Below are 55,611 nucleotides of genomic sequence, written 5' to 3'. Positions count from 1 at the left end.
CAAAGCGGTGATTCCCTATGCCTCGATGGTCGAGCGCATGGGCGAACGTCGCGCGCCGATGGCCGCCTACGCGCCGAGCGAGGACCCTGCCCTGCTCGCCTACGCCGAGTTGTGGCTGGAGGTTTCGGCGGCGCTCAGGCTGTAGCGCAGCGCGCCGTCAGCCCTCGGCTGCGCGGACCAGTTCCTGCAGGCGGCGCAGCCGGTCGGCGAGATCGGCGTCGCTGGCCGCGGTGACCGTCGCGTGACCGACCTTGCGCTGCGGCTTGGGTGTCTTGCCGTAGTGATGGATGTGCACGCCGGGAATCGCCGCCAGGTCGGCATCGGCCGGCGGCTGGCCGATGAAGTTGACCATCACGCTCGGTCCGCGCAGCGCCGTCGACCCCAGCGGCAGGCCGACGATGGCGCGCAGATGGTTCTCGAACTGCGAGCACTCGGCGCCTTCGATGGTCCAGTGCCCGGAGTTGTGCACGCGCGGCGCGATCTCGTTGGCGAGCAGGCCGCCGTTGGCGACGAAGAACTCGAAGGCGAGCACGCCGGTGTAGTCGACATGCTCGACGACGCGACGGGCATAGTCCTCCGCCTGGGCCTGCAGCGGATCGTTGGCCCGCGGCGTGGCGACGCGCAGGATGCCGTCGCGATGCTGGTTCTCGACCACCGGATAGAACGCCAGCTCGCCGCTGCGGCCACGCACGACCAGGCAGGACAGCTCCCGGTCGAAGGGCACGAAGGCCTCGAGGATCAGCTTGGCCGGACCGTCGGACGAGCCGAGCCGCTGCCAGGCACCGTCGACGTCGGCTTCGGTGCGCAGCACCGCCTGCCCCTTGCCGTCATAGCCCAGGCGCCGGGTCTTCAGCACCGCCGGCAGCCCGACGTTGCGCACGGCCATCGCCAGCGCCTCGCGCGTCGCCACCGGCATGTAGCGCGGCACCGGAATGCCGAGCTGGTCGAACAGCTGTTTCTCGGACAGGCGGTCCTGCCCGACCGAGAGCGCCACCGGCGCCGGCAGCAGCGGCACGCGGCCGGCGACGAACTCGGCGGTACCCGCCGGCACATTCTCGAACTCGTAGGTCGCGAGGTCGATCTGGCGGCAGAACTCGGCGAGCGCGTTCTCGTCGTCGTAGCCGGCGTAGATGTGATCGCCGAGCGGCGCCGCGCAGGCCTCCGGCGCCGGATCGAGGAACACGAAGTCCAGATCCAGCGGGTAGCCCGCCAGTGCCAGCATGCGACCGAGCTGCCCGGCCCCGAGGATGCCGATCTTCATCGCGGGTCCAGCGGTGCGTCGTCGTCGAGTACCGACTGCGTCTGCCGACGCCGCCAGTTCGCGAGGCGCCGTGCCAGCGCCTTGTCGCCGTTGGCGACGATGGCCGTGGCCAGCAACGCGGCGTTGATCGCGCCGGCCCGGCCGATCGCGAGTGTGCCGACCGGCACGCCGGCCGGCATCTGCACGATCGACAGCAGCGAATCCAGGCCGTTGAGCGCCTTGGACTGCACCGGCACGCCGAGGACCGGCACCTGCGTCTTGGCGGCGCACATGCCGGGTAGATGGGCCGCGCCACCGGCGCCGGCGATGATGACCTTGAGCCCGCGGCGCTGCGCGGTCTCGGCGTACTCGAAGAGGCGGTCCGGCGTCCGGTGGGCCGACACCACGCGCGCCTCGTGCGCCACGCCGAGTTCCTCGAGCGTGCGCACGGCATGCGCCATCGTCTCCCAGTCGGAGCGGGAGCCCATGATGACGCCGACCACCGGCGGGCCCACCATTGGCGGAGTTTTGTTCGGCACGTCGCTTACCCGTGTCTGCGGGGAAAGCGCGGGATTATCTCACCGGAACCCGGCACGCGCATGATGGCGGCACCGGACTTCGTCGCCGGGCCGCCGCCGTGCGAGACAAAAACAACTACAAAATAACTTTATCCATCATTTACTCACTAGCGGGCGATCAGGTCGAATTCGACGCTGACGTCGGCTGCGATATGGATCTCGCCCGTGTTGAGTCCCATTTGCTGGTTGCCGCTGTCCATCGCCGCCTCGGCCCGCATCGCCATCACCTTGTAGGGCTGCGGCGGCGGCATCGCCTGTCCGGCTTCGCGCACCACGCGCGCGCTGCCGAGCTTCACCCCCAGCGCCGTCGCCAGCGCCTGCGCCCGCGCCTGCGCATCGCGCGCCGCGCGTGCCAGCGCCTCGCGGCCCAGCGTCTCGGCCTGGCTCGACTCGAGCGCCGGCGGGCTGACGTGATTCACGCCGGCCTCGGTCGCGCCGAGAATCGCGTCGCCGAGCCGGTCGAGATCGCGCACCGTCACCAGGATGTCTCGGCGTGCGCGATAGCCGACCAGCTTCTGCTGTCGCGCGGTCTCGTCCCAGGTGTATTCGGGCTGCAGCGAAATGCTCGTGGTCGAGATGTCCCGGGCCTCGATGCCGCTCTTGCCCAGGACCTCCAGATAGCGGCGGACGACGCGGTTGACCTCGGCTTCGGCGCGCTTGACCTCGCCATCGAGCGCATCCGCGGCGAGCGACAGCCGTGCCAGGTCGGGCAGCGCGGTGACTTCGCCATGACCGCTGACGGCGATCGTCGGCGGTTGCGGCGGCGGCATCTGCGCGCCGACGGTCGTGGCCAGGCACAGGCCGGCGAGTGCGAGCAGCTGGACGAGATTCTTCATGTTCAGGATTCCGGTGGTGGGGGAATGACGGGCGCAGCGGACAGCGGATCAATGCCGATGCCTGCCGATACGATTCGATAACGCGCCAGCAGGCGAAACGGGGTTAACGCCCCGCTTATGCGCTCTTGCCAAGACTTTGCTCCAGCTTTTTGATTTCTTCAGGGAGCACGTACAGGTAGGAGATCAAGTAATCAAGAAGCTCAACCATGTGTCGTGCGAGCGCTTCGTTCGGTTCTTTCTCCATATCGAAGTGTGCGCCGAGATTTCCGCCGTCTCGAATGGCGTGGGAAAGAGACGTAAGTGGTGCCGCGAGATCTTTGGAGGTTTTTACCTGCTCAATAAGCCGTGCGAGCGGAGCGTCTCTTTTATCTTCCTCCACTAGGTATTTGAATATCCCTTCCAGCGTACGCCGGGCGCACACCGCAGTTGCCGCGTAGTTCTTCGAGTTGAAAGCCTCGATTGTTGAGACAAACGCTCGTTGTAGCGGTTCTGGGATATCTGGAGCGAATTCTGGGTTTGGATAGTGATTCTTGGCGACCGGATACATATAAACCGCAGCAGGATTGTTCTTGTCCTCTTTCGGTTTCTGCTCATGCCGCACTGCCCAGAAATGCACCGGGCGATTGCATCCAGGACACCGCGCAGTTGACGCCACGGCCATTCGTGCCGTGTCGTCAACTGCGCTCCCCAATGCAAAAACTCCCTTCTCTCCACAATGAGGGCAGACGGTGCTAATCGAGATGGGAGTCTTGCCGCTTCCTACCGTTCCCCACCTGCGAACGGAACTCGCAGGAACTAGCTGCATTGGTCTCTCCATTCAGAATGCATAACGCGACGGTGAACGGACCGGTGCCGCCGGTTTCTCAGGCGCTGCGGCGCTCGACGACATGCACCGTGTCGCCGTCGTGCAGGGTCTCGGCACCGCGCACGACCACGGGGTCGGCCTCCGACAGCGCGCCTTCGACCGCGACCCAGTCTCCTTCGGCGACACCGGTCTTCACCGGCACCCGCTCCACGGTCTTGCCGTCCTTGAGGCGGTAGACGGCCGTTCCGTCGCTGCGGATCACCAGCGCGTCGCGCGGCACCGCCAGTGCCTGGCGCGGCGCCTGCAAGGGCAGCTCGACGTGCACGCTGTGACCGACCGCCAGCGGCGCCGGCATCTGCGGCGCGTCGATCAGGGCTTCGAAGGACTGCGAACGCGCATCGCCGACCGGCACGATCGCACGCACCTGCGCGATCGACTCGGCGCCGGCGTTGCGCACCCTGACCACGCTGCCCGGACGGATCGCGCGCACGTGGCGCAGCGGCAGGAACAGGCGGATCTCCAGTTCCTCGGTGTTGTACAGACGCGCCAGCACGTCGCCGCGGGCCAGCTCCTCGCCGGCATTGCGCACGCGTTCGGAGACGACGCCGGCAAACGGCGCGCGGATCTCCGCCTTGGCGAGACGGTCGTCCGTCTGTCGCAGCGCGGCGCGCGCGATCTCCAGATCGGCGGCGGCGAGGTCACGCGTGTTCTGCGCCTGGTCGAGCTGGTAGCGGCTCACCGCATTGCCGGAGGCACGCAGACGCTCGAGTTCGCGCTCGGCCTGGCGCAGCGCGACCTCGCTGCGCGTGACGCGTGCAGCCTGTTCGAGCCGCTGCAGGCGCAACTCGTCGACGTCCATGCGGGCCACCGTGTCGCCGGTCTCGACCCAGGTACCGGGCTCGGCGATCCACGACAGCTGGCCGGCGACGGCGGTTGCCAGGTCGGCGCCGGCGCGCGACTGCACCAGTCCGGTTGCGGTCACGGTCGGGGCCAGCTCGCGCATTTCGGCGGCGATGACCTCGACCGCCGCCGGCGGCCGCTGGGCCAGCGCGCCGGCAGGTGCCAGAAGGATTGCCGGCACGAGCAGGCGACGGACGGTCGCGGCCGTACCGCTGTCGATGAAGAATCGGGTGATGCTCATGAGCGCTGTTTCGCCTCCGCGAATCCGCCCGCAAGGCTGCGGGACTGCTCGGTCTCGCCGGCGCGCAACAGCGCCGGCATCAGGAACCAGGTGAAGAGCGTGCCCAGCAGCATGCCGCCGGCGACGACCGAGGCGAGGCCGCGATAGATCTCGGCGCCGAGTCCCGGCATCGCGATCAGCGGCAGCATGCCGAGCACGGCGGTCAGCGTCGACAGCACGATGGGGCGCGCACGCGTCTCCAGTGCCTGGCGCACGGCTTCGCGTCGCGGCACACCGCCGCGCTCGCGCGCACGGGTCTGGTCGACGAGCAGGATCGCGGCGTTGACCACCAGGCCGAGCAGGATGATGAAACCGATCATCGTCAGCAGGTCCAGCGCCTGGAAACCGAACAGGCCGACGATGCGCAGCGCGGCGACGCCGCCGGCGACCGACACCGGCAGGACCAGCATGACCAGGAAGCTGTCCCAGACCGAGCGGAACAGCGCCGCCATCAGCGCGAACAGGATCACCAGTGCGAGCGCGAAGTTCTGCGCCATCGAGCTGAGCGCCGCGTGCAACTGGTTGGCCGAGCCGGCATAGGTCATCTGCGCGTTGGCCGGCAGCGCGGCGCGCACCTTGGGCTCCACCTGCGTCTCGATTCGCTCGATCGCCTCGTCGAGCGACATGTCGGCCGGCGGCTCGAAATTCACCTGTACCGTGCGCCGGCCGTTGATGCGCGCGAGCTGCGACGGCCCCACCGTAAGCTCGATGCGCGCCAGGTCGCCGACCGTCTGCACGCCGGCGCCGGGCGTCATCACCGGCATTTCGGCGAGCGCCTCGGGCGTATCCCAGTCGTTGCCCTTGAGGATGATGTCGAGGCGCTGGTTGCCGTCGAAGTACTCGCCGGCCCAGAGCCCGCCGGTGTAGGCGCGCAAGGCAGAGGCCACCGTGCCGCGATCCAGGCCGGCGCGCGAGATGCGCCATTCGTCCGGAATCAGCTGGATCTCGGGCTGGTTGAGCTCGAGCGCCGGGAACGGTTGCGGATAGGTCCCCGGAATCGCCTCGGGGATCGCGTTCATCGCCACCTCGGCGGCGCGCATCAGCGCGTCCAGCTCCGGCCCCTGGAAATACAGCTGCACCTCGCGCTGGTTCTCGCCCTCGACGTTGAGCAGCGAGCCGCGCTGCACGAAGATCGCGGTGTCGGGATAGCCGACCATGATCTCCTCGCGCAGCACCCTCACCATCTCGTCCATGTCGCGCGGGTCCTTCGGATAGATCACCGCGACGCCCCACTGCCCGGCCCAGGACGACAGGTTGTAGTACTTCACCGCCGGGTGCTTCGTGCCCTCCAGGTGCGGGCGCAGCCGCTCGATCACCTGCGGCGCGAACTCGTCGCGCACGGTGGCCAGGTTGCCGCCCGGCGGCAGGCGGAAGTTGTTCCAGATCAGGTCGGTCTGCGCCACCGGCAGGTAGTCGACCTTGGGCAGCAGCGCGGCGGTGAATGCGCAGGCGCCGGCGACGAGCGTGCCGATCAGGCCCCAGCGCAGCGTCGGATGATCGGTGGCGCGCATGCCGGCCCTGGCCATCGCCGTCCACCAGTGCTGGTGCTGGTCCGCCGGCATGCCGCGCGCGAGCGCCCAGCGGTTGGCCGCGGGAATCAGGGTCATCGCCACCAGCAGCGAGGCGGCGTACGACACCGACATCGTGATCGCCAGGTCCTTGAACAGCTGGCCCTCGATGCCCTGCATGAACAGGACCGGCAGGAAGATAGCCACGCTGGTGAGCATCGACGCGACCAGCGCCGGCATGACCTCCTTCGTCCCTTCGAGCGTCGCCTCCACCGCCCCGCGCCCTTCCTGCACGTAACGAATGATGTTGCCCTGCACGATCAGCGCGGCGTCGATGACGATGCCCGTGGAGAACGCGAGACCCGCCAGCGAGATGACGTTGAGCGTGCGTCCGAGAATCTGCAGCGTGATGACGGCGAAACACAGGGAGAGCGGGATCGAGATGCCGAGCACGATCAGCGCACGCGGGCCGCGCAGGAAGTACCACAGGCCGATCACCGCGAGGAAGATGCCGATGATCAGGCTTTCCTGCACGAACGAGATCGCGCGCTTCACGTAGACGCTCGCATCCCAGGACAGGTCGGCGAACAGCAGCTCGCGGGCGAGCGGGCCGTTGTTGAGTTCCTCGATCGCCGCCTTCACGCCCTCGATCAGCGTCACCGTGTTGGATTCGCTGCTGCGCTGCATCGTGATGTAGTAGCCGGGCACGCCGTTGCGGTACGAGAACGCCTGCGCTTCCTGGAAGGCGACGCGGATGTCGGCGACCTCGCGCAGGTACAGCGGGCGGTCGTCGCTCCAGCCGACGATCAATTCGCCGAGTCGGGCCACCGGTTCGCGTCCGGCGAGTCGCACCGTGAACTGGCGGCGGCCGACGTCGACGAAGCCGGCCGAGGCATCGCGCGCGCTGATCACCGTCTGCGCGAGCTGCTGCGGCGTCAGGCCCAGTGCCGCCAGGCGGAACGCGTCGAAGCGGATCTGCACCTCCTGCGGACGCCCGCCCTCGAGGTTCACGCGCGACACGCCGGGTACCCGCGCCAGCCGCGGCTCGACCACCTCCTCCATCAGCTTCTGGTAGGTCGCGGCGATGTCCTGCGTCTGGTTGCCCGGCAGCGGACGCACCAGCAGCGACGCGGCGTTGCTGCCCTGCCAGTTGTCCCCGGCGAACACGCGCGGCTCGTCGGCGTCCGGCGGCAGCGGCGGCAGGGTATTGAGTCGCGAGACGACGTCGAGCATGACCCGCGTCATGTCGGTCCCGACTTCGAACTTGAGGCCGACGCCGCCACCGCCGCGGCGGGCGTCGGAGCGCATCTGCACCAGCCCCGGCAGGCCGCGGATGATGTCCTCGATCGGCTCGATCAGCGCCTCCTCGATCTCCGCCGGACCCGCCTCGCGCCAGCCGACCTCGATCCAGAGCTGCGGCTGGCGGGTGTCCGGCAGCAGCTGGATCGGCAGCTTGAACAGTGCCAGCAGGCCGAACAGCAGCAGGATCAGCGCCGCGGCGGCCACCGCGGGCGGATTGGACTGGGAAATCTCGGTGATGCGCATGTGCTCCCCCGGGGCGTGCGACGCCGACGCGCAAAGTCACGCCCGCTCGGGCACATGGCTTTGATGCGGGCTAGACCCTCCGCGTTTAAACTTTGTTCCCTTTGACCCAAACCGGCAACACGCCGGACGACCCGAGCTGCAATGAGTGCCACCTACGAACCTGTCACCCTGAGCCGGGATGTCATCGGCATCCTGATCCCGCAGGGCACCAAGGTCGAACTGCCCGAAGGCGCCAACGGCGCCATCACCCAGGCGCTGGGCGGCAGCTTCACCGTGCAGGTTGAAGGCCATCTGTTCCGCATCGACGGCAAGGACGCGGATGCCATCGGCAAGGAAGTCCAGAAAGGGCCGGACGTGCCGGCCGACGCCAGCGACGCCGATCTCGAGGAAGCCATCTGGACGCAGCTGCACAGCTGCTACGACCCGGAGATTCCGGTCGACATCGTCGAGCTGGGCCTGATCTACGAGTGCAAGGTCGAGCCGCTGGGCGACGGCCAGCGGCGCGCGAAGATCCGCATGACCCTGACCGCACCCGGCTGCGGCATGGGCGAGGTGCTGGTCGAGGACGTGAAGTCGAAGGTGCTGGCGCTGCCGACCATCGCCGAGGCCGACGTCGAGCTGGTGTTCGATCCGCCGTGGAACCAGTCGATGATGTCGGACACCGCCAAGCTCGCGACCGGCATGTTCTGAAGCCTCCCCCGGAGACGGCGCATGTCGGAAACCCTCACCCGCGGCATCCGCATCATCGTGCAGCCGCGCTACGTGGCCGAGCAGTCCGACCCCGCGACCCAGCAGTATCTGTTCGCCTATCACATCACCATCCGCAACGAAGGCGAAGAAACCGTGCAGCTGCTGTCGCGGCACTGGGTCATCACCGCCGGCGACGGCAAGGTCGAGGAAGTGCGCGGCCCCGGCGTCGTCGGCTACCAGCCGGTGCTGCGCCCCGGCGAGGAGTTCCAGTACACCAGCGGCTGCCCGCTGACCACGCCGGTCGGCACCATGCACGGCGAGTTCAACATGGTGGTCCAGGGCCGCGACGAGAAGTTCGATGCCCGCATCAGCCCGTTCCGCCTCGCCGTGCCGGGCGTGCTGAACTGAGGCGCGTCCGCCGCGCGACACGACCCCGGGGTAAACCCCTGTACGCCGCTGTCCGCGGTGTCCGGTGGAGTGTTCGCGGACACCGTCCGCGTCCGACGATCATTCGGAAATGATCGCCATATCAATCGGTTAGAAAACCCCCGCGGCTGGCACGTGGCGTGCGCTGAATGGTGGCATGACCCGAGTGCCTCTGTTCCTGACCCTGAGCGTTCTGCTGGCCGCCGTGCCGGCACCGGCGCCGGCGGCCGCCTTGCTCGATGCCTGGCGGACAGCCCGGCAGCAGGACCCGGAACTCGCGTCGGCGCAGGCGACCCGCGACGCGGCGCTGCAGGCGCGACCGCAGGCGCGGGCGGCCCTGCTGCCGGCGCTCAGCGCCAGCGCCGCACGTGACCGCGAACGCTATCGCCTCGACGGCGGCGATCCGGTCATCAACGATCCCGCGGAGCCGCAGCCGGACCCGGATGCGGCGCGCTTCAGCGCCACGCGCACGAGCTACGGCCTCGACCTGCGTCAGCCGCTGTTCGATCTCGAAGCGATCCAGCGCTTGCGCGAAGCCGGCGTGATCGCCGAGCAGGCGCAGGCGCGCTATCGCGATGCCGAACAGCAGCTGGTGCTGCGCGTGGCCGAGACCTATTTCGCCGTGCTCGCCGCCGCCGACACGCTCGACGCCAACCGCGCCGAGCGCACCGCCTACGCGCAGCTCGTCGACCAGGCCGACAAGCGCCTGCAGACCGGACTGGGCGCGCGCATCGGCGTCGAGGAGGCGCAGGCCTTCTATTCCTTCACCGAGCAGTCCGTCATCGATGCCGAACTCGCGCTGCTCGACGCGCGCCGCGCGCTGATGCAGCTCACCGGCGCGGCGCTGCCGGTGCAGCCGCTGCGCGACGAGATTCCGCTGGAGTCGCCGCAGCCGGCGCAGGCCGAGGCCTGGCTGGTGCAGGCACGGGCGGACAACCCGGCGCTGCAGGCGGCGCGGCTGGCCGAGCAGGCCGCCGAACGCGGCATCGACGCGATCGATGCCCGTCACTGGCCGACGCTGGCGCTGCGCGGCTCGATCGGCCGCACCGATGCACCGGAGGTGCTCGGCGGTGAGCAGCGCATCGACCGCATCGGCGTCGTCGCCGAGTGGCCGTTGTTCCAGGGCGGGCTGGTGCGCGCGCAGAGTCGCGAAGCCGGGGCGCGCTTGCGCGGTGCGCAGGCGCAGCGCGAGGCGAGCCTGCGCGCACTCGAGCGCGACACGCTGGCCGCGTTCCGCGGCGTGACCGCCGGCATCCGCACCATCCGCGCCGCGCGCAGCGCGGTCGACGCCAATCGCATCGCCCTGGACGCGAGCCGCAACGGCGTCGAGGCTGGCACGCGGACCGAGTTCGACCTGCTCAACGCCCAGAACAACTACTACCGCGCGCTGCGCGCGGCCTACCAGTCGCGCTACGACTATCTGCGCAACACGCTGCGCCTCAAGGCGCAGGCCGGGCGACTCTCCGAGACCGACCTGGCCGCGATCGACGCCTTGCTGGTGAGCGGGCGCAGCATCAACCTGCCCGCGGAGATGCAGCCGTGAGCGCCGCCCGACCGACCGAGGCCCAGACGCCCGTGAACAGCCCTACCGAGTTCCGCGACACGCGCGCCCAGGACCGCGTGCTCGAGCGCACGTCGCCCTGGCATCGCCCCCGCCGCGGCGTGCTGCTCGCGGTGCTTGCCGCGGCGGCGCTGGCGTTGCTGCTGTGGGGCGGCCTGCGTCTGCTGTCGGCCGGCAGCGCGGTGAGCCGCGAGCGCCTGAGCTTCGCCACGGTGGCGCGCGGCGACTTCGTCCGCGACATCGCTGCCGAGGGCCGCGTCGTCGCCGCCGTGAGTCCGACGCTGTACGCGGCGGCGAGCGGCTCGGTGCGCTTCGACGCGCAGGCCGGACATGTCGTCGAGAAAGGCCAGGTGCTGGGCACGGTGGACAGTCCGGAGCTGAGCAGCGAACTGGCGCAGGAGCGCGCGAATCTAGAGGCGCTCAACGTCGATTACGCCCGCGCGCAACTCGATGCGCGGCAGCGGGCGATCGTCGACGAGCAGACGCTCGAGCAGGCGCGCATCGATCTGGCGACCGCGCGCACCGAACACGAGCGCACGCGCAAGGCCTTCGAGCTCGGCGTTACGCCGGAGATCGAGGTGCTGCGCACGCAGGCCGCGCTGCAGAAGGCCGAGATCGCGTTCATGCGCGCGCAGACCGATCATGCCTTGCAGAAGGACGGGCGCCGATTCGATGTCGACGCCGCGCGCCTGGCGCGCGACCGCCAGCAGCTGCTCGTCGACGAGCTGCAGCGCCAGGTCGACGCACTGACGCTGCGCTCGCCGGTGTCCGGCCAGGTCGGTCAGCGCATGGTCGCGGACCGCGCCACTGTCGCCAAGGACACCGCGCTGCTGACCGTCGTCGACCTGTCGGCGCTCGAAGTCGAACTGCGCGTGCCGGAGAGCTTCGCGCGCGACCTGGCGGTGGGCATGCCGGCGCAGATCCGCGGCAACGGCCAGCAGTGGGCCGGCGAGATCGGCTCGGTCGCGCCCGAGGTGGTCAACGGCGAAGTCACCGCGCGCGTGCGCTTTGCCGGCGAGACGCCGCAGGGCCTGCGCCAGAGCCAGCGCCTGTCGGTGCGCGTGGTGCTCGACGAGCGTGGCGACGTCATCACCGTCGCGCGCGGGCCGTTCGTCGAGATCAGCCGCGGCCGCGTGGCCTATGTCGTCGACGGCGACTACGCGGTGCGCCGCGAGATCCGCACCGGCGCGTCCAGCGTCGACAAGGTCGAGATCGTCGCCGGGCTGCAGCCCGGCGAGCAGGTCGTCATTTCCGGTACCGAGGCCTTCCGCGACGCCGAGCGCGTGCTGATCGGCCGCTGACCCTTCATCGAGGAGACGAGCAATGCTGAAGATGACCCATCTGTCCAAGGCCTTCCGCACGGAAGTCGTCGAGACCTACGCACTGCGCGACTTCTCGATCCACGTGCGCCAGGGCGAGTTCGTGGCCGTGACCGGCCCGTCGGGTTCGGGCAAGACCACCTTCCTGAACATCGCCGGCCTGCTCGAAACGCCGACCGACGGCCAGTACGAACTCGACGGCCAGGACGTCGGCCGGCTTTCCGACGACGCCCGCTCGCGTATCCGCAACGAGAAGATCGGCTTCATCTTCCAGGCCTTCAACCTGATTCCCGACCTCAACGTCTTCGACAATGTCGACGTGCCGCTGCGCTACCGCGGCATGTCGGCATCGGAGCGCAAGCGGCGCATCGGCGAGGCGCTGGAGCGCGTCGGCCTGTCGGCGCGACTGCGCCATTACCCGGCCGAACTGTCCGGCGGCCAGCAGCAGCGTGTCGCCATCGCGCGGGCGCTCGCCGGTTCGCCGAAGCTGCTGCTGGCCGACGAACCGACCGGCAACCTCGACACGCAGATGGCGCGGGCGGTGATGCAGCTGCTCGAGGACATCCACCGCGACGGCGCGACCATCGTCATGGTCACGCACGACCCGGAACTCGCGGCGCGCGCACAACGCAACGTGCACGTCATCGACGGCCAGATCGTCGACGTCGGCGAGGCGCCGCGCCTGCACATGAACGTCTCGCGCCTGAGCGCCTGAGGAGGCCGTCATGTTCCGCTACTACGCCTGGCTGGCCGCCCGCAGTCTCCGTCGCAGCCCGGCGCTCACCGCGCTGATGGTGCTGGCGATCGGCCTGGGCATCGGCGCCAGCATCACGACGCTGACGGTCCTGCGCGTGCTCTCCGGCGATCCGCTGCCGGAGAAGAGCGCGCGCATCTTCCTGCCGCTGATCGAACCGCGCAGCATGGACGACTACCGTGCCGGCGATCCGCCGTCCGAGCACATGACCTACCCGGATGCGATGAACCTGCTGCGGGCCGGCCGTGCGAAGTACCAGGCGGTGAGTACCGGCGGCGCGGTCGTCGTGCAGCCGCCGGATTCGACCGTCGAGCCGTTCATGGCCGACGTGCGCTTCACCAGTGCCGACTTCTTCCCGATGTTCGAGACGCCGTTCGCGCAGGGCAGCGGCTGGTCGGCGGACGACGACGAGGCGCGTGCGCGCGTCATCGTCATTTCGCAGTCACTCAACGACAAGCTCTTCGGCGGCGCCGACGACTCCGTCGGCCGCACCCTGCGCCTGCGCGGCAACGACTTTCGCGTCGTCGGCGTGCTCGACCACTGGCGGCCGACGCCGCATTTCTACGATCTGATCGTCGGCAACTACAGCGAGACCGACGAGATCTTCGTGCCGATCGATACCGGGCTCGACCTGGAGTTCGGCCGTCGCGGCACGATGAACTGCTGGGACGACGCGACCGACCCGGTGCGTTCGCCGAACTGCGCGTGGATGCAGCTGTGGATCGAGCTGGACTCGCCGGCGCAGCGCGCCGAGTACGAGGCCTTTCTCGTCAACTACTCCGACGAGCAGCGTGCGCTCGGCCGCTTCGAACGCCCGACCAACGTGCGCCTGTACGCGCTGCCGGAATGGCTGGAATTCAAGCGCGTGGTGCCCAGCGACGTGCGCCTGCAGGTGTGGCTCGCCTTCGGCTTTCTCGCGGTCTGCCTGATCAATACCGTCGGGCTGATGCTGGCCAAGTTCCTGCGCCGCGCCGGTGAGATCGGCGTGCGTCGCGCGATCGGCGCCTCGCGCCGGCAGGTGTTCTCGCAGTTTCTCGTCGAGGCCGGTGCAGTCGGCATCGTCGGTGCGCTGCTGGGCGTCGGCTTCGCGCTGCTCGGCCTGTGGGCGGTGCGCCAGCAGCCGGGCGACTACGCCAGCCTCGCGCATCTGGATCCGACGATGCTCGGCACCACGGTGCTGCTGGCCCTGCTGTCCAGCCTCGTCGCCGGACTGCTGCCGGCCTGGCACGCCTGCGACGTACCGCCGGCCCTGCAACTCAAGAGCGACTGAGGGAGAACCCGACATGGACATCCTGCCCATCCTCGCCGCGCTCAAGCGCCAGAAGACCGCGGCCGCGCTGATCGCGATCGAGATCGCGCTGTGCTGCGCGATCGTCTGCAACGCGCTGTTCCTGATCGCGCACCGCATGGAGGCGAGCCGCATCGACAGCGGCATCGCGGAGAACGAGCTGATCCGCGTCGCCACGGCCGGACTCGGCAACGCCGAGAATCCGGGCCTGCGCATGCAGGAAGACCTGCGCGCGCTTGAGGCCCTGCCCGGCGTGCGCCAGGCGGCACTGGTCAACCAGGTACCGTTCTTCCGCTCGTCCTGGAACACCAGCGTGCGCATGGCGCGCGACGATCAGCAGAGCGTCGCCGACGTCGGGGCCTACTACGGCGACGAACGCCTGCTGGACACGCTGGGCCTGCGCCTGGTCGCCGGTCGCAACTTCACGCACGACGAGATCGTCACCTTCGAGGGGCTGTTCGCCGGCGAGGAAGGGCCGCGCGTGGCCATCATCACGCAGACCCTGGCGCGGACGCTGTTCGGCGACGCCGATGCGCTGGGCAAGGAGTTCTACCCGTCGGAAACGCCGGCGCGCGTGGTCGGTGTCGTCGAGCGCCTGATCCGGCCCAACATCAGCGAGGACCCGGACTTCACCGGGCTGTCGATGATCCTGCCGATCCGCATGGGCGGCGGCTACGGCTTCTACCTGCTGCGCGCGGCGCCGCAGGACCGCGCCGCCGTGATCGAGGCCGCGCGCACGAAGCTGCGCGAGATCTCGCCCAACCGCATCGTGCTGTCGGCCACGACCATCGAGGAGCTGCGCAGCAGCTATTTCGAGGAGGATCGCGTGATGGCCGGGCTGCTGGTCGCCGTGGTCGTCGCCCTGCTGATCGTCACCGCGCTGGGCATCGTCGGTCTGGCCAGCTTCTGGGTGCAGCGGCGGCGGCGCCAGATCGGCATCCGGCGGGCGCTCGGCGCGACGCGCCGCCAGATCCTCTACTACTTCCAGACCGAGAACTTCCTCATCGTCACGGCCGGCATCGTGCTGGGCATGCTCGCGGCCTATGCGATCAGCGGCTGGCTGATGCAGCAGTACGAACTGCCGCGCCTGCCGTGGCTGTACCTGCCGGTGGGCGCGCTGACGCTGTGGTTGCTCGGGCAGGTCGCGGTGCTGGCGCCGGCGCTGCGCGCCGCCTCGGTGCCGCCGGCGACCGCCACCCGCACGGTATGATCGGCCGCATGCCCTGCACCCTGCGACGCAACCTTTTCGGGCGCCCGCGCATCCACTGCGGATGCGAACGCGAAATGCCATGCGCACGGTCCTGATCGTCGACGACAACGCCGCGGTGCGCGAGGCGCTGAGCCTGCTGCTGTCGCTGCGCGACATCCGAACGCGCACTGCGTCGATGCCTGACGAGTGTCTCGCCCTGCTGGCGGTGGAGCGCGTCGACCTGGTCATCGCCGACATGAACTTCAGCGCCGACACCACCTCCGGCGAGGAAGGCGTGGCGCTGTTCCGCGCGATCCGCGAGCGCCATCCGGACATGCCGGTCATGCTGCTGACGGCATGGACGCACCTGGAAACCGCGGTCGAGCTGGTCAAGGCCGGCGCGGCCGACTACCTCGCCAAGCCCTGGGACGACCACAAGCTGCTGACGACGGTCGAGAACCTGCTGGAGCTGTCCGAGACCAGCCGCGCGATGTCGCGGCTGCAGCGCGAGCGCCGCCGCCGCCGCGAGGACCTGGCGCGGCGCTACGACCTGCGCGGTCTGGTCTACGGCTCGGAAGCGATGGAGCGTGTCGTCGAACTGGCGTGCAAGGTCGCGCGCTCCGAGGTGCCGGTGCTGATCACCGGCCCCAACGGCGCCGGCAAGGAACGCATCGCGCAGATCGTGCATGCGAACTCGGCGGTCCGCGACGGGCCGTTCATCGCGGTGAACTGCGGCGCGCTGCCGTCCGAGCTGATCGAGGCCGAGCTGTTCGGTGCCGAGGCCGGTGCCTACACCGGCGCCAACCGCGCGCGCGAAGGACGCTTCGACTCGGCCGACGGCGGCACGCTGTTCCTCGACGAGATCGGCAACCTGCCGCTGTCCGGCCAGATCAAGCTGCTGCGCGTGCTCGAGACCGGCCAGTTCGAACGCCTGGGTTCGTCGCGCACGCGCCAGGTCAAGGTCCGCGTGCTGTCGGCGACGAACTCCGACCTGCCGGCGATGATCGCCGACGGTAGCTTCCGCCAGGATCTCTATTACCGCCTCAACCTGATCGAGATCGCCTTGCCGCCGCTGGCCGAGCGCAGCGACGACATCCTGCCGATGGCGGAATTCTTCCTCGGGCAGGACGTGCAGCTCGCCGACGATGCGCGCGAGGCTCTGGTCGACCACGACTGGCCGGGCAATGTGCGTGAGCTGCGCAATGCCCTCGAACGCGCGCGCCTGCTGTGCAGCGGCGGCGTCATCCGCGCCGCCGATCTCAACCTGCCGCAGCGCAGTCCGGCGCCGCGCAGCAGCGACGAGCCGGATCGCGACACCATCGCTGCGACCCTCAAGGCCACCGGCGGCAACATCAGCCGCAGCGCGCAGGCGCTCGGCCTGTCGCGGCAAGCGCTGTACCGGCGCATGGAGCGCTACGGCTTCGCGGCCGACGCGCTCTGATGGCCCATGCCGCGTGTCGGCGCGCCTTCGGGTGCGACGCTGTGCTGACGTCCCACCCGGTCGCGCCGGAAGGCGCGTCTGCCTAAACTCGCGCGATGCGCGGTCTCTCGCTTGATGCCCGCTTCGCCCTGCTGAGCGCCCTGCTCGCCGTGTGCGCATCCGCGGTCGGCATCGGCGTGCTGCGAACGATGGATTCGTCGCTGCTCGCCGTGCTCGCCGCCGGCGGCGTGTCGCTGATCGGTGCGCTCGTCATCGCCCGCCGCCAGGTCGAGCCGCTCGAGCGCCTGCTGCGGGCGCTGCAGGGCGCGGTGGCCAGCTTTCGCGACGGCGACTTCAGCCTGTCGATCGCCAGTGCGCGTCACGACGTCATCGGCGAGCTGTCGCGTCAGCACGGCGAGCTGGCGCGCACGCTGCGCGAACAGCGCCAGCACCTGGTGCAGCGCGAGCTGCTGCTCGACACCGTCGTGCAGAACACGCCGGTGGCGCTGGTCCTGGTCGACGACGGCGGCCACGTCGCCTACGCCAACCTCGCGGCGCGCCAGCTGTTCAACGAGAACCGCAGCCTCGCCGGCACGCGTTTCGACGACATCGTCGATGCAGGTCCGCCGGCGATGCGCGAGGCGCTCGCCGGCGGCGGCGATGCACTGTTCAGCGTCGGCTTTCCGGATGGCGAGGAGACCTTCCATCTGTCGCAGCGCGGGTTCCGGCTGCAGGGTCGCGGGCACCGCCTCTACCTGTTCCGGCGCATGACCCGCGAACTCTCGCGGCAGGAAGTCGCCACGTGGAAGAAGGTCATCCGCGTGATGAGCCACGAACTCAACAACTCGCTGGCGCCGATCTCGTCGATGGCGCACTCCGGCAGCGAGCTGGCCAGGCGCGGCCAGACCGAACGCCTGCCCGAGGTCTTCGCCACCATCGGCACCCGCGCCCGGCACCTGCACCAGTTCATCGAAGGCTACGCCCAGTTCGCGCGCCTGCCGGCACCGCGGCTCGAAACCGTCGCCTGGACCGAGCTGATCGGTGCGCTCGCGCAGCAGGTGCCGTTCCGCCTCGCCGGCGAGGCACCGGAGGACTCGGTGCGCGTTGACCCGGTGCAGGTCGAGCAGGTGCTGATCAACCTGCTGAAGAACGCGCACGAAGCCGGCAGCGCGGCCGAGGCCGTCGAACTGGAAATCCTGCGCGTGAACACGCAGTGGCGGATCGAGATCCGCGACCGCGGGTCGGGCATGAGCGACACCGTGCTCGCGAACGCACTGCTGCCGTTCTACTCGACCAAGCGCAGCGGCACCGGACTGGGTCTCGCGCTCGCTCGCGAGATCGTCGAAGCCCACGGCGGCCGCATCCAGCTCGCCAACCGCGACGGCGGCGGCCTGCGCGTCACGCTGAGCCTGCCGGCGGCGTAGGCCTATTCGCCCGGCGGCGTTGCCCCGGCATCGAGCGCGCGCCGCGCCTTGCGCATGCGCGCCGCGACGGTCTGCTCGTCCGCGAGATAGGCGAAGAAGGACTTGCCGACGCCACGATTCAGGTCGGGTTCGAGCCCGTCGGCCAGGCGGAACAGCTGCTGGTAGTACCAGCCCTGCTGGCCGAGCACGTTGACCAGCTTAATGAAGAACAGCGGGCTGGCGCCCGACAGCCAGCGCGATGAACCGAGCTTGAGGGTCTTCTCGTAGCGCGGTGCTTCGTCGACCGCGCGCGCGAGCAGGCGCTTCGGAAAATCGGTATCGGTGCACAACGGCCGGCCGAGGCCGATCACATCGCAGTGACCGCCGGACAGGGCGTCCTCCATGCCGGCCCGCGTGCGAAAACCGCCGGTGACCATCAGCGGCATCTTCGCGATGCCGCGGATGCGTTCGGCGTAGTCCAGGAAGTAGGCCTCGCGTTGCCGCGTGCTCTGGCGCCGGTGATCGGTCGCCGAATCGTCGCGTCCGGAGAACCCGAGCAGCTGCGGCTGCTCGTAGGTGCCGCCGGAAATCTCCAGCAGGTCGACCTTCTCGGCATTGAGCATCTCGACGACGCGCAGGCAGTCCTCGTTGGAGAAGCCACCCTTGCGGAAGTCGTCGGAGTTGAGCTTGATGCCGACCGGGAAATCGTCGCCGACCGCGGCGCGGGTCGCGCGAACGGTCTCGATCAGGAAGCGTGCTCGGTTGTCGATGCTGCCGCCCCACGCGTCGGTCCGGACATTGGTGACCGGCGACAGGAAGGAGCTCAGCAGATAGCCGTGTGCGGAATGGATCTGCACACCGGTGAAGCCGGTCTCGCGCGCGGTGCGCGCCGCATGGGCGAAGCGCTGGATGAAGTCGAGGATCTCGTCCTCGCGAAGTTCACGCGGCCGGGCGTAGTTGCCGAACAGATCGAGCTGCACCGCCGACGGTCCCATGGGTTCGCGCGCGATGTAGCGCGGCGACTGGCGGCCCGCGTGCGAGATCTGCATCCACAAGTGATTGCCGGCGACGGTGCCGGCCTTTGCCCAGGCCTTGAGCCGTTCGATGCCGCCGTTGCCGTCGATGGCGACATTGCCCGGGCGTTCGAGCACACGGCGGTCGATCTGCACGTTGCCGGTGAGCAGCAGGCCGGCACCGCCTTCGCTCCAGCGCCGGTAGAGCGTGTTGTGCCGTTCGGTCGCGCGCAGCCAGGGATCGGCGATGCTCTCGGTCATCGCCGCCTTGCACAGGCGGTTGGGCAGCGTGGCGCCACAGGGCAGCCGGAAAGGCTGCGCGAGCAGATCGGTCATGAAACGGTCCCCGGTCGATTACATACCGGCCAGTATGTCGGGGTCGATCCGCCGGGGGCAACACCCGGCGGCGCGCCGCTCAGCCGAAGCGGTAGGCCGACACGCGGTTGCCCATGATCGGCTCGCTGTAGACGCGCGTACCCACGTCATCGCCGGCCGCCCCGGCCGCAACCATCATCGGCAACAGGTGTTCCTCGCGCGGATGGGCAGCGCGTGCGCCGGGTGCGCGCTGCCAGTCGACCAGTGCGGCGTCGCGGCGATCGGGCGCATCGACCGCGGCGGTAGTCAGCCAGTCGTCGAACACCTGTGCATCCCGGGCGCTGTCGCCGCGCATCAGCGCGCGCACGTCGTGAAAGCTCATGCCGCTGCCGAGGATCAGCACGCCCTCGTCGCGCAGCGGCGCCAGCGCGCGGCCCAGGCGCAGATGCTCGGCCGGATCGAGGCCCTCGCGCAGCGACAGCTGGACGACGGGGAGCTGCGCCGGCGGGTCGATCAGCAGCATCGGCACGAAGACGCCGTGATCCAGGCCGCGATCGTCGATGCGGGCGCACGGCAGTCCGGCGCCGCGAATCCGCTCTACCACCAGCGCCGCAAGCACCGGATCGCCCGGCGCCGGGTACTGCAGGCGGTAGGTATGCGGCGGAAAGCCGTGGTAGTCGAACAGCAAGGGTGGTTGCGCCGCGGCATTGACGGTGAAGTCTGGCGCTTCCCAGTGCGCGGAGATCACCAGCACCGCACGTGGCCGCGGCGCGCCGTCGAGCAGGCTGCGCAGGAAGACCTCCATGCCCTTCCAGGTATCGGCCGGCCCGATCGGCGACCAGTCCATGAAGAAGCACGGTCCGCCGCCGTGCGGGATGAACCAGCTCGGCTGACGCATGCTCACATCGCACTCCGGGCGATCTGCACACGCCGCCACAGCGCCGGAATCAGGATCGCGGCGCTTGCGACGGCGTCGAGCGCAACGGCGTGCATCCAGCCGTAGGCGTAGCAGATCGCCGCGTCGAGCGGTGCCCAGACGAGGATGCCGGCAATCAGCGCGTTGGCTGCCCAGGCCTGGTTGCGGCGCAGGCCGTGCTGAACGAGAAACAGCATGAGCAAACCCCAGCTGGCGACGGTCGGGCCGAAGAGGGCGAACGCAGTACGTGCATCACGATCGGCAAGCGGCAGCCAGGCGTCGAGCCAGCCCGTGCGCAGCAGGACGAACGGCAGCGCCAGTCCGGCGATGACGTGCGCGATGGCGACGAAACCCAGCCAGCGGTCGAGGCGATCCGGATTCATGCCGCCAGCTTAGGACCTTCGGCAATCCGGGTCACGACGCTCGGGCGCTACCGCTGGCAGCGTGTGCAGTAGAACGACGAACGCTGGCCGATGACGATGCGGCGGATCGGCGACGCGCAGACGCGGCAGGGCTCGCCGTCGCGACCGTAGACGGACAGTGCCTGCTGGAAGTAGCCGGACGCGCCGTCGGCACCGGCAAAGTCGCGCAGCGTCGTGCCGCCCAGCTCCACTGCTTCCGCGAGCACCTCGCGGATGTGTGCGGCAAGGCGCGCGCAGTCCGCGCGCGTGAGTTTTCCCGCGGCGCGCGTCGGGCGGATACCGGCGCGGAACAGCGCCTCGGTCGCGTAGATGTTGCCGGCCCCGACGACGATGCGGCCGTCCATGACGAAGCTCTTGACCGCCGCACTGCGGCCGCGCGACAGCCGGAACAGGTAATCGCCGTCGAAGGCATCGGAGAACGGCTCGGGCCCCATGCCGCGCAGCAGCAGGTGTTCGGTTTCGGCGGCGGGCCACCACAGCATCGCGCCGAAGCGGCGCGGATCGTGGAAGCGCATGATCCGCCCGCTGTCGAGCGTCCAGTCGACGTGATCGTGCTTGCGTAGCGGCACCGACGGCTCGAGCACGAGAATGCGCCCGCTCATGCCCAGATGCAGGATCACGCGGTCGCCGCTGTCGAGCACGACGATGAGGTACTTGCCGCGCCGGTCGATCCGTTCGACGCGCCGCCCGGCCAGCTTGGCCGGCAGCTCCGCAAGGATCGGCCAGCGCAGGCGCGGTTCGCGCACCGTCGCCGCGGCGATGCGACGATGCTGCAGGTACGGCGTCAGACCGCGGCGGACGGTCTCGACCTCGGGCAATTCGGGCATGGGGGATTATGGTCGCGCCGTGTTCGCCGCCGCCAACAATGCACCTGTAGGAGCGCCTTCAGGCGCGACCATGCGCCCGGATCAACAGACGGCTCGCGCCCGAACGCGCTCCTGCAGGGTCTCTATTCGGACGGCGTCGGCTCGTCCGCGGACGCTTCGGGCGGCGGGGTCGGCGCGGGCTCGGCCAACTTCGTCAGCCTGTCGAGCTCGGCCTTGGACACGGTGTAGCGCACGCCATAGGCCGGATTGTCGATCTTGAGCTGCGGCTCGCGCTCGACGATGCGCAGGTTCAGCTCGCCGTCGGCGAGGACGATGCGCACCGGATCGCCGGCGTCGCCGGCATCGTCCGGGCGCTCGGCGTTCCACATCGCCCGCAGCTCACGCCAGGCGGTGACGACCGGCTCGACCCGCGCCGACTCGGCGTCGGGGTGCTCTGGCGAGGTCCAGGCGTCGTTCTCGCGCGCGACCGTCAGTCCCGGCAGCTCGATGCGGCGGATCTCGGCGCCGGGCGGCACCAGCGGCTTGGCCACGAGGTCGCTGTAGTCGGCGTCGAGTGCGGCGCTCGGCGGGTCGAGCACCAGTGCGACCTGGTCGCCGGTGCGCACGTAGCGCCGGTGCTCGATCGGTTCGCTGTCGCCGAAGGCGAGTTCGGTGTCGTTGAGCGTGATGCGGTACTGCGGCGGGTCGAGCTTGAGTTCGGCCAGGTCCACCTCGGCAGCGGCGAGGCTGCGCTTGACGTCGGTGCTCGCCAGATTGACGAGGCTGGCGACCTCGAACTCGTCGGCGGGTGCCTGTACCGGCTCGACCAGCCGCCACTGCCCGTCCTGCTTCTGCAGCCGGATCACGGGCGCGTCCGGATGGGCGACGGTGATCGAGCTGACCGCGTCCTGCGCCAGCGGCGTCAACGGCGGAAACACCTCGTCCTGTTCGCGACTGAACCACAGCAGCGCGCCGAGCCCGGCCACGGCCACGGCCAGCGCGACGTTGAGATGCGAGCGCTTCATCGCGGTCCCCCTTAGCGGCGGCGGCGCACGGCCCAGCGTGCGACGCCGAAGCCGACGAGCGTCAGCGGCAGCAGCAGCACGAAGATCGCCGAGATCGTGACCGTGGCCCAGCCCGGCAGATAGAGCATCGTGTCCGGCGCGGCCTTGATGTCGATGTTGAGCTGCGCATCGCGCGTCGCCAGCCACTGCACGATGTTCAGGCCGAGCTGCTGGTTGCCGAGTTCGCCGACGTAGGCGTCGGCGAGGAAGTCGGCATCGCCGACGAGCACGACGCGCTGCGGACGGGCCGCCGGTGTGGCGTCGTCGGCCGCGTCGTCCGTCTGACCGTCACCGTCGGCGGAGGCCGGCGGTGTGTACGAGCGCGTCAGCGTCACGCCGATGTTCAAGGGTCCGGGGATGTCGGTGTCGTCGAGCGCCACCGTGCCGGCCTCGATGTCGCCGGTCTCGAGCCAGGCGGCGTCCGAGGTCTGCAACATCGGTTGCAGCGTCCAGCCCTCGGCGCCCTGGCCGGCGATCGAGCGCACGAACGGGAACAGCGTCACCAGATCGAGCCCCTGCGTCACCGCGTTCGGCGGATAGCCGATTGCGGCGAAGAAGCCGGGGTGGCCGGTGCCGAGCAACTGGTACTCCGGCAGGATCGCGTAGCCGTTCTGCCACTCGATACCGAGGTCCTGCGCCAGCGGCTCGATGCCGACCGGAAAGTCCGGATCGGCCAGCCACAGCAGGTTGCCGCCGTTGTTCACGTACTCGCGGATCAGCGCGATCTCGCCGTCGAACAGCTTCGCCGTCGGCGACGCGATCACCAGCACGCTGGTGTTGTCGGGGATCGCGGGCGTCTGCACCAAGTTCAGGCCCTGGACCTTGAGACCCTTGTCGCGCAGCGCCTGGGCGAAGCGCGCGTAGCTGTCCGGCCCCTCGCCCGCCGTCGCGCGCTCGCCGTGACCCTCGAGGAAGACCACGAACTGCTCGCCCGAGTACGACAGCCGCTGCAGCGCGGTGGTGATGCTCTGCTCGGTGGTCGCTCGCAGGTTCTCGCGGCGGCCCTGGTATTCGACGACGACCTCGCCGATGAAGTTGATGTTGAACTCGCGCACCTTCTGCGGCGAGACGCTCGGGTCGATGTACTGGACACGGATGTCCTTCTTCTCGCGCAGGTACTTGCCCAGGTCCTCCTCCACCGCACGCCGGGTGTCGGCGCCGCTGGGGGCGAACACGTAGAAGGTCACCGGGTCGGCGAGCGAGTCGAGCAGCTGGACGCTGGCGTCGGTCAGCGTGTTGCGCTTGTTCGCGGTCCAGTCGAGCTCGGTCTTGAAGCGCACCGAGACGAAGCCGAGCAGCACGATGACGGCGGCGACGAGCACGCCGTTGCCGAGCTGCTGGAACAGGGTCCCTTTCTTGTTGATGCTCTGGTTCATTGGTTGCGTCCCCCGGTCAGTTGCGTTCCATGTCCAGTCGCAGCACCGTCAGCGACAGGAACAGCGCGGAGAACAGCACGTAGTAGATCGCGTCCGCGGTATCGAAGACGCCGCGACGCAGACTCTCGTAGTGGTCGATCAGCGAGAGGTAGCCGAACAGTTCCTTGAACGGGATCGAATCGTTGTACGCCAGGATGTTCAGCAGCCACACCACCAGCAGCAGGCCGAAACTGCCGACTGCGGCGATCGTCGGTTCGCGCGTGCACGAGGACACGAACAGGCCGGCGGCGCCGAAGGACATCATCAGCAGGAACAGGCCGAGCAGGCCGGCGACGATGCGTCCCCAGTCGAGGTCGGTCGACCAGTTCAGCGCCAGCGGCATCAGTGCCATCAGCAGGATCACCACGCCGATGAAGCCGAGCAGGCCGGCGAACTTGCCGAGCACGATCTCGGTCAGCGACACCGGCGCCGAGAACAGCAGCGTCAGGCTGTTGGATTTGCGCTCCTCGGCGAACAGCCGCATCGTCATCAGCGGCATCACCAGCAGCAGCAGGATCGTCGCGAAGCCGTACAGCGAGCCGCCGATGTAGTCCGACACGCCGAACTGATCGTTGCCCATTCCCGCGTTGGCGGCGTACTCGACCAGCAGGTTGATGAAGACGAAGCCCATGATGAACTGCACGATCGCGAGTACCGCCCAGGCCAGCGGCGACAGGAAGATGCGGCGCAGCTCGTAGCGCGCGATATTCAGGACATTGGTCATCACGCGGCCTCCTTCTCGATGTCGCCCACCCGCTGTTCGTCGCCGGACGTGAGTTCGACGAAGATCTCCTCAAGCGTGCGCGCCTGCGCGCTCAGCTCGTAGAGCCCCCAGTTGCCGCGCGCCGCGGCCTCGGCGAGCGCTTCGCGCGGATCGGCCTTGTCCTCGTGTTCGATGTGAAAGCGTCCGGGTTCGATGGCCCGGACCCGGCGCACGCCGACGATGCCCTGCAGCGCGGACACCTCCGGCGGCCGGCGCAGGCCCAGCGTGATCGCGCCGACGCCGCTGCCGCGGGTCGCATCGATCGATTCGTTGTAGACCACGCGGCCGCGGGCAATGATCATCACCCGCGAACACACGGCCTGGATCTCCGGCAGGATGTGGCTCGACAGGATGACGCTGTGATTGGCGCCCAGGTCCTTGATCAGCTTGCGGATCTCGCGGATCTGGATCGGGTCGAGGCCCACCGTCGGTTCGTCGAGGATCACCACCGGCGGGCGGTGGATGATGGCCTGCGCGATGCCGACGCGCTGCTGATAGCCCTTCGACAGATTGCCGACGAGGCGGTGACCGACGTCGCCGAGCCCGCAGTCGCGCTTGGCCGAATCCACCGCAGCGTCGCGGTCGGCCTTGGCGACGCCGTGCAGGCCGGCGCAGTAGCGCAGGTACTCGTCGACGGTCAGTTCCGGATAGACCGGCGGCTGCTCGGGCAGGTAGCCCAGATGCCGTTTCGCGGCCTTGGGCTCCTCGCGCAAGGACACGCCCTTGATCCGGGTCTCGCCGTCGCTGGGCGCCAGGTTGCCGGTGAGCATCTTCATCGTCGTCGACTTGCCGGCGCCATTGGGGCCGAGCAGGCCGAGAATCTCCCCCTTCCGCAGCGTGAGATCCAGCGTCTCCACGGCCACGGTCGGTCCGTACCGGCGCGTGAGCCCACGCGCCTCGATCAGGACTTCGCTATCCATATCCCTTTGTCTGTGTTGTGGAAAAACGGCGCTGTCTCGGACAGGCGTCGCGCCGGTGAGTTCCGAGATCGCGCGATTGTAGGGGCGGCCGGCGCCGCTTCAAGGCTTGTGCAGGGTCAATACAGCCGGGGCTGGCCTTCGGGCCGCCGCCGGAAACGCTTGTACCCCCACCAGTACTGCTCGATGCAATCACGCGCGCAACGTTCGAGGCCGGCATTCATCGCCGACACCGCCGTTTCCAGATCCTCGCTGTCGATGCCCGCTGGCGCCGGAAAGCAATGGGCGATGAAGCCGCGGCCCCAGCTCAGGCGCTCGCCGTAGAAGAACACCACCGGCGCGCCGGTCTTGCGGACCAGCTTGGCGACCAGCGTCGGCGAGTGCGCCGGCTGGCCGAAGAACGGCGCGAAGACGCCGCGGCCGGGCGGCGGGTCCTGGTCGGGCATGAAGTAGATCGTCTCGCGCCGCTTGAGCACTTCCAGCAGCGGCCGGCCGACGGCGCTGTCGGCGGCGTACATGTTGCCGCCGAAGCGGCAGCGCCCGGCGGTCGCGATCTCGTCGAGCACGCCGCCCTGGCGCTTGTACAGGCCGGTGGCCGGATGCATCTTCGAGTACGGAATCGCCACCGACTCCCAGTTGCCCTGGTGCAGCGTCAGCAGGATCAGCCCCTTGTTCTTCGCCAGCGCCGCGTCGATGTGCTCGCGGCCGTGCCATTCGCGGATCAGGCCGAGCACCCGCTGCTCGGGGGCCAGCCAGATCACCGCCAGCTCGAGAATCGTCTTCATCTCATGGCACAGCGACCGCCGGACCAGCCGCCGGCGCTGCGCGGGCGTGAGCCCGGGCTGGCACAGCGCGAGGTTGGCGTAGGCGGCCCGCCGGCGGCTGTTTGGCAGCAGCCACAGCAGCCAGCCGAGCAGATTGCCCAGCCCCTGCAGCAGCGGCAGCGGCAAGCGGGCGAGAACCTGGAACAAGATGCGCATGGCGCGGCATTATGCGCATCCTGCGCAAGCCCGGGCCGTGCCGGTCCGGACTTTTCGAACGAGCTGCCGGATTTCTGCCCGCCGGCGGGCGCAGCGGCCGGATCGGGAAATGGCCCGCAGACGGTCCGCTGAGCTCCCTTCTCCGGCGAGCCGTCCGGGCTGGCGCAGGACGCGCAAAAAAAGAAAAGCCCGGTGGGAAACCGGGCTCGAAGGGAGGAGGAAAAAACCATGTTGCCCCGTCCGGCCGATTCAGGGGAGGCCGGGCGAAGCGAGACCAGTTTGACGGGACGGCCCGCGGTGGCGATGTCCGCGGATCGTCCCGTCCCCTTGTAGGAAAATGACTCAAGAGGCCTGATGATCGGATTGCTGCAACGGGTCCGCCGCGCGGCGGTGACCGTCGACGGGAGCTGCAAGGGCGAGATTGGGCCGGGGCTGCTGGTGCTGGTCGGGGTGCGTCCCGAGGACGGTCCGGCGCAGGCCGAACGCCTCGTTGAACGCCTGCTCGGCTACCGGGTGTTCGCCGACGGGGACGGACGCATGAACCGGTCGCTGCGCGACACCGGCGGCGGGCTGCTTCTGGTGCCGCAGTTCACGCTGGCCGCGGACACCCGGCAGGGCAGCCGGCCGGGATTCTCCACGGCGGCGGCGCCCGGGCACGCGCGCGCACTGTTCGATCACCTCGCGACGACAGCGCAGCGCGAGTGGCCCGGCACCCGGACCGGTGTTTTTGGCGCCGACATGCAGGTCGAACTGGTCAACGACGGACCGGTGACGTTCTGGCTGGAGGCCCGCTAGGACAACCTGCCGGAGGCGGACGAGCCGGTCCGGCACGCGCGGCCATTTCGCTCCGGACACCGCCAGCGCGGCTGCTCCCGGGGCTGCAGCTTCCGCCGCGAGCAGGCGCGCGGCGCCTGAAACACCGGGTTCCCGACGGATGGTTCAAATCCGGGCGGGGCGGGAGTACCATGGCGGCCCTTTGCGCCAGCCCCAAGGCGAAATGGCCGCCCGCAACGCCAGCGTCCAACGCGATACCCGCGAAACCCAGATCCGCGTCAGCCTGAATCTCGATGGTTCGGGCGAGGGTCGTTTCGCCACCGGCATCCCGTTTCTCGACCACATGCTGGACCAGGTGGCCCGCCACGGCCTGATCGACCTCGACATCGAGGCCAGGGGCGACCGCGAGATCGACGATCACCACACGGTCGAGGACATCGGCATCACCCTGGGCCAAGCCTTCGACAAGGCGGTCGGCGACAAGAAGGGCATCGTCCGCTACGGACACAGCTACGTCCCGCTCGACGAGGCCCTGTCGCGCGTCGTCGTCGATCTGTCCGGCCGGCCGGGGCTCGAATACTTCGTCGAGTTTCCGCGCGCGCGCATCGGCGAGTTCGATGTCGACCTGTTCCGCGAGTTCTTCCAGGGCTTCGTCAATCACGCCAAGGTGACGCTGCACATCGACAACCTGCGCGGCCGCAATGCGCACCACATCGTCGAGACCGTGTTCAAGGCCTTCGGCCGGGCGCTGCGCATGGCCTGCACGCACGATCCGCGGCTGGGCGACGTCACGCCATCCACCAAGGGCACTCTCTAACGTCAGGACCGGCGATCGCGGCGTGACGCCGCGGCGTGTGTCGACGCGACTTCATCATGGCAGCATCCATCGGCGTCATCGACTACGGCATGGGCAACCTGCACTCGCTGGGCAAGGCCCTGGAGCGGGTGTCGAGTGCGAGCCGCGTGGTCATCAGCTATGACCCGGAAGAACTGATGGCCTGCGATCGTCTGGTGCTGCCCGGCGTCGGCGGCGTGCGCGAGTGCATGAACGAGTTGCGCCGCCTGGAGCTGAACCAGATGGTCGTCGAGGCCGCGCGCGACAAGCCGATGCTCGGCATCTGCCTGGGCATGCAGGTGATGCTCGAATGGAGCGACGAGAACGGCGGGGTGCCGGCACTCGGCCTGTTCCCCGGCAAGGTCGTGCGTTTCCCCGATCCGTCGCCGGACGCGCACGGCGACCGTCTCAAGGTTCCGCACATGGGCTGGAACCGCGTCGTGCAGACCCGTGCACACCTGCTGTGGGACGGCGTGCCGGACGACGCCTGGTTCTACTTCGTGCACAGCTATCACGCCGCGCCGGCCAATCCCGAACACGTCCTCGGCACGGCCGACTACGGACATGCCTTCGCGGCGGCGATCGCGCGCGACAACATCGCCGCGTTCCAGTTTCACCCGGAGAAGTCGCAGAACACCGGCATGACGCTGCTCGGCAACTTCGCCCAATGGAGTCCGTGAGCGGCCGCTGATCCCGCAGAGTTGCCAGCGCCGGTCGAATTGGGCAGAGTGCTGTTCAAGTCAGGCATCGAAGCGCCACAACCCATCTGAATCGGGCCGCATCCCGCATCGAACCGTTCCCCTCCTGACAATTCCCTCAGCCTCATGCTGTTGATTCCCGCTATCGATCTGAAAGGCGGCCAGTGCGTGCGTCTGCGCCAGGGGCGCATGGACGACGTCACGGTCTTCTCCGACGACCCGGTCACCGTCGCCCGCCGCTGGGCCGACGAAGGCGCCGAGCGCATCCACATCGTCGACCTCGACGGTGCCGTCAAGGGTCAGCCGATCAACATCGGCGTCGTCGAGCAGATCGCCGCGGCGGTCGAGGTGCCGGTGCAGGTCGGCGGCGGCATCCGCGACGAAGAGACGGTGCAGCGCTATCTCAATGCTGGTGTGCAGTACGTGATCATCGGCACCAAGGCCGTGAACGCACCGCACTTCCTGCACGACCTGTGCCTCGAGTTCCCGCGCCACATCATCGTCAGCCTCGATGCCAAGGACGGTCGCGTCGCGCTCAACGGCTGGGCCAAGCTCACCGGGCATGACGTGATCGAGACCGCGCTGCACTGCGAGCGCGACGGCGTCGAGGCCATCATCTACACCGACATCGCCAAGGACGGGATGATGCAGGGCTTCAGCGTCGATTCCACGCGCAATCTCGCGCGGGCGCTGAAAACCCCGGTGCTCGCCTCGGGCGGTGTGAGTTCGCTCGACGACATCCGCACGCTCAAGGAACTCGAACCCGACGGCGTCGCCGGCGCCGTCATCGGCCGCGCGCTCTACCAGGGTTCGCTCGACTTCAAGGAAGCGATCAAGATCGCGCGCGGCTGAGGCCGCGCTTCACGGCGACACCGCCGTTCCCGGATTCAGGTATTCACAGTGCTCGCCAAACGCATCATCCCCTGCCTTGACATCGACCGCGGCCGCGTGGTCAAGGGCATCAAGTTCGAGGACGTGCAGGACGCCGGCGATCCGGTCGAGGTCGCACGCAAGTACGACCAGCAGGGCGCCGACGAACTGGTGTTCCTCGACATCACCGCCAGTCACGAGGCGCGGCCCATCCTGTTCCAGACCGTCGAGAAGGTTGCGCGCGAGATCTACATCCCGCTGACCGTCGGCGGCGGTGTGCGCACCTGCGCCGACGTGCGCTGCCTGCTGTCGGCGGGCGCGGACAAGGTCAGCATCAACACCGCGGCGGTCGAGAACCCGGGCTTCGTCACCGAGGCCGGCGGCCGCTACGGCGTGCAGTGCATCGTCGTCGCGATCGACGCCAAGCGCGTCGTGCCGAAGAAGCCACCGCTGGCGCGCAAGTCCGCCCGTGTCGAGCCGCCGCGCTGGGAGATCTTCACGCACGGCGGGCGCAAGGCCACCGGGCTCGACGCCATCGAATGGGCGGTGAAGATGGTCGAGCACGGCGCCGGCGAGCTGCTGGTCACCAGCATGGATCGTGACGGCACCAAGGCCGGCTACGACGTCGAACTGCTCGACGCCATCTCCGCCGCGGTCAGCGTGCCGGTGATCGCGTCCGGCGGTGTCGGCACCCTGGAACATCTGCACGCCGGTCTGGTGGCCGGGCATGCCGATGCGGTGCTGGCCGCGAGCATCTTCCACCACGGCACCTACAGCGTCGGCGAGGCCAAGCACTATCTCGCCGACAAGGGCGTGCAGATCCGGCTCTGAAGCGCACGGTCCGGCCGGAGTACACTTGTCTTCCGGACGCAATCAACGGATGTCAGGCTTGACCACCCCCGGCGACACGATCGGCGAGCTGTATCGCGTGCTCCAGGACCGCAGGACGGCGGACCCGGGCGCGTCGTACGTCGCCAGTCTGTACCGCAAAGGTCCGGACGCGATCCTGAAAAAGGTCGGAGAGGAAGCTGCTGAAACCCTGATCGCGGCGAAGAATCCGGACGACGAGGCCCTGGTGCGCGAACTCGCGGACCTGTGGTTCCACACGCTGGTGCTGATGGCGAGCCGCGACATCGAGCCGCAGCGCGTGACCGGCGAACTGGCGCGTCGTTTCGGTACGTCGGGGCATGCGGAAAAGGCGGCGCGGCCGCAGACGTCCTAGCTAACGAGGTGATGAGATGGGTTCGCTGAGTATTGGTCACTGGCTGATCGTGCTGGTCATCGTGCTGCTGATCTTCGGCACCAAGAAGCTGCGCAATCTCGGCGGCGACCTGGGCGGTGCGATCAAGAACTTCAAGAGTTCGATGCGCGAAGGCGAGGCCGAGGCCAACGAGGACAAGGACAAGGCGCAGATCGCCAGCGCGCAGCCGACGCAGCGCGAGACTGCCGGCGCCAAGCAGGAAGACAGCAAGGTCTGAAAGCCGCAGGCGGCGTCGGCGACATGTTCGACTTCAGTTTCACCGAGATCGCGCTGTGCATGGTCATCGCGCTGATCGTGCTCGGTCCCGAGAAGCTGCCGAAGGTCGCGCGGACCGTCGGCCGCTGGGCCGGGCAGGCGCGGGGCTACCTGCGCAATCTCACGGCCGAACTCGACCGCGAGGCCAAGCTGTCCGAACTCAAGCAGCAGCTCGACGAGGCCAACCGCGTCGTGCGCGAACAGAACCGCTCGCTGAACTCGGCGATCGAGAAGACCGTTTCCGAGCTGGGCAAGGACACGCCACCCAAGCCCTGAGCGCATGAGCGAAGCCGAACCCGAACCCCGGCAGCAGGAACAGCCGCTGATCGCGCATCTGCTGGAACTGCGCGACCGCCTCCTGAAGATCGTCTGGGGCGTGCTGCTGGTATTCCTGCCGCTGATGGCCTTCGCCAAGGACATCTACGCATGGCTGGCGCAGCCGCTGCTGCGGATGCTTCCCGAAGGCACGTCGATGATCGCCACCGAGGTGGCGTCGCCGTTCTTCACGCCGATCAAGCTCGCCGCGCTGGTCGCTTTCGTGCTCGCGATGCCGTGGGTGCTCTACCAGGTCTGGGCCTTTGTCGCGCCGGGGCTGTACAAGAACGAGCGCCGGCTGGTCGTGCCGCTGCTGGCGTCGAGCACGCTGCTGTTCTACGCGGGCATCGCGTTCGCGTACTTCCTGGTGCTGCCGACGGTCTTCAAGTTCATCATCGGCATTGCGCCCGAGGGCGTGGCGGTGATGACCGACATCGCCAAGTACCTGGACTTCGTGCTGGCCCTGTTCCTGGCCTTCGGCTTCGCGTTCGAGACGCCGGTCGCGCTGGTGCTGATGGTCAAGACCGGCTTCGTCACGCCGGCGAAGCTCGGCGAGATGCGTGAGTACGTGCTGGTCGGTGCCTTCGTCGTCGGCGCCATCTTCACGCCGCCGGACATCGTCTCGCAGATCATGCTCGCCGTGCCGGTGTACCTGCTCTACGAACTGGGCATCGTCGCGTCGCGCATCCTGGTGCCCGGCGCCCGTGAAGTGGAGGCGCAGCAGCGCCAGCAGGACAGCGGCTGATCCAGCGGCACGCTCCTTGCTCCGTCCCCTCCCATAACAGGGGTCACGGGGAGCAGGAACATGCGGATCTCGATCCGGGCGGGCTTGGTGGTGCTGTCGGCGGCGTTCACGTCCAGCGGCTGGGCGCACGCCGATCACGCGACGGCGTCGGCGAAGGCGGATTTTCCGGTGCGCGAGACCTCGCACGCCGACGGCATCCTCGCCGTCGACGAGGCCTGGTTCTGGGACGGCGGCACGCTCGACGGCCGTGTGCCGGACGGTGCCTTGTGTGACCTCACCGCGCCGTGTCCGGTGTTTGCGGTCGAGGTCGCCGACGGTGGCCGCCGCTTGCGCGTGGGCATCGACACGCCGGAGCGTCTCGACACCTTCGTCGTCGAGGTCTTCGACCCGCAGGGCGCCCTCGCCGGATCGGACAGCAACGCCAACCAGTTCAATTCCGAGGTGCTGGTCGACGCACCGGTCGGCGGCCGCTGGACCGTGCGCGTGCGTCCGGAAGCGGTGACCCGGGCGTCGTTCCGCCTGCGCGCCAAGCTCGAATCGGAACTGCCCGAGGAGCGCTTCACCGGCGGCGCCCGCCGCGCGCTGCTGCCGAACCTGCGCACGGTGCCGCCGTACGAGTTCACGTTCGTGGCGCCGGCGAACCCGCTCAACGGGCTGTACCCGCCGGACACGATCAACCCGCCGCTGGAAGTCGCCGGCATTGCCCCGCTTTCGTGCACGGCCGACGAGATGGCACCGCCATCGCTCGGCGGCGGCGGCGCCGTCGACTGCCTGCGCTTCACCTCGGGACCGATCAACCTCGGCCCGGGCATCTACGACATGCGCTTCAGCCTGCTCGAGGACGCGCTCGCCGGCACCGCCTATCTCAATCTCGAGGAACTGCTCGCGCGCACCGTCGTCGGCCCCAAGCTGCAGGCCGTGCACTTCAGCGACGGCTCGGTCGAGTTCATCCCGGCCGGCACCTACTCCTTCCACCCGGTGCACTTTCACTTCCACGACGACTACGTGCTGAGCTTCGAGCTGTATGCCGTCACCGATCCCGAGCACGGCGGCGGCCTCACGCCGGCGGGTCTGGGCACCAAGTCCGGCTTCTGCCCGGCCGACCAGCTGTTCGGCGACTGGGCGGACTTCGGCCAGGGCTACGAGACGCCCGGCGGCGACTCGCCGCTGGACAACTGCTTCTCGCCGGTCGGTGGCGTGCTCGGCCTGTCCGTGGGCTGGGGCGACGTCTACCGCTGGCAGCGGCCCGGCATGTACGTGGAGTTCGGCGGCCAGCCGAACGGCCGCTACGTGGTGCGCTCGATCGTCGATGCCGAGCACCGGGTGCTCGAGACCAACGACGGCGACAACGTCTCGTACGCCTATATCGAGGTGCAGGGACGCACGATCGAACTGATCGAGCGCGGCTGGGGCCTGGACCCCTGGGATCCGGACAAGGTCGTGTTCGACGGGCCGGGCCCGGTGCAGCGTTCCGCGACGGCGGCCGGTGCAGCGGCGCAGGACAGTGGTGGCGGCGGTGCGCTGCCCCTGCTGTCGCTGCTGCTGGCCGGCGCCTGCGCCGGGATGCGATACCGGCGAAGGAGGCCTGTCGCACCGGCGTAGGCGTGCGCGGCCTATCATGTGCGCCGCACATGAAGGGATCGCCGATGTACAGACTCGACAACAAGGTGGCCGTGGTGACCGGCGCGGGCTCGGGAATCGGCCGCGCACTCGCGCTGCAACTGGCCGGCAAGGGCTGCCGGCTGGCGCTGTCCGACATCAAGGCCGACGCGCTGGCCGAGACGGCGGCGATGCTGCCGTCGCCGCCATACACGCAGACGGTCGATGTCGCCGACCGCGATGCGGTCTTCGCCTTTGCCGATGCGGTCAAGCGCGAATGCGGCGGCGCCCACGTGATCATCAACAATGCCGGCGTCGCCCTCGCCCAGACCATCGAGAACATGAGCTTCGAGGACTTCGAATGGCTCATGAACATCAATTTCTGGGGCGTGGTCTACGGCACCAAGGCCTTCCTGCCGACACTGCGTGCGCAGGACGACGGCGTCATCGTCAACCTGTCGAGCATCTTCGGCATCATCGCGGTACCGACGCAGGGCGCCTATCACAGCGCCAAGTTCGCCGTGCGCGGCTTCACCGAGACGCTGCGCCAGGAGCTCGACGGCAGCGGCGTGTCGGCGGTGTGCGTCCACCCCGGCGGCATCCGCACCAACATCGCCCGCAACGCGCGGCACTATGTCGATTCGCTCGGCAACACCGACGCCGGAAAGGCGGTCGCGCAGTTCGACAAGATCGCGCGCACGACCGCCGACGAGGCCGCGCGCGTGATCATCGACGGCATCGAGCGCCGGCGCCCGCGCGTGCTGATCGGCACCGACGCCAAGCTGCTCGACCGCATCCAGCGCTGGGCACCGGTCAACTACCCCCGCATCCTCGGCGCGCTGCTCAAGCGCCTGCGCGACCGCTGAGTGCCCGCCATGGACCGTTCGCAGATCCAGCGTTGCATCGCCGCGCTGTGGGACGACGAGATCGTGCCGCAGCTCACCGAATACATCCGCATTCCGAACAAGTCGCCGCTGTTCGATCCGCAGTGGCAGGAGCACGGCTACATGGACGACGCCGTGCGCCTGATGGAGAACTGGGCACGGAGCAAGCTCGATGCACTGCCGGGCGCGACGCTGGAAGTGATCCGCCTAGAAGGGCGCACGCCGCTGATCTTCATCGACATCCCGGCGGCGCATGGCGGCCGCGCCGACGATGTCGTGATCCTCTACGGCCATCTCGACAAGCAGCCGGAAATGAGCGGCTGGGCCGACGGCCTGGGTCCGTGGACACCGGTGCTCAGGGACGAGCGGCTCTACGGGCGCGGCGGCGCCGACGACGGTTACGCGATCTTCGGTTCGCTCGCGGCGCTGCTCGCACTGCGCGAGCAGAAACTGCCGCAGTCGCGCTGCGTGGTGCTGATCGAGGCCTGCGAGGAATCCGGCAGCTACGATCTGCCGCACTACGTCGATCATCTCGCGCCGCGGCTGGGCAAGGCCGCGCTGGTCGTGTGCCTCGACTCCGGTTGCGGCAACTACGACCAGCTGTGGCTGACGACGAGCCTGCGCGGTCTGGTCGGCGGCAACCTGCGCGTCGATGTGCTGACCGAAGGCGTGCACTCCGGCGATGCGTCCGGCGTGGTGCCGTCGAGCTTCCGCGTGTTGCGGCAGATTCTCTCGCGGCTCGAGGACGAGACCAGCGGCGAGATCCGTCCACGCGATTTCCACGTCGAGATTCCGCCGCAGCGGATCGAGCAGGCCAGGGCGGCAGCGCAGGCGCTCGGCGAAGAGGTGTACAGCAAGTTTCCCTTCGTCGACGGCATGCGGCCGGCCGACGACAACCTGACCGAACTGGTGCTCAACCGCACCTGGCGGCCCAAGCTCGCCGTCACCGGTGTCGACGGCCTGCCGGCCCTGTCGAGTGCCGGCAATGTGCTGCGCCCGTTCACGACGGTGAAGCTGTCGCTGCGGATTCCGCCGACGCTCGACGGCAGGAAGGCGGCCGAAGCGCTCAGGCGCATCGTCGAAGCCGAGGCGCCCTACGGCGCGAAGGTCCGTTTCGAGGGCGAGAAGTCGGGCAGCGGCTGGAATGCGCCGCAGCTCGCGCCGTGGCTGGAACAGGCCGTCGACGCCGCGTCGCGCGCCTACTTCGGCCCGCCACCGGTGTACATGGGCGAAGGCGGCACGATTCCGTTCATGGGCATGCTCGGGGAGAAGTTCCCGCAGGCGCAGTTCCTCGTCACCGGTGTGCTCGGCCCGCACTCCAACGCGCACGGCCCGAACGAGTTCCTGCACATTCCCACGGGCAAGCGCGTGAGCATGGTCGTGGCCGACATCGTCGCGCGGCACGCCGTGGCGGACTGAGACCTGCCGTCAGGCGCGCTGCGCCCGACGCTCCAGCTTGTTCGCGTACATGCGTTCGTCGGCGATGCGCAGCGCCGCTTCGAGCGGGCGGCTTGCCGTCAGGTCCACGGGGGCGTGGCCGGCGCTGAACGCCAGCGGGTAGTCCGACCGCCGTTCCGCCTGGAGCTGGGCAGCGGCATCGTGCAAGGCCGCGACTCGCTGATCGGGGTCGCCGGTATCGTCGATCGCCAGCGCCACCAGTTCGTCGCCGCCGATCCTGCCGATCACGTCGCTTTCGCGAAAGCCGCGTCTGAGCAGTTCCGCCATCGTGCGGATGAACTCGGAGCCGGCGTCATGGCCGAGGGAATCGTTGATCCGCTTGAGACCGTCGAGATCGAAGAAGAACAGGCGCGCCGACTGACCGTTGCGCCTGGCGAGCGCCAGCGCCTGTTCGGCGATGAGCATGAATCCGCGGCGGTTGTGTGCGCCGGTGAGTTCGTCCGTCAGCGAGGCATGCCGCAGGCGCGACTCGAGCGCGTTGATGCGCCAGGCCATCCAGATCACCAGGCACATCACGATCAGCGTCTGGCTGGCCACGGTGACCGCGGTGGAGGTCGCGCGGTCGGCGATGCCGTTCTCCGAGGCATACAGCCGCAGCAAGGCCAGCACCGACGGCAGGACGAGCGCGGCCGGCAGGACGATGCGCGCGATGTGGCTGCCGATGCCGACGCCGACCAGCACCGAGGTGAATCCGTAGAGCGCGCGGCGTGCCGCGATGGTGAAGGCCAGCAGCAGAAAGCAGATCAGGCTCTGCGGCGAGGTCACCGTCTCCCCGGAGATGCCGTACAGGCCGGAGGCCCTGAACAGGTAGCCGCACAGCAGCATCAGCACGACGCCGACCAGGGCGACGACCAGCAGGTCCGCGAGGCGGGCGCCGAAACCGCTCGTCCGGCGCAGCAGCAGCATCGCCGCCGCGGCGAGTGCCAGCACCGTGGCCGTCTGCGGCGACATTCGCCCGGGCAGCGACGGCGACGGATCGCGCACGACGAGTTGGTCGATGAACAGCGACAGTCCGGTGGCGTACTGGAACAGCGCGCCGAGTGCCAGCGCGAGCACCACCGCCGACAGCAGCAGGGTCGCACGCACCCGCGCCGGCGCCGCACCCGGCACGCGCAGCAGCAGGCCGAGGGCGATGAGGCCGCAGCCCAGCGCGGTGTTGAACTTCATCTGCTGCCAGCCGGGGGCGTCGAGCGCCGGCAGCAGCGGACGGACCAGCCACAGCAGCAGGACGGCCGCCGAGATCGCGGCGGCGGTGATCGCGCAGATCCGCTCGATCCGCGCGAGTCTCCCGAGCAGCGCGAGGTCCGGCTGATTCGAGGCGGAAGGAGCGCTCATGCGTCGGCCGCCTACTCGCGCAGCCGCGCGATGACGGCATCGAGCCGGTCCGGCACCACGCCGCGCCAGGCCTCGAAGGCCGCCGCGGCCTGTCCGACGAGCATGCCGAGGCCGTCGGCGATGCGCGCCGCACCCTGCGCTTCGGACCAGGCCCTGAACGGAGCGAACGCCGCGCCGTAGGACAGGTCGTAGCAATCGCCGCCGCGGGCGAGCAGCGGGCCCGGCAGCGCCGCCATGCGCCCGCTGTGCCCTGCCGCCGTGGCATTGACGACCAGGTCGTAGCGATCGCCCTTGAGTGACAGGTGCGTGCGCGGAACGATCGTGCCCAGCGGCTTGAAGGCCTCGGCCAGCGCCTCGGGTTTCCAGGGGTTGCGGTTCGAGACGACCAGTTCGGCCGGTGCGGCGGCGAGCAGCGGCTCGAGAATGCCGCGCACGGCGCCCCCGGCGCCGAGCACGAGCACGCGCCGCCCGGCAACGCCGAAGCCCAGGCGCTGCAGATCGCGGATGAAGCCTTCGCCGTCCGTGTTGTCGCCGTGCCAGCCCTGGTCGGTGCGGATCAGGGTGTTGACCGCGCCGGCCCGCTGCGCGCGCCCGGAGACGGTTTCGCACAGCGCCATGACCGCGACCTTGTGAGGCAGCGTCACGTTGAGTCCGCGATAGCCCGCCGCGTGCAGCGCCTGCAGTCGCGCGGGCAGCGCATCGGGCGCGATCTCGATCGCCTCGTAGCTCAGAACCTGGTCCGTCTGCCGCGCGAACTGCGCGTGGATCGCCGGCGAACGGCTGTGCGCGATAGGCTGGCCGATGACGGCGTAGCGGTCCATGGTGCCGGCCGGCCTCAGGCGCCGAGCCAGCCGGCGGCGTCCTTCGCGTGGTAGCTCAGGATCATGTCGGCGCCGGCGCGGCGCAGGCAGACGAGTGCTTCGAGCACGGCCTTCTTCTCGTCGAGCCAGCCGTTCGCGGCTGCGGCCTTCAACATGCTGTATTCGCCGCTGACCTGGTACGCCGCGACCGGGACGCCGAACCCGTCCTTGATTCGGCGGATGATGTCGAGATACGGCAGGCCCGGCTTGACCATGACGATGTCCGCGCCTTCGTCGAGGTCGAGCGCCACTTCGCGCAGGGCCTCGTCGGTGTTGGCCGGGTCCATCTGGTAAGTCTCCTTGCCGCCCTTGCCGAGGTTGGAGCCGGAGCCGACCGCGTCGCGGAACGGGCCGTAGAAGCTGGAGGCGTACTTGGCCGCGTAGGACAGGATCAGCGTGTCCTTGCAGCCGTCGCGCTCCAGTACCTGGCGGATGTGGCCGATGCGGCCGTCCATCATGTCGCTGGGCGCGACGATGTCGACGCCGCAGCGTGCGTACAGCAGCGCCTGCCGGCGCAGGATCTCGCAGGACGCATCGTTGTCGACACGGCCGGCCTCGTCGAGCACGCCGTCCTGCCCGTGGCTGGTATAGGGGTCGAGCGCGACATCGGCGACGATGCCGATCTGCGGCAGCGCCTGCTTCACCGCCTTGATCGCGCGGCACATCAGGCTGTCGGGGTTCAGCGCCTCGTCGCCGTTCGGCGTCTTGCGCTCCGCCGGCGTCACCGGAAACAGTGCAACCGAACGGATGCCGAGGGCGTACAGTGCCTCGCATTCACGCACCAGCTCGTCCAGGTCGAGGCGCGTGACGCCCGGCATCGCCGCCACCGGCCCGCGCAGCGCGTTCTCGGCGACGAACAGCGGCTGGATCAGTTGCGCAGGGACCAGGCGCGTTTCGCGCACCATGTCGCGGATGAAGGCGGCCTGCCGGGTACGGCGCAGCCGGGTGCTGGGGTAGGAACCGATCGCCACCGTGAGAATCCGATTCGACGCTGATGAAGTCCTTGATTATAGCGGTGCCACCATCAGGCTCCTGCGATGACTGACGCGGAAACCCTGGTGCGGCTCGGCGCGTTTCTCGGGATCGGCGTTCTGCTGCTCGCCGCCGAGGCGGCGTGGCCGCGCCGGGCGACGCCTCCGTCTCGCCGCCAGCGCTGGCCCGCGAACATCGGCCTGGTGGTCGTCGATACGCTGCTGTTGCGCCTGCTGCTGGGGGCCGGCGCGGTCGGCGTCGCGTACTGGGCCCAGGCCCATGGCATCGGCCTGCTGCAGGCGCTGGCCTGGCCGGCCTGGATCGAGCTCGGGTTCGCGCTGCTGGTGCTGGACCTGCTGATCTACGCACAGCACCGGCTGATGCACGCGCTGCCGCCGCTGTGGCGCCTGCACCGCGTGCACCACAGCGACCCGGGTTTCGACGTGACGACCGCGCTGCGCTTTCACCCGCTCGAGATCCTGCTGTCGATGGGGCTGAAGATGGGGGCGGTCGCCGCGCTCGGCGCGCCGGTCTGGGCGGTGGTCTGCTTCGAGGTGCTGCTCAACGCGACGTCGATGTTCAACCACGCCAACCTCGATCTGTCGCTGCGCACCGACCGGTGGCTGCGCCGCGTCGTGGTCACGCCCGACATGCACCGGGTGCATCACTCGATCCATCGCGACGAGACGGACAGCAATTTCGGTTTCAGCCTGCCGTGGTGGGATCACCTGTTCGGCAGTTATCGCGCACAGCCCCGGGAGGGTCACGACTCCATGCGTATCGGCCTCGAAGCGTTTCCGCGCCCCGGCGGACTGCTGCGTCTGGTCGCGCAGCCGCTGCAGCGCGGCGACGGCGGCTGAGGCGGGCTAGACTGGCCCCCGATCCGCGACCGAAAAGGTCCCCCTTGCATGGCTGACCCCGAACAGCTCGCGCGCCTGCTCTCCGCTACCGCAGGCGGCGACCAGCGTGCGTTCCGCCACCTCTACGACGCGAGCGGCCCGCATCTGTTCGGGCTGCTGCTGCGTATCCTCAAGCGTCGCGACTGGGCCGAGGAGGCGTTGCAGGACTGCTTTCTGAAGATCTGGCAGAAGGCCGACACCTATGCGCCCGACAAGGGCGCACCGCTGACGTGGCTGATGACGATCGCCCGCTATCGTGCGCTCGACCTGCTGCGTGCGAAGCGGCCGGAAGTCGAACTGCCGGAAGACGGCGAGGACGCGTCGATGCAGTTCGCCGATGACAGCAGCGGCATCGACCCCCAGGCCGGTGCTGTGGAGCAGGAAGGTATGGGCCGGCTCGCCGAGTGCATGCGCGGCCTGCAGGACGAGCAACGCCGCAGCGTGCTGCTGGCGTACTACGAGGGATATACCCATCAGGAGCTGGCGCGGGCCTTGAACGCGCCGCTGGGGACGGTGAAGAGTTGGGTGCGGCGCGGCCTGCAGCGGCTGCGGGAGTGTCTGGGCGAATGAGGATCGAACGACCACGACTCAAGCAGGCCTTGTCCGCCGCCTATGTGCTCGGCACGCTCGAAGGCCGCGCACGGCGTCGCTTCGAGCAACTGCTGGCGGCGCGCGCCGACCTGCGCGAGCAGGTGCGATGGTGGGAGCAGCGGCTGGCGCCGCTGCAGGACGGCTTCGTCCCGCAGGCGCCGCACGAGCGGGTCTGGACGGCGATCGACCGTCAGATCAACGCATCGAAGACCACATCGTTGCCGACGACCGCCGAACGCCGCCTGCGCCTGTGGCGGACTTGGGCGCTGCTGGCGACGGCCGCCTGCGCCGTGCTCGCGGTCGGCCTGGTGCGCGAACTCGACCGGCCGCCACCGCCGGTGCAGATCGTGCGCGTCGAGGTGCCGGTGGTGCAGCCGCTTCCGTATGTCGCCCTGCTGCGCCCGGGCGAAAGCGAGGCGCAGTGGCTGGTGACCCTGTCGCCGGAGCGCCGGCTGATCCGCATCACCGGGGCCGGCCGTTTTCCGCTCGACCGGGCGCGCGAGAGCCTTGAGCTGTGGGTGCTCGGCGACGACGGTCAGCCGCGCTCGCTCGGCGTGATGCCGGCCGACGGCGACGCCGAGATGCCGATGCCGCGCGGCCTGACGATGCCCGCGCGGCCGACGCTCGCCGTCTCGCGCGAGCCGGCGGGCGGCTCGCCGACGGGCCTGCCGACCGGCCCCGTGATCACCGTCTCGCCGGCCCAGCGCGCGAGCTGAGCTTTCGGAGTCCGCGGTCGCGGATTTCGCGCGACCGGCATAATCCGGCGACACATCGAACAGGGGGTGAACCGACGTGGCCGGACCGTTGCAGGGACTGAAAATCATCGAAATGGCCGGCATCGGCCCCGGGCCGTTCGCGGCGATGATGCTGTCGGACATGGGTGCGGAGGTGATCCGCGTGGAGGCCAAGGCGTCGCAGGCGCCGATCGGCTTCGCGCATCCGCGTTTCGACGTCACGACGCGCGGACGCCGCTCGATCACGGTCGACCTGAAGCACCCCGACGGCACCGAACTGCTGCTCAAGCTGCTTGAGCAGGCCGACGCCCTGCTCGAGGGATTTCGCCCGGGCGTGATGGAGCGGCTGGGCCTGGGGCCCGAGGTCTGTCTCGCGCGCAATCCGCGACTCGTCTTCGGGCGCATGACCGGCTGGGGCCAGACCGGGCCGCTGGCCAAGGCCGCGGGGCATGACCTGAACTACATCGCGATCACCGGCGTGCTGCACGCGATCGGCCGCGCCGACGAGCCGCCGCCGGTGCCGCTGAACATGATCGGCGACTACGGCGGCGGCGGCATGCTGCTGGCGTTCGGCATGGTCTGCGCGCTGCTCGAGGCGCAGCGCTCGGGCAAGGGCCAGGTCGTCGATGCCGCGATGACGGACGGCACGGCGCTGCTGAGCTCGATTATCGTCGGCATGAAGGCCGGCGGATTGTGGAGCAACCGCCGCGCCTCGAACCTGCTCGACGGCGGCACGCATTTCTACGACTGCTACACCTGTGCCGACGGCAAGGCCGTCGCGCTCGGCGCGCTGGAGCCGCACTTCTTCAAGCTGTTCTGCGAAAAGGTCGGACTGGACGGCATCGACATGAGCCAGCATCTGAGCCCGAAGCAGTGGACCGCGCTCAAGCCGCGCATCGCGGCACTGTTCCGCACGAAGACACGCGACGAATGGTGTGCGCTGCTCGAAGGCACCGACTGCTGTTTCGCGCCGGTGCTCGACTGGGACGAAGCGCCAGAGCATCCGCACAACAAGGCACGCGGAACCTACGTCGAGATCGACGGTGTGGTGCAGCCGGCCCCGGCCCCGCGCTTCAGCCGCACGCCCGGCGAGGTGCAGCGGCCGCCGGCGGCGCGCGGCGAGCATACGGACGAAGTGCTCGCCGATTTCGGCTTCGCGGGTGCGGACATCGACGCGCTGCGCAAGACCGGCGTCGTGTAGCGGCCAGCCGGCCGGTCACGCGCCCTGCGTGAACACCGGCCAGGTCTCGACGATGCGCCCGTCGTCGTAGACGGCGATGTCGCCGAACTGCAGGAACACGAACTCGCTCTGATGCGGGCGCAGGAAGACGTGATCGCCGACGGCGAGTTCGACGTCGACCGATCCGTTGTAGAGGTCCTGGTTGGTCGAGTGGCCCCAGATCGCGTTGCGCTGCAGGCCCGGCGGCGACACCGGGTCGGCCAGCCAGTAGCCGCCGTAAAGAAAGAACGCGCGGGCGGTGTTCGGGTCCCAGGCGCGGAACAGGCCGGTCAGCGACTCGATGCCGGCGATCTCGGTGCGGTCGAGCGCCTTGAGCACCGGGGTCGCGATGTAGGACGCCGGCTGGTGATCGGCCAGCGACGGCACGTCGAAGTCGGTCGGCATGACCAGGCCCGAGCCCATCGCCAGCTCGTTGCACGGCTCGCTGCCGTCGTACATCGCGTAGGTCGAGCTGCCGCCGGCATTGAGCGTCAGAGCGCTGGCGTCGAAGGTGTCGCCGAGCGTTTCGCGAACGGCACCCAGCGCTTCGGCATACGCCTGCATCGCCCGGTCGAGCGCGCCGCGCGGGCCGCCGAGCAGGCCCGGCATCTTCGAGGCATGTGCCTCGTAGCCCATCAGCCCGGAGAAGCGCAGCGAGGGTTCCGCCTGCACGGCGCGCAGCGCCTCGGCGACGGCGCGGCCGTCGCGCAGGCCGCCGCGGTGCAGGCCCACGTCGATCTCGAAGTTCAGCCGCATCGGCCCCAGGCCCTCGGCGGCGCGCGCGCGCGCCAGCTCCGCGTACTCGGCGATGCGCACGGGGGTATCGACCAGCCACTCGATCCGCGCCGAGGGGTCGAAGGCCGGATTGCGGTGGTGGGCGAAGAAGCGCGTCACGGCGCCCGCCGGCATCGGCTTGCCGAGCAGCACCCGCGCATCGGGCATGCGTTCGCCGACGAGGTTGAGGAAGGGCTGATGGAAGACCATCAAGCGATCGGTCCCGGTCGCGCGGCGCACGGTCTCGATCAGCGGCAGGCTCGGCAGCGACTTGGCGACGATGCGGTAGGCGAAGTTGCGCGGACGGTTGGCCTGCAGGCGTGCGAGGTTGTGTTGCAGACGGGCGCGGTCGATGACCAGCGTCGGGCGCATCAGGCCGGCGTCGGCCAGCGCCGACTGCAGTGCGCGGAAGTAGGCGTCGTGGGCACCGGCGCGCGCGCGCGGCTTTGCGGCGACGACGGCAGCCAGTGGCGCGGCCACGGCGGCCCCGAGCAGCAGGCGGCGTCTGCGGTTCATGCGAGGCCGAAGAGCGTGCGCAGATAGGGATTGAGCATGCGCCCTTCCGGATCGAGCGCCGCGCGCACGGCGAGAAAGTCCGCCCAGCGCGGATAGCGGCCCGCGAGCTGTGCCGGTGTGAGCGTGTGCATCTTGCCCCAGTGCGGGCGGCCCTCGTACGGTTGGTAGATTGGTTCGATGTCGGCGAAGTAAGGCAGCGGGTCTTCGGCGTGATAGCGGTGAACCGCGATCGAGCCTGAGACCTCATGGCCCTGGAACGGGCTCAGCCAAGCATCGTCGCCGCGGACGACGCGCAGCTCGATCGGGAAGAACTCCTCGTGATGCTGCGCTTCGATGCGTTTGCGCACTTCCTTAAAGACCGGGAGCAGCGCATCGGCGTCGAAGTGATACTCCATCTCGTTGAACCGCACCTCGCGACTCGACGGAAAGATGCGGTACCACAGATCGACTGCCTCTTCGGGCTTGAAGTCCTGCGTCGCCAGGTCGAGCACGCGCCGGCGCAGCCCCGGCCACCAGCTCAGCCAGTCGCGCGCCTGCTTCATCTGCATCACGGCGTCGTTGTCCTGCTCCTCGCCGCGCGGCGAGATCGGCTCGTCGGTCGGATCGATGGCGATCGCGACCGCGCTGCTGCAGAACGGCAGGTAGTAGATCTCGAAACTGTGATGCTGGCGTGCCAGTTCGTCGAAGCGCTCGAGCAGCTGGTCCAGGGGCTCGAGCCAGACGCTGCGCTTGAGCTTGTGCGTCGGCACGTTGCGCAGCGTCACCTCGGTGATCACGCCGAGGCTGCCGAGCGAGACACGTGCCGCGGCGAACACCTCCGGGTTGCGCTCGGCGCTGCAGTCGATCACCTCGCCGCGCGGCGTGACCAGCCGCAGGCCGGTGACGTAGCTGTGCAGCGCGCCGAGTGCGCGGCCGGTGCCGTGCGTGGCGGTGGCGATCGCACCGGCGATCGTCTGCGAGTCGATGTCCGGCATGTTCGCGAGGGCCTGGCCGACGCCGTCGAGCATCGGGCCGACGTCGCCGAGTCGCGTGCCGGCCCCCAGCGTTGCCGTCAGGCTCGCAGCGTCGTGCGCCTTCAGGCCGCCGAAGTTGCGCAGCGACAGCAGCGAGCCCTGTGTCGGCACCAGTGCTGCGAACGAGTGCCCCGCGCCCACCGGGCGGATCGGTGCCGGCGAGTGCTGCAGCAGCGCGGCGAGCTCCTCCTCGTCCTGCGGCGCCAGCCGTTCGGCCGGCAGTGCGTGCTGGTATCCCGACCAGTTCTGCCAGGGCAGCAGACGCCTGCCGTCGGGGCCGGTGGTCGGCATCGGTGCCTTCGGCATGTTCGAGGCGCCATGATCGTCGCAGGCGGCGAGGCCGACGCCGCCGGCTGCGGCGAGCGAGCTGATCAGGAAGTCGCGGCGATTCATCGTGCGCCTACTGACCGGACATGTAGCGGATCAGCGCGGCGAAATCCTCTTCGCCGCAGTCCATGCATGCGCCCATCGGCGGCATGCCGCGATAGCCGCCGATGGTGTGCTCGACCAGCACGTCCATGCCCTGCGCGAGGCGCGGCGCCCAGGCTTCGCGGTCGCCGGTGGCGGGCGCTCCGGTGCGTGCCATCGGGTCGTGGCAACCCCGGCAGGTCTGCGAATAGAGCCGCACGACCGCGGGGTCGGCGGGCGCGGCGGCCGTTGCCGCTGGCGGTGCAGCCGGTGGTGGCGGGGCGGAATCGCAGGCGGCCAGCAGCGCGGTTCCCGCGCACACGAGTGCCGACAGTGCCGAATGCATACGCATCTTCGATGTCCCCCGCTCAGGTCCGTGCCAGCTTACACCGGCTGAATTTCCTACTGTCCCAAATTACATACTCCGGGTATGTTTTGCGTCAATGGGAAGATTGGATCAGCCAGCCGCCCCGTCTGCACAGCGACGACGCCAGACGCGCGGCGACATGACGCGCCGGCGGTTGCTGCGCGCGGCCGAAAAGCTCTTCGTGACGCACGGCTTCGACGCCGTCAGTGTCGATCGCATCGTCGCCGCGGCAGCCGTCACCAAGGGCGCGTTCTATCACCACTTCGCCGACAAGCTCGGGATCTTCCGGGAAGTGTTCGAATCCATCGACCGCGAGATGGGCGAGATCGTGCGTGCACGCGCGCTGACCGCGGACACGCCGCTCGGCATGGTGCAGCTCGGGGCACGCACCTGCTTCGAGCTGTGCACCCGGCCGCGCTACGGGCGCATGGTCTACGTCGTCGCACCGGCCGCGCTCGGCTGGGCGGCCTGGCACGAGACCGACACGGCGATCGCCCGGCAGATCGTCGTCGAAGGGCTGCAGAACGCCGTCGACCGGCGCGAGCTGGCGCCGGCGTCGCTGTCGGCGCTCGCCACCCTGCTGCTCGGCGCCATCCTGCAGGCGGCGATCACGATCGCCACCTCGCCCCGGCCAAAGCGCGTGGCCGCCGAGCTTGCCGCCGAAACGGATCGCCTTTTGCTAGCACTGGCGGCGCAGGCCGGATACCGGCCCCGCGAGCTGGACCCGGAGAGCTGAGATGAAACACTGGATGATCGTAGCCGCAGCCGCGTCCCTGTCGAGTGCGGGCGCCGCGTTCGCGCAGAGCGCGGACGACGACTTTCTCGACGCGCTGTTCGCCGACGAGCCCGCCGCTGAATCCGAACCGCGCGGGGAAGCCGTCGCGCCGCGCGCGGACGTGCAGACCGCCGCGCCGACGCCGCCCGAAGCCTTGTCGACGATCGCGGTCGAGCCGCTGCAAACCCCGGTCGCGCAGCCGGCTGCCGCGCCGCCGCCGCGCGCGACGCAGATCGAGGAGATCGTCGTCACCGCGCAGAAGAAGGAGCAGTCGCTGCAGGACGTGCCGATCTCGGTGACCGCGGTCGACGGCGCCTTCATCCAGATGACCAATGCCGTCGATCTCGCCGAGGTCGCCGCCTACGTGCCGAACGTGCGCGTCGATGCCGACGATCTCGGTTCGCCGCAGCTGTTCATCCGCGGCTTCGGCACCAATGCCTTCAATCCGAGCTTCGAAAGCTCGGTCGGCTTCGTGCAGGACGAGATCTACTTCGGCCGCCCCGGTTACTTCACCGAATCGATGTTCGACGTCGATCGCGTCGAGGTCCTGCGCGGGCCGCAGGGTACGCTGTTCGGCAAGAACACCATCGCCGGCGTGTTCAATGTCACCAGCAAGCGGCCCGGCAACTTCTTCGAGGCCGACGGACGCTACAGCTACGGCAGCGACAACGCGCACCGCGTCGAGGGCGGTGCGGGCGGCATGTTCAGCGACTGGGGCGGCCTGCGTGTCGCCGGCCTGTACCGCAGCGAGGACGGCGAGCTGTACAACGGCTTTCTCGATCGCGAGGAAGAGAAGCTGACGCAGAAGGCCGGTCGTCTGAAGCTGCTGCTGTACCCGCTGCCGAACGTGACCTCCGAGCTGACCGCGCAGATCTCCGATACCGAGGCCGCGTTCTGGCCGTTCCAGCTGATGCAGCTCGACGACGACACGCGCAACTTCCTGGAGAGCTACGACCCGGACGTCGAGGACGATCCTTACGACTTCAATACCTCGGCCGATACGCCGGGCTTCATCGAGAAGGGATCGGAGACGGTGGCGCTGAACACGCGCTGGGATCTCGGGACCGTGGCCGGCGGCCTGCACGACAGCAGCCTGACACTGGTGCTGGCCGGATCGACGTTTCATATCGACCAGCTCAACGAGCTCGACGTCTCGCCCGCCGACATCGCCCGGCTCGACAACCACGAGGACCACGAGCAGATTTCCGCCGAGCTTCGCTTCGCCGCCCGCGCCGACAGCCTGTTCGGTCTCGGCCGCGAGATCGATTTCGTCGCCGGCGCGTTCTGGTACGAGTCCAGCTACACCCTGCTCGCGCGCATCATGGCCGGCAGCGACATCGGCGCGTACCTGCTGACCGACGACTTCCTGCAGCTCGCCAGCGGCGGCGGCATCAACCTGTTCGGACCCATCGGCCTGCCGGGCATCCCGCTCATCGGCAACCTGCTCGGCCCGGTGATCGGCGAGGACTTCTACCAGCTCGACTACGAGCAGGATGTCTCCTCGCTGGCCTTCTTCGGTCAGGCGACGTGGTTTCTCACCGAGCGCTGGGCCATCACGCCGGGCATCCGCATCAATCGCGAGGAAAAGACCGTCGACTCGCTCGGCACACGCCAGTGCACGCTCGATCGGCTCGGCCTGCCGATCTGCGTGATGTCGCTGCTGCTCGGCGCCGAGAACTACGAGCAGCGCGGTCTCGAACGCGACGAGTCCGACGTCTCGCCGAAATTCGTGATCCAGTACTTCGGCGACAACGGCGTGAACCTCTACGCCTCCTATGCGCGGGGCTACAAGAGCGGTGGCTACAACTCGCTGTCGTTCACCGGCGAAGACCTCGAGTTCGAACCGGAGAACGCCGAGACCTTCGAGCTCGGCATCAAGGCAACCCTGCTCGACCGCAGCCTGCGCGTGAACGCGACGGTCTACGAGACGCGCTTCGACAACCTGCAGGTGCTCGCCTTCAACGGCATCTTCTTCGACGTCAGCAACGCCGCATCGGCGAAGTCCCGCGGGCTCGAGGCCGACTTCCTGTGGCTGACGCCGTTCGCGCCGCTGCAGATCATGGGTTCCGTCGGCCTGCTCGATGCCAAGTACGAGGACTATGCGGCCGCGCCGGCGCCGGTGCGCAACCCGCAGACCGGCGAGCTGCAGCTCGATGCCCAGCAGGATCTCGGCGGGCGCACCATCGCCTTCGCGCCCAAGGCCACCGCGACGCTGACGCCCATGCTCACCTTCCCCGTGTTCGGGCTGACCGGGCGGCTCGCCGGCGACGTGCTCTACCAGGGCGAACAGTACACCGACACCGATCTCGACCCCGCGAGTCGCGTCGACGCGTACACGCGCTACTCGGCGCGCTTCACGCTGTCGGACGTGATGGAGCGCTGGTCGGTCACGATCGGCGCCAACAACCTCACCGACAAGCGCGTACTCAACCAGGTGACCGATGCGACCTTCTTTCCCGGCACCTACTTCGCGCAACAGGCCAGCGGCCGGCAGCTGTATGCGGCGGTGACGCTGCGCTTCGGGTCCTGAGGGCCGGCGAGGTTCAGCCGGGTATCCGGGCTCGCAGCCAGGCGATCAGGTCGTCGGTGACCTGATCGCGGCAGACGTCGTTGAACAGCTCGTGGCGGCCGTCGGCATACAGGTGCTGGCTGACGTCCGTCAGGCCGGCGTGCCGGTACAGCGTCGCCAGCGCCTGCGCGCCCGCCGCGAAGCGGCAGGCGGGGTCCGCGGCGCCGTTGAGCAGCAGCACCGGCAGCGACTTCGGGATGCGCGCGAGTCGCGAGGCCTCGCTCAGGCGGCCGCCGGCTTCCAGCAGCTCGATCCACATCGCTGCCGAGCAGCGGAACCCGCACAGCGGATCGCGGACATAGGCATCGACCTCGGCCGTGTCGCGCGACAGCCAGTCGAAGTCCGTCCGCGCGGGTCTGAAACGGCGGTTGAAATCCTTGAACGTCAGCGCCTCGGCCAGCGCGCTGCGGTGGTCGGCACCCAGCAGGCGTGCCTCGATGCGCATCAGCGCCAAGCCCACCGCGCGCAGCGGGCCCATCGTCGCCGTTCCCGCGGAGAACACCGCGCCGGCCAGGCCGTTGCCGTGCTCGAACAGATAGTGCTGCAACAGGAACGAGCCGCGGCTGTGCCCGATCATGACCACCGGCAGCCCGGCATGTCGTCGTTCGATCTCCCCCCGCACGGCGTTGACGGCGGACAGCGACATGCGCCAGCCGTCACGATCGGCGATGTGTCCCCGTTCCGCGGCCTCGCGCACGCTGCGACCGTGTCCCGGCAGATCCGGTGCGTAGATTGCGAAGCCCTGCGCGGCGAGCGCTGCGGCGAGCCGCGCATACCGCGCGCCGTGCTCGGCCATGCCATGCACGATCTGCACGGCCGCGCGTGGCGTCGAAGCCGGCAACCAGGCATGGACATGCGCGCAGTGTCCTCCGCCCAGATCGTGCTGGAATTGATGGCTGTCCACGTGCTATTGATGCACGGTCCGGCAACCGCAGCTACGACGCGCGCCGGCGGTTCGTGCGCGGCTTCGCAAGGCGATCATGTTTCGTCCCGGTAGCGACGGACACAGGGTCCTGCGGTGGTTCTGACGGGCTGCGCGCATCCTTGCAACGTGGCGTGACGGGATTGCGGTGCCGATCGTTTCACGCGGCGACGTTCTGGATCAATAGACGGCTCCTGGAACCGCAGCGCGCACCGCGGCGGAGATGCCAAGGGCCGCATAACCGGAGGAACGCTCAGATGACGACACTGCTCGCGATCGACCAGGGCACGACCAGCACCCGCGCCATCGTGTTCGGGCGCGGCGGGGAGAAGCAGGCGGTTGCACAGCGCGAACTGCCGCAGCACTTCCCCAGGCCCGGCTGGGTGGAGCACGACGCCGAACGCATCTGGGAGGACACGGTCGCCTGCGTGCGCGATGCGCTGCAGCAGGCCGGGCTGAAGGCCGGCGACATCGCAGCGATCGGCATCACCAACCAGCGCGAAACCACGGTGATCTGGGACCGCGCGACCGGCAAGCCGATTCATCGTGCCATCGTCTGGCAGGACCGGCGGACCAGTGCCTTCTGCCAGCAGCATCAGGACCGGAGCGACTGGCTCGCGCAGCGCAGCGGCCTGCTGCTCGATCCGTACTTTTCCGCAACCAAGGTCGGCTGGATCCTCGACCACGTCGAAGGCGCGCGCGCGCGTGCCGAAAAGGGCGAACTCGCCTTCGGCACGATCGACAGCTGGCTGCTGTGGCAGCTCACCGGCGGCAAGGTGCATGTCACCGATGCGACCAACGCCTCGCGTACTGCGTTGTTCAACCTCGGGACCCAGGACTGGGACGGCGAGCTGCTCGATTTCTTCGGCGTACCGCGCGCGTTGCTGCCGCAGGTGCTCGACACCGCGGATGACTTCGGTTCGACCGTCCCCGAACTCTTCGGCGGCGCGATCACGATCGGCGGCGTTGCCGGCGACCAGCAGGCCGCGACGATCGGCCAGGCCTGCTTCGCGCCGGGCATGATCAAGTCGACCTATGGCACCGGCTGCTTCATGGTGCTGAACACCGGCGACGAGCTGAAGCTGTCCAAGCACCGGCTGCTGAGCACCGTGGCCTACCGGCTGGGCGGAAAGCCGACGTACGCCCTCGAAGGCAGCATCTTCGTGGCGGGCGCCGCCGTGCAGTGGTTGCGCGACGCCATGCACCTGATCAAGGCCGCCGGCGAGACCGAGCGGCTGGCACGCTCGATCGAGGATACACAGGGCGTGTATCTGGTCCCCGCGTTCACCGGACTGGGTGCGCCGTACTGGGACCCGGAAGCGCGCGGCGCCGTGTTCGGCCTGACCCGCGATACCGGCATTGCCCACATCGTCCGCGCGGCGCTCGAGTCGGTCGGCTACCAGACGCGTGACCTGATGCGCGCGATGGAGCAGGACGCCTGCGCCCCGACCGAGCTGCGCGTCGATGGCGGCATGGTGGTCAACGACTGGCTCACGCAGTGTCTCGCCGACATCCTGCAGATTCCGACGGTGCGACCGCAGACCGTCGAGACGACGGCGCTGGGCGCGGCCTTCGTCGCCGGCCTGCAGGCCGGCGTCTACGACTCGCTCGACGACATCGCCAAGCTGTGGCAGGCCGAACGGCGCTTCACGCCGGCGATGCCGCAGACCCGCGCCGACGAGCTGTATGCCGGCTGGCAGGATGCGGTCAGCCGGGTGCGTTCAGGCTGATTGCAGCAGCACCTCGACTTCCAGTGCGAGGTCCGTGCGGCAGATTTCCCCTTCGAGCACGCAGGCCCGATCATCGCCGAGCAGCGATCCGGCCAGCGGTCGGGCCTGCGCGAGTGTGGCGGCATTGCGCACGAACAGCTTCGTGCACACAGACGGCCAGTCGTGCGCGCCGGCGTCGCGACGCAGCTGCTGCAGGTTCTCCAGGGTTTCGCGCAGCTGGCGGGCGGCGTCCCCCGGGTGCGCCGTCTCGTGGCCGACGACGCTGGCCGTGCCGGAGACGATCAGATCGGCGCCGTCGGCCCAGTCGAGCCGGCGCGCGCGCGAGAAGCTCGGGCTGCGCGGGCCGTACTGGCGCGGATAGCGGAATGCGCTGACCTGGCGCGGATTCTCGATCTGCACGCCGGGCTGACGGGCGCCGAGGACGTAGATCAGCAGCGCTTCGCCGCGGGTGCCGATGGCGGTGGCCGCCGGCAGTCGCGCCTCGAAGCCTGCTTCCGCGGACAGCACCTCGTGGCGGCCGAGAACGAACTGGCGGTAGCGCTCGCCGTCGTCGCCGTCGCCGTCACGGCGATGGATGTCGCCGATGTAGTTCCAGCTCCGTACCCAGTGCCAGTCCGGCCGGCGCGCGAAGAAGGCGAGCAGCTCGGCGTAGGCGCGCGCAGTCGCGGTCCGCGGGTCGCGCATGGCGTCGGCGCCCACGCGCAGCTGCGCGAACAGCACGGCCTCGCCCTGGGCGTAGCCGATGCCGGCCTCACGGCCGATCTGCACCGGTCCCTCGGTCTCCCATAGCTCGACCGCGTTCCCGGACAGAACCGGCAGCGGCACCTGGATCAGGCGCGGGTCTGCGTCGTCGGTGATGCGCGCGTCGTGGACGACACAGGCCAGAACCGTCTCGCCGAGTTCGTTCGGCGCGTGCGCGAGCGTGCGCAGGCGGTAGGGCCGCGGGGCGGAAAGCGGGGGCATCGGGAGGTGGTGGGGTCCGACGGGCAGCATGAACCGGGCTGCTATTGTATCGACCGGATCGCGTCCGACCGAGGCGCGGCGGGACGACAACGCGGGGGAGCCCATGCTCATGAGTCAGCCGGCGAAGCGCGCAGGCGCGGCGGATCGCAGATGAAGATCGCACTGATCGGCGCCGGCCCGGCGGGCCTGGCCGCCGCCCGCGCATTCTCGAAGCGCGGGCTGGCGTTCACCGGCTTCGAGCGCCATGCCGACGTGGGCGGCCTCTGGGACATCGCCAACCCCTGGAGCACGATGTATGCGAGCGCGCACCTGATCTCGTCGGCACGACGCACCGAGTACGCGGAGTTCCCGATGCCGACCGACATGCCGGACTACCCGGCGCACGCGCGGTTGCTGCCGTACCTGCAGGACTACGCGCGACGCTTCGACCTGTACCGGCACTACCGTTTCGGCACCGAGGTCCAGGCGGCGGAGCGGCGGCCAGAGGGCGGCTGGCGGCTGCGGCTCGGCGACGGCACCGGCGAGGACTTCACGCATCTGGTCAGCGCCGTCGGCACCTTCAGCACGCCCTACCGTCCCGAGATTCCCGGAGCCTTCGCCGGCGAGCTGCTGCACTCGGGCGAGTACAAGGACCCCGAACGGTTCCGCGGCAAGCGGGTGCTGATCGTCGGTGCCGGCAACTCGGCCTGCGACATTGCCGTGGACGCCGTGCACCATGCAGCGAGCGTCGACTGGAGCGTGCGTCGCGGCGTGCACTTTGTTCCCAAGTTCATTGCCGGCAAGCCGGCAGACACGATCGGCGGCCGGCTCAAGCTGCCGGCCTGGCTCAAGCAACGGGTCGACGGCTGGCTGTTGAAGCTGCTGATCGGCGACCCGACCCGGCTGGGGTTGCCGAGGCCCGATCATCGCCTTTACGAGTCGCATCCGGTGGTGAACAGCCAGGTGCTCCACCACGTCGGCCACGGCGACATCCGCGTGCGCCGCGCACCGCAGCGTTTCGATGGCGGGCACGTCGAGTTCGCCGACGGCGAGCGCGCGGGCTACGACCTCGTGCTGCTGGCGACCGGCTTCGCGCTGAGCTTTCCGTTCCTCGACCGCGCCCTGCTGAACTGGCGCGACGGCTGCCCGCAACTGTTCCTCAACATCTTCCCGCCGGGGATCGACGATCTGTTCGTGCTGGGCATGGTCGAGGCCACGGGCATCGGCTGGGAAGGCCGCGCACGCCAGGCCGAGCTGGTGGCCGCCGTGATCGGCGCGCGAACGGCGGGAGACCGTCGTGTCGAGGCGTTCGACGCGGCGCGCTCGCAGGATGTGGACCTGTCCGGCGGCTTCCGCTACATGAAGCTCGATCGCATGGCCTACTACGTCCACCGGGACACCTATCTCGCGCAACTCGACCGCCACATCGCCGCGCTGGCATGACGCTGTCGTCACTCGCCCTGGCGCTGGTGGTGCTGCTCGCCTGCACGACGCAGGCGCTGGCCGGCTTCGGCAGCACCGTGGTCTGCATGACGCTTGCCGCACTGTGGCTGCCGATCCCGTGGCTGCTGCCGATCATCGTCGCGCTGAACGTCCCGTTCTCGGCCTGGCTGGTCTGGCAGCAGCGTCGCGTCATCGCCTGGCCGCTGTTGCGCCGCGAAATCCTGCCGCTGATGGTGGTCGGTGCCGCATCCGGGGCGCTGTGCGCGCCGCTGCTGATGCAGGCCACCATGCTGCGTCCGCTCTACGGCGCCCTGATCATTGCGCTGTCCGTGCTCGATCTCTGGCGCCTGCGCCGGGCGCGCGCGTGGCATGCGCCGGGTCCGTTGCGCACGGCGATGATCGCCGGTTCCGGTTTCGTGCAGGGCCTCTACGCTTCAGGCGGGCCGCTGCTGGCGGCGGCGATGTCCGGCAGCGGGCTGAACAAGAGCGGCCTGCGCGCGACGATGCTCGTCGTCTGGCTCACGCTCAACAGCGGGCTGACTGCGTGGTTCGTGGCCACCGGGCGCTTCAGCGCCGGGATGGCGCAGACCGCGGCATGGCTGTTGCCCGTGAGCTTTCTCGGGCTGTGGATCGGCAGCCGCCTGCACGATCGCGTGGACGAGCGCCAGTTCCGCCTGGCGATGGACCTGCTGCTGCTGTTCGCCGGTGCAGCACTGTTATTCGAGTGAGCCGATGCCCAGCGAGATCGACCAGATACAACTGAGTTTCAGCCCCGATGCCGCGCTGGTGCTGCAGGCGATCCTGGCGGTCGTCGTCTTCGGCGTCGCGCTGGAGCTGCGCCTGTCCGACTTTCGTCAACTGCTGCGCGAGCCGCGGCTGGTGCTGATCGGGCTGTCGTCCCAGCTCGTCGCACTGCCGTTGCTGACCCTGCTGCTGGTCGGTATTGCCAAGCCCGCCCCGAGCATCGCACTCGGCCTGATGCTGACCGCCGCCTGCCCCGGCGGCAACATGTCCAACGTGTTGACCCACTGGGCCGGCGGACGCACCAGCCTGTCGATGGCGATGACGACGATCTCGAGCCTGGTCGCGCCGGCGAGCACGCCGATGATCTTCGGCGTGCTCGGCAGCCTGCATCCGGTGACACGCGACGCGATGCGCGATGTCGCGGTCCCGTACAGCGAACTGGTCGGCACGATCGTGCTCGCGCTGGTGATCCCCCTGTTCGTCGGGATGATGCTGGCCGAGCGCCGTCCGGCACTCGCAGCCCGGATGCGGCAGCCGCTCAAGCGCTTCGGGCTCGTCGTCTTCTTCGCGTTCGTCGTCCTCGCGGTCGCGGCGAACCACGCCATCTTCTGGCAGGCGCTGACCGGGATCTTCGTGCTCGTGCTGATCCACAACGCGCTGGCGCTGGCGACCGGCTTCTCGGTGGCGACCCTGCTGCGTACCGGGACCGCCGAGCGCCGTGCGATCACCTTCGAGACCGGCATCCACAACA

The 55,611-nt window shown here is 69.2% G+C and carries 55 protein-coding genes (2 of these 55 cut by a window edge); 32 read left to right on the top strand and 23 right to left on the bottom strand.

The window, feature by feature from the left end; genetic code table 11:
• Positions 1-145, top strand: partial view of a ParA family protein gene (locus tag C8D93_RS17270; protein ID WP_110266480.1) — the end only. It extends 602 nt beyond the left edge of the window; the window shows 145 of its 747 coding nt (coding positions 603-747); its start codon lies beyond the left edge, outside the window; its stop codon occupies positions 143-145.
• 12 nt (positions 146-157) lie between these two features.
• On the opposite strand, the gene C8D93_RS17265 is transcribed toward C8D93_RS17270, so the two are convergent.
• The 6 genes from C8D93_RS17265 to C8D93_RS17240 all read right to left on the bottom strand — a co-directional run bounded on the left by C8D93_RS17265 (position 158) and on the right by C8D93_RS17240 (position 7,692).
• Positions 158-1,261 (bottom strand): 5-(carboxyamino)imidazole ribonucleotide synthase, encoded by a 1,104-nt coding sequence (locus tag C8D93_RS17265; RefSeq protein ID WP_110266479.1) that lies wholly within the window; start codon positions 1,259-1,261, stop codon positions 158-160.
• Positions 1,258-1,758 carry a 5-(carboxyamino)imidazole ribonucleotide mutase gene (gene purE / locus C8D93_RS17260; RefSeq protein WP_110266478.1) on the bottom strand — a complete coding sequence of 167 codons (501 nt, stop codon included), beginning with the start codon at positions 1,756-1,758 and terminating at the stop codon, positions 1,258-1,260. Before purE ends, C8D93_RS17265 begins: the two co-directional genes overlap by 4 nt.
• 167 nt (positions 1,759-1,925) lie before the next feature.
• Entirely contained in the window at positions 1,926-2,654 is a 729-nt protein-coding gene (locus C8D93_RS17255; protein WP_110266477.1) for an SIMPL domain-containing protein, read from the bottom strand.
• Positions 2,655-2,769: 115 nt separating this feature from the next.
• On the bottom strand, positions 2,770-3,270 hold the full coding sequence (locus C8D93_RS17250; protein WP_170124084.1) for a DUF4145 domain-containing protein: 501 nt from the start codon (positions 3,268-3,270) through the stop codon (positions 2,770-2,772).
• A 247-nt stretch (positions 3,271-3,517) separates the two neighbouring features.
• Positions 3,518-4,600: an efflux RND transporter periplasmic adaptor subunit gene (locus C8D93_RS17245; protein WP_110266475.1), complete on the bottom strand. Its 1,083-nt coding sequence runs from the start codon at positions 4,598-4,600 to the stop codon at positions 3,518-3,520.
• Positions 4,597-7,692, bottom strand: coding sequence for an efflux RND transporter permease subunit (locus C8D93_RS17240; RefSeq protein ID WP_110266474.1), 3,096 nt, complete (start codon positions 7,690-7,692; stop codon positions 4,597-4,599). The genes C8D93_RS17245 and C8D93_RS17240 overlap by 4 nt, the downstream gene beginning before the upstream one ends.
• 141 nt (positions 7,693-7,833) lie before the next feature.
• On the opposite strand from C8D93_RS17240, the gene sufT reads away from it, so the two are divergent.
• The 9 genes from sufT to C8D93_RS17195 all read left to right on the top strand — a co-directional run bounded on the left by sufT (position 7,834) and on the right by C8D93_RS17195 (position 17,763).
• Positions 7,834-8,382 (top strand): putative Fe-S cluster assembly protein SufT, encoded by a 549-nt coding sequence (gene sufT, locus C8D93_RS17235; RefSeq protein WP_110266473.1) that lies wholly within the window; start codon positions 7,834-7,836, stop codon positions 8,380-8,382.
• Between the two features lie 21 nt (positions 8,383-8,403).
• Positions 8,404-8,790: a Co2+/Mg2+ efflux facilitator ApaG/CorD gene (gene apaG / locus C8D93_RS17230; protein WP_110266472.1), complete on the top strand. Its 387-nt coding sequence runs from the start codon at positions 8,404-8,406 to the stop codon at positions 8,788-8,790.
• A 175-nt stretch (positions 8,791-8,965) separates the two neighbouring features.
• Positions 8,966-10,351 (top strand): TolC family outer membrane protein, encoded by a 1,386-nt coding sequence (locus tag C8D93_RS17225; RefSeq protein WP_110266471.1) that lies wholly within the window; start codon positions 8,966-8,968, stop codon positions 10,349-10,351.
• Positions 10,348-11,670, top strand: coding sequence for an efflux RND transporter periplasmic adaptor subunit (locus C8D93_RS17220; RefSeq protein ID WP_245903961.1), 1,323 nt, complete (start codon positions 10,348-10,350; stop codon positions 11,668-11,670). The genes C8D93_RS17225 and C8D93_RS17220 overlap by 4 nt, the downstream gene beginning before the upstream one ends.
• A 22-nt stretch (positions 11,671-11,692) precedes the next feature.
• Positions 11,693-12,403 carry an ABC transporter ATP-binding protein gene (locus tag C8D93_RS17215; protein WP_110266470.1) on the top strand — a complete coding sequence of 237 codons (711 nt, stop codon included), beginning with the start codon at positions 11,693-11,695 and terminating at the stop codon, positions 12,401-12,403.
• Between the two features lie 10 nt (positions 12,404-12,413).
• The gene (locus C8D93_RS17210) at positions 12,414-13,712 is read left to right on the top strand and encodes an ABC transporter permease (RefSeq protein ID WP_110266469.1); all 1,299 of its coding nucleotides are present in this window, start codon (positions 12,414-12,416) and stop codon (positions 13,710-13,712) included.
• 13 nt (positions 13,713-13,725) lie between these two features.
• Positions 13,726-14,940 carry an ABC transporter permease gene (locus C8D93_RS17205; RefSeq protein WP_110266468.1) on the top strand — a complete coding sequence of 405 codons (1,215 nt, stop codon included), beginning with the start codon at positions 13,726-13,728 and terminating at the stop codon, positions 14,938-14,940.
• A 79-nt stretch (positions 14,941-15,019) separates the two neighbouring features.
• A complete protein-coding gene (locus C8D93_RS17200) occupies positions 15,020-16,360 on the top strand; it encodes a sigma-54-dependent transcriptional regulator (protein WP_110266467.1) in 1,341 nt (446 codons plus the stop codon).
• Between the two features lie 95 nt (positions 16,361-16,455).
• On the top strand, positions 16,456-17,763 hold the full coding sequence (locus C8D93_RS17195) for a sensor histidine kinase (protein ID WP_110266466.1): 1,308 nt from the start codon (positions 16,456-16,458) through the stop codon (positions 17,761-17,763).
• A gap of 2 nt (positions 17,764-17,765) precedes the next feature.
• Here C8D93_RS17195 and C8D93_RS17190 read toward each other — a convergent pair whose 3' ends face one another.
• The 9 genes from C8D93_RS17190 to C8D93_RS17150 form a co-directional block, all read right to left on the bottom strand.
• Positions 17,766-19,091, bottom strand: coding sequence for an NADH:flavin oxidoreductase/NADH oxidase family protein (locus C8D93_RS17190; RefSeq protein WP_110266465.1), 1,326 nt, complete (start codon positions 19,089-19,091; stop codon positions 17,766-17,768).
• A gap of 79 nt (positions 19,092-19,170) precedes the next feature.
• A complete protein-coding gene (locus C8D93_RS17185) occupies positions 19,171-19,968 on the bottom strand; it encodes a DODA-type extradiol aromatic ring-opening family dioxygenase (RefSeq protein WP_110266464.1) in 798 nt (265 codons plus the stop codon).
• Positions 19,969-19,970: 2 nt separating this feature from the next.
• Positions 19,971-20,369, bottom strand: a complete 399-nt coding sequence (locus tag C8D93_RS17180) for a cell division protein (protein WP_110266463.1) — start codon at positions 20,367-20,369, stop codon at positions 19,971-19,973.
• 47 nt (positions 20,370-20,416) lie between these two features.
• A complete protein-coding gene (gene mutM / locus C8D93_RS17175; protein WP_110266462.1) occupies positions 20,417-21,235 on the bottom strand; it encodes a bifunctional DNA-formamidopyrimidine glycosylase/DNA-(apurinic or apyrimidinic site) lyase in 819 nt (272 codons plus the stop codon).
• A gap of 122 nt (positions 21,236-21,357) precedes the next feature.
• Entirely contained in the window at positions 21,358-22,239 is an 882-nt protein-coding gene (locus C8D93_RS17170; RefSeq protein ID WP_110266461.1) for a DUF4340 domain-containing protein, read from the bottom strand.
• Between the two features lie 11 nt (positions 22,240-22,250).
• Positions 22,251-23,654 carry a GldG family protein gene (locus C8D93_RS17165; RefSeq protein WP_110266460.1) on the bottom strand — a complete coding sequence of 468 codons (1,404 nt, stop codon included), beginning with the start codon at positions 23,652-23,654 and terminating at the stop codon, positions 22,251-22,253.
• Positions 23,655-23,670: 16 nt separating this feature from the next.
• Positions 23,671-24,417 (bottom strand): ABC transporter permease, encoded by a 747-nt coding sequence (locus C8D93_RS17160; RefSeq protein ID WP_110266459.1) that lies wholly within the window; start codon positions 24,415-24,417, stop codon positions 23,671-23,673.
• Positions 24,417-25,376: an ABC transporter ATP-binding protein gene (locus tag C8D93_RS17155; protein ID WP_110266458.1), complete on the bottom strand. Its 960-nt coding sequence runs from the start codon at positions 25,374-25,376 to the stop codon at positions 24,417-24,419. Before C8D93_RS17155 ends, C8D93_RS17160 begins: the two co-directional genes overlap by 1 nt.
• Before the next feature lie 116 nt (positions 25,377-25,492).
• A complete protein-coding gene (locus C8D93_RS17150; protein WP_110266457.1) occupies positions 25,493-26,353 on the bottom strand; it encodes a lysophospholipid acyltransferase family protein in 861 nt (286 codons plus the stop codon).
• 354 nt (positions 26,354-26,707) lie between these two features.
• Between C8D93_RS17150 and dtd the strand changes: the two genes are divergently transcribed.
• The 12 genes from dtd (at position 26,708) to C8D93_RS17090 (ending at position 36,008) form a co-directional block, all read left to right on the top strand.
• The gene (dtd, locus tag C8D93_RS17145; protein WP_110266456.1) at positions 26,708-27,148 is read left to right on the top strand and encodes a D-aminoacyl-tRNA deacylase; all 441 of its coding nucleotides are present in this window, start codon (positions 26,708-26,710) and stop codon (positions 27,146-27,148) included.
• 202 nt (positions 27,149-27,350) lie between these two features.
• A complete protein-coding gene (gene hisB / locus C8D93_RS17140; RefSeq protein ID WP_110266455.1) occupies positions 27,351-27,944 on the top strand; it encodes an imidazoleglycerol-phosphate dehydratase HisB in 594 nt (197 codons plus the stop codon).
• A 56-nt stretch (positions 27,945-28,000) separates the two neighbouring features.
• Positions 28,001-28,642, top strand: coding sequence for an imidazole glycerol phosphate synthase subunit HisH (gene hisH, locus C8D93_RS17135; protein WP_110266454.1), 642 nt, complete (start codon positions 28,001-28,003; stop codon positions 28,640-28,642).
• A 144-nt stretch (positions 28,643-28,786) separates the two neighbouring features.
• Complete coding sequence (gene hisA, locus C8D93_RS17130) at positions 28,787-29,512, top strand: 1-(5-phosphoribosyl)-5-[(5-phosphoribosylamino)methylideneamino]imidazole-4-carboxamide isomerase (protein WP_110266453.1); 726 nt, start codon at positions 28,787-28,789, stop codon at positions 29,510-29,512.
• Between the two features lie 48 nt (positions 29,513-29,560).
• Positions 29,561-30,361, top strand: a complete 801-nt coding sequence (hisF, locus tag C8D93_RS17125; protein WP_110266452.1) for an imidazole glycerol phosphate synthase subunit HisF — start codon at positions 29,561-29,563, stop codon at positions 30,359-30,361.
• 58 nt (positions 30,362-30,419) lie between these two features.
• On the top strand, positions 30,420-30,752 hold the full coding sequence (locus tag C8D93_RS17120; RefSeq protein ID WP_422635961.1) for a phosphoribosyl-ATP diphosphatase: 333 nt from the start codon (positions 30,420-30,422) through the stop codon (positions 30,750-30,752).
• Positions 30,753-30,768: 16 nt separating this feature from the next.
• Positions 30,769-31,008, top strand: a complete 240-nt coding sequence (gene tatA / locus C8D93_RS17115; RefSeq protein ID WP_110266450.1) for a Sec-independent protein translocase subunit TatA — start codon at positions 30,769-30,771, stop codon at positions 31,006-31,008.
• 23 nt (positions 31,009-31,031) lie between these two features.
• Entirely contained in the window at positions 31,032-31,322 is a 291-nt protein-coding gene (gene tatB / locus C8D93_RS17110; RefSeq protein ID WP_110266449.1) for a Sec-independent protein translocase protein TatB, read from the top strand.
• Between the two features lie 4 nt (positions 31,323-31,326).
• The gene (gene tatC / locus C8D93_RS17105; RefSeq protein ID WP_110266448.1) at positions 31,327-32,106 is read left to right on the top strand and encodes a twin-arginine translocase subunit TatC; all 780 of its coding nucleotides are present in this window, start codon (positions 31,327-31,329) and stop codon (positions 32,104-32,106) included.
• Between the two features lie 60 nt (positions 32,107-32,166).
• Entirely contained in the window at positions 32,167-33,708 is a 1,542-nt protein-coding gene (locus tag C8D93_RS17100; protein ID WP_110266447.1) for a hypothetical protein, read from the top strand.
• Positions 33,709-33,752: 44 nt separating this feature from the next.
• Positions 33,753-34,571, top strand: a complete 819-nt coding sequence (locus C8D93_RS17095) for an SDR family NAD(P)-dependent oxidoreductase (RefSeq protein WP_110266543.1) — start codon at positions 33,753-33,755, stop codon at positions 34,569-34,571.
• Positions 34,572-34,580: 9 nt separating this feature from the next.
• The gene (locus tag C8D93_RS17090) at positions 34,581-36,008 is read left to right on the top strand and encodes a M20 family metallopeptidase (protein WP_110266446.1); all 1,428 of its coding nucleotides are present in this window, start codon (positions 34,581-34,583) and stop codon (positions 36,006-36,008) included.
• A 9-nt stretch (positions 36,009-36,017) separates the two neighbouring features.
• On the opposite strand, the gene C8D93_RS17085 is transcribed toward C8D93_RS17090, so the two are convergent.
• Genes C8D93_RS17085 through hemB form a run of 3 tightly spaced genes read right to left on the bottom strand, consistent with a single transcriptional unit; the run spans position 36,018 to position 39,213 of the window.
• Positions 36,018-37,382 carry a GGDEF domain-containing protein gene (locus tag C8D93_RS17085; protein ID WP_110266445.1) on the bottom strand — a complete coding sequence of 455 codons (1,365 nt, stop codon included), beginning with the start codon at positions 37,380-37,382 and terminating at the stop codon, positions 36,018-36,020.
• Between the two features lie 11 nt (positions 37,383-37,393).
• Positions 37,394-38,203: a shikimate dehydrogenase gene (gene aroE, locus C8D93_RS17080; RefSeq protein WP_110266444.1), complete on the bottom strand. Its 810-nt coding sequence runs from the start codon at positions 38,201-38,203 to the stop codon at positions 37,394-37,396.
• A gap of 14 nt (positions 38,204-38,217) precedes the next feature.
• The gene (gene hemB / locus C8D93_RS17075; RefSeq protein ID WP_110266443.1) at positions 38,218-39,213 is read right to left on the bottom strand and encodes a porphobilinogen synthase; all 996 of its coding nucleotides are present in this window, start codon (positions 39,211-39,213) and stop codon (positions 38,218-38,220) included.
• A 66-nt stretch (positions 39,214-39,279) separates the two neighbouring features.
• Between hemB and C8D93_RS17070 the strand changes: the two genes are divergently transcribed.
• The 4 genes from C8D93_RS17070 to C8D93_RS17055 all read left to right on the top strand — a co-directional run bounded on the left by C8D93_RS17070 (position 39,280) and on the right by C8D93_RS17055 (position 42,639).
• A complete protein-coding gene (locus tag C8D93_RS17070; RefSeq protein WP_110266442.1) occupies positions 39,280-40,074 on the top strand; it encodes a sterol desaturase family protein in 795 nt (264 codons plus the stop codon).
• A 48-nt stretch (positions 40,075-40,122) separates the two neighbouring features.
• Complete coding sequence (locus tag C8D93_RS17065; RefSeq protein WP_110266441.1) at positions 40,123-40,683, top strand: sigma-70 family RNA polymerase sigma factor; 561 nt, start codon at positions 40,123-40,125, stop codon at positions 40,681-40,683.
• Positions 40,680-41,420, top strand: a complete 741-nt coding sequence (locus C8D93_RS17060) for an anti-sigma factor (protein WP_110266440.1) — start codon at positions 40,680-40,682, stop codon at positions 41,418-41,420. The genes C8D93_RS17065 and C8D93_RS17060 overlap by 4 nt, the downstream gene beginning before the upstream one ends.
• Positions 41,421-41,496: 76 nt before the next feature.
• Positions 41,497-42,639, top strand: coding sequence for a CaiB/BaiF CoA transferase family protein (locus C8D93_RS17055; RefSeq protein WP_110266439.1), 1,143 nt, complete (start codon positions 41,497-41,499; stop codon positions 42,637-42,639).
• A 15-nt stretch (positions 42,640-42,654) separates the two neighbouring features.
• Here the strand turns inward: C8D93_RS17055 and C8D93_RS17050 are convergent, their stop codons facing one another.
• The 3 genes from C8D93_RS17050 to C8D93_RS17040 are packed head-to-tail and all read right to left on the bottom strand — an operon-like array spanning position 42,655 to position 45,720.
• Positions 42,655-43,947: an alanine racemase gene (locus C8D93_RS17050; protein ID WP_110266438.1), complete on the bottom strand. Its 1,293-nt coding sequence runs from the start codon at positions 43,945-43,947 to the stop codon at positions 42,655-42,657.
• The gene (locus C8D93_RS17045) at positions 43,944-45,353 is read right to left on the bottom strand and encodes an FAD-linked oxidoreductase, L-gulonolactone oxidase family (RefSeq protein ID WP_110266437.1); all 1,410 of its coding nucleotides are present in this window, start codon (positions 45,351-45,353) and stop codon (positions 43,944-43,946) included. Before C8D93_RS17045 ends, C8D93_RS17050 begins: the two co-directional genes overlap by 4 nt.
• 7 nt (positions 45,354-45,360) lie before the next feature.
• Positions 45,361-45,720: a c-type cytochrome gene (locus C8D93_RS17040; RefSeq protein ID WP_245903959.1), complete on the bottom strand. Its 360-nt coding sequence runs from the start codon at positions 45,718-45,720 to the stop codon at positions 45,361-45,363.
• 154 nt (positions 45,721-45,874) lie between these two features.
• Here C8D93_RS17040 and C8D93_RS17035 point away from each other — a divergent pair, with 154 nt between their 5' ends.
• Both C8D93_RS17035 and C8D93_RS17030 read left to right on the top strand, forming a co-directional pair.
• Positions 45,875-46,471 (top strand): TetR/AcrR family transcriptional regulator, encoded by a 597-nt coding sequence (locus C8D93_RS17035; RefSeq protein ID WP_170124083.1) that lies wholly within the window; start codon positions 45,875-45,877, stop codon positions 46,469-46,471.
• A gap of 1 nt (position 46,472) precedes the next feature.
• The gene (locus tag C8D93_RS17030) at positions 46,473-49,040 is read left to right on the top strand and encodes a TonB-dependent receptor (protein WP_245903957.1); all 2,568 of its coding nucleotides are present in this window, start codon (positions 46,473-46,475) and stop codon (positions 49,038-49,040) included.
• A gap of 13 nt (positions 49,041-49,053) precedes the next feature.
• Here the strand turns inward: C8D93_RS17030 and C8D93_RS17025 are convergent, their stop codons facing one another.
• Positions 49,054-49,983: an alpha/beta fold hydrolase gene (locus C8D93_RS17025; RefSeq protein WP_146216643.1), complete on the bottom strand. Its 930-nt coding sequence runs from the start codon at positions 49,981-49,983 to the stop codon at positions 49,054-49,056.
• 275 nt (positions 49,984-50,258) lie between these two features.
• Between C8D93_RS17025 and glpK the strand changes: the two genes are divergently transcribed.
• A complete protein-coding gene (gene glpK, locus C8D93_RS17020) occupies positions 50,259-51,731 on the top strand; it encodes a glycerol kinase GlpK (protein ID WP_110266433.1) in 1,473 nt (490 codons plus the stop codon).
• On the opposite strand, the gene C8D93_RS17015 is transcribed toward glpK, so the two are convergent.
• Complete coding sequence (locus C8D93_RS17015; RefSeq protein ID WP_110266432.1) at positions 51,723-52,694, bottom strand: chorismate transformation FkbO/Hyg5 family protein; 972 nt, start codon at positions 52,692-52,694, stop codon at positions 51,723-51,725. The genes glpK and C8D93_RS17015 overlap by 9 nt on opposite strands.
• A gap of 150 nt (positions 52,695-52,844) precedes the next feature.
• On the opposite strand from C8D93_RS17015, the gene C8D93_RS17010 reads away from it, so the two are divergent.
• The 3 genes in view from C8D93_RS17010 to C8D93_RS17000 are tightly spaced (at most 4 nt apart) and all read left to right on the top strand, a layout consistent with a single transcriptional unit that may run on beyond the window.
• A complete protein-coding gene (locus tag C8D93_RS17010) occupies positions 52,845-54,116 on the top strand; it encodes a flavin-containing monooxygenase (protein WP_110266431.1) in 1,272 nt (423 codons plus the stop codon).
• A complete protein-coding gene (locus tag C8D93_RS17005; protein WP_110266430.1) occupies positions 54,113-54,844 on the top strand; it encodes a sulfite exporter TauE/SafE family protein in 732 nt (243 codons plus the stop codon). Before C8D93_RS17010 ends, C8D93_RS17005 begins: the two co-directional genes overlap by 4 nt.
• Positions 54,845-54,848: 4 nt before the next feature.
• Positions 54,849-55,611: the 5' portion of a bile acid:sodium symporter family protein gene (locus C8D93_RS17000; protein WP_110266429.1), read on the top strand. 149 nt of this gene lie beyond the right edge of the window; the window shows 763 of its 912 coding nt (coding positions 1-763); the start codon lies at positions 54,849-54,851; its stop codon lies beyond the right edge, outside the window.

This window comes from Sinimarinibacterium flocculans, assembly GCF_003201205.1.
GTDB classification, from domain to species: Bacteria; Pseudomonadota; Gammaproteobacteria; order Nevskiales; family Nevskiaceae; genus Solimonas; species Solimonas flocculans.
Note: the sequence above shows the minus strand (reverse complement) of the source record. Positions and strands in the feature narration are given on the sequence as shown.

Excerpts from the sequence above, each read along its gene's own strand:
- tatC (WP_110266448.1), top strand. The coding sequence starts at position 31,327 with ATGAGCGAAGCCGAACCCGAACCCCGGCAGCAGGAACAGCCGCTGATC.
- C8D93_RS17015 (WP_110266432.1), bottom strand. The coding sequence starts at position 52,694 with ATGCCCCCGCTTTCCGCCCCGCGGCCCTACCGCCTGCGCACGCTCGCG.
- C8D93_RS17070 (WP_110266442.1), top strand. The coding sequence starts at position 39,280 with ATGACTGACGCGGAAACCCTGGTGCGGCTCGGCGCGTTTCTCGGGATC.
- C8D93_RS17095 (WP_110266543.1), top strand. The coding sequence starts at position 33,753 with ATGTACAGACTCGACAACAAGGTGGCCGTGGTGACCGGCGCGGGCTCG.
- dtd (WP_110266456.1), top strand. The coding sequence starts at position 26,708 with ATGATCGGATTGCTGCAACGGGTCCGCCGCGCGGCGGTGACCGTCGAC.
- C8D93_RS17265 (WP_110266479.1), bottom strand. The coding sequence starts at position 1,261 with ATGAAGATCGGCATCCTCGGGGCCGGGCAGCTCGGTCGCATGCTGGCA.
- apaG (WP_110266472.1), top strand. The coding sequence starts at position 8,404 with ATGTCGGAAACCCTCACCCGCGGCATCCGCATCATCGTGCAGCCGCGC.
- C8D93_RS17205 (WP_110266468.1), top strand. The coding sequence starts at position 13,726 with ATGGACATCCTGCCCATCCTCGCCGCGCTCAAGCGCCAGAAGACCGCG.
- C8D93_RS17035 (WP_170124083.1), top strand. The coding sequence starts at position 45,875 with ATGACGCGCCGGCGGTTGCTGCGCGCGGCCGAAAAGCTCTTCGTGACG.
- C8D93_RS17190 (WP_110266465.1), bottom strand. The coding sequence starts at position 19,091 with ATGACCGATCTGCTCGCGCAGCCTTTCCGGCTGCCCTGTGGCGCCACG.
- C8D93_RS17045 (WP_110266437.1), bottom strand. The coding sequence starts at position 45,353 with ATGAATCGCCGCGACTTCCTGATCAGCTCGCTCGCCGCAGCCGGCGGC.
- C8D93_RS17155 (WP_110266458.1), bottom strand. The coding sequence starts at position 25,376 with ATGGATAGCGAAGTCCTGATCGAGGCGCGTGGGCTCACGCGCCGGTAC.
- C8D93_RS17160 (WP_110266459.1), bottom strand. The coding sequence starts at position 24,417 with ATGACCAATGTCCTGAATATCGCGCGCTACGAGCTGCGCCGCATCTTC.
- C8D93_RS17210 (WP_110266469.1), top strand. The coding sequence starts at position 12,414 with ATGTTCCGCTACTACGCCTGGCTGGCCGCCCGCAGTCTCCGTCGCAGC.
- C8D93_RS17030 (WP_245903957.1), top strand. The coding sequence starts at position 46,473 with ATGAAACACTGGATGATCGTAGCCGCAGCCGCGTCCCTGTCGAGTGCG.
- C8D93_RS17215 (WP_110266470.1), top strand. The coding sequence starts at position 11,693 with ATGCTGAAGATGACCCATCTGTCCAAGGCCTTCCGCACGGAAGTCGTC.
- hisH (WP_110266454.1), top strand. The coding sequence starts at position 28,001 with ATGGCAGCATCCATCGGCGTCATCGACTACGGCATGGGCAACCTGCAC.
- C8D93_RS17185 (WP_110266464.1), bottom strand. The coding sequence starts at position 19,968 with ATGCGTCAGCCGAGCTGGTTCATCCCGCACGGCGGCGGACCGTGCTTC.
- purE (WP_110266478.1), bottom strand. The coding sequence starts at position 1,758 with ATGGTGGGCCCGCCGGTGGTCGGCGTCATCATGGGCTCCCGCTCCGAC.
- C8D93_RS17170 (WP_110266461.1), bottom strand. The coding sequence starts at position 22,239 with ATGAAGCGCTCGCATCTCAACGTCGCGCTGGCCGTGGCCGTGGCCGGG.
- mutM (WP_110266462.1), bottom strand. The coding sequence starts at position 21,235 with ATGCCCGAATTGCCCGAGGTCGAGACCGTCCGCCGCGGTCTGACGCCG.
- C8D93_RS17100 (WP_110266447.1), top strand. The coding sequence starts at position 32,167 with ATGCGGATCTCGATCCGGGCGGGCTTGGTGGTGCTGTCGGCGGCGTTC.
- C8D93_RS17165 (WP_110266460.1), bottom strand. The coding sequence starts at position 23,654 with ATGAACCAGAGCATCAACAAGAAAGGGACCCTGTTCCAGCAGCTCGGC.
- C8D93_RS17180 (WP_110266463.1), bottom strand. The coding sequence starts at position 20,369 with ATGAATCCGGATCGCCTCGACCGCTGGCTGGGTTTCGTCGCCATCGCG.
- C8D93_RS17245 (WP_110266475.1), bottom strand. The coding sequence starts at position 4,600 with ATGAGCATCACCCGATTCTTCATCGACAGCGGTACGGCCGCGACCGTC.
- aroE (WP_110266444.1), bottom strand. The coding sequence starts at position 38,203 with ATGGACCGCTACGCCGTCATCGGCCAGCCTATCGCGCACAGCCGTTCG.
- tatB (WP_110266449.1), top strand. The coding sequence starts at position 31,032 with ATGTTCGACTTCAGTTTCACCGAGATCGCGCTGTGCATGGTCATCGCG.
- C8D93_RS17225 (WP_110266471.1), top strand. The coding sequence starts at position 8,966 with ATGACCCGAGTGCCTCTGTTCCTGACCCTGAGCGTTCTGCTGGCCGCC.
- C8D93_RS17040 (WP_245903959.1), bottom strand. The coding sequence starts at position 45,720 with ATGCGTATGCATTCGGCACTGTCGGCACTCGTGTGCGCGGGAACCGCG.
- sufT (WP_110266473.1), top strand. The coding sequence starts at position 7,834 with ATGAGTGCCACCTACGAACCTGTCACCCTGAGCCGGGATGTCATCGGC.
- C8D93_RS17050 (WP_110266438.1), bottom strand. The coding sequence starts at position 43,947 with ATGAACCGCAGACGCCGCCTGCTGCTCGGGGCCGCCGTGGCCGCGCCA.
- hisA (WP_110266453.1), top strand. The coding sequence starts at position 28,787 with ATGCTGTTGATTCCCGCTATCGATCTGAAAGGCGGCCAGTGCGTGCGT.
- glpK (WP_110266433.1), top strand. The coding sequence starts at position 50,259 with ATGACGACACTGCTCGCGATCGACCAGGGCACGACCAGCACCCGCGCC.
- C8D93_RS17065 (WP_110266441.1), top strand. The coding sequence starts at position 40,123 with ATGGCTGACCCCGAACAGCTCGCGCGCCTGCTCTCCGCTACCGCAGGC.
- C8D93_RS17060 (WP_110266440.1), top strand. The coding sequence starts at position 40,680 with ATGAGGATCGAACGACCACGACTCAAGCAGGCCTTGTCCGCCGCCTAT.
- C8D93_RS17085 (WP_110266445.1), bottom strand. The coding sequence starts at position 37,382 with ATGAGCGCTCCTTCCGCCTCGAATCAGCCGGACCTCGCGCTGCTCGGG.
- C8D93_RS17255 (WP_110266477.1), bottom strand. The coding sequence starts at position 2,654 with ATGAAGAATCTCGTCCAGCTGCTCGCACTCGCCGGCCTGTGCCTGGCC.
- C8D93_RS17195 (WP_110266466.1), top strand. The coding sequence starts at position 16,456 with ATGCGCGGTCTCTCGCTTGATGCCCGCTTCGCCCTGCTGAGCGCCCTG.
- C8D93_RS17090 (WP_110266446.1), top strand. The coding sequence starts at position 34,581 with ATGGACCGTTCGCAGATCCAGCGTTGCATCGCCGCGCTGTGGGACGAC.
- hisB (WP_110266455.1), top strand. The coding sequence starts at position 27,351 with ATGGCCGCCCGCAACGCCAGCGTCCAACGCGATACCCGCGAAACCCAG.
- C8D93_RS17240 (WP_110266474.1), bottom strand. The coding sequence starts at position 7,692 with ATGCGCATCACCGAGATTTCCCAGTCCAATCCGCCCGCGGTGGCCGCC.
- C8D93_RS17010 (WP_110266431.1), top strand. The coding sequence starts at position 52,845 with ATGAAGATCGCACTGATCGGCGCCGGCCCGGCGGGCCTGGCCGCCGCC.
- C8D93_RS17200 (WP_110266467.1), top strand. The coding sequence starts at position 15,020 with ATGCGCACGGTCCTGATCGTCGACGACAACGCCGCGGTGCGCGAGGCG.
- C8D93_RS17150 (WP_110266457.1), bottom strand. The coding sequence starts at position 26,353 with ATGCGCATCTTGTTCCAGGTTCTCGCCCGCTTGCCGCTGCCGCTGCTG.
- C8D93_RS17005 (WP_110266430.1), top strand. The coding sequence starts at position 54,113 with ATGACGCTGTCGTCACTCGCCCTGGCGCTGGTGGTGCTGCTCGCCTGC.
- tatA (WP_110266450.1), top strand. The coding sequence starts at position 30,769 with ATGGGTTCGCTGAGTATTGGTCACTGGCTGATCGTGCTGGTCATCGTG.